At 45.4% G+C, this 57671-nt stretch carries 54 protein-coding genes (2 of these 54 running past the window's edge); 9 read left to right on the forward strand and 45 right to left on the reverse strand.

Translation table 11 applies throughout. From position 1 onward, the window contains the following. Positions 1-3235, reverse strand: the 5' portion of a protein-coding gene (locus tag QOR60_RS05015; protein ID WP_283582269.1) for an MMPL family transporter. The gene continues 263 nt to the left of window position 1, outside the view; only the first 3235 of its 3498 coding nucleotides appear in the window; it begins with the start codon at positions 3233-3235; its stop codon lies off the left edge, out of view. A gap of 212 nt (positions 3236-3447) precedes the next feature. Between QOR60_RS05015 and QOR60_RS05020 the strand changes: the two genes are divergently transcribed. Further along, positions 3448-4074 carry a TetR/AcrR family transcriptional regulator gene (locus QOR60_RS05020; RefSeq protein WP_283582270.1) on the forward strand — a complete coding sequence of 209 codons (627 nt, stop codon included), beginning with the start codon at positions 3448-3450 and terminating at the stop codon, positions 4072-4074. A gap of 56 nt (positions 4075-4130) precedes the next feature. Here QOR60_RS05020 and QOR60_RS05025 read toward each other — a convergent pair whose 3' ends face one another. Next, positions 4131-5339 carry an acetate/propionate family kinase gene (locus tag QOR60_RS05025; protein WP_283582271.1) on the reverse strand — a complete coding sequence of 403 codons (1209 nt, stop codon included), beginning with the start codon at positions 5337-5339 and terminating at the stop codon, positions 4131-4133. 274 nt (positions 5340-5613) lie between these two features. On the opposite strand from QOR60_RS05025, the gene apf (QOR60_RS05030) reads away from it, so the two are divergent. Then, positions 5614-6180 carry an aggregation-promoting factor gene (gene apf / locus QOR60_RS05030; RefSeq protein WP_283582272.1) on the forward strand — a complete coding sequence of 189 codons (567 nt, stop codon included), beginning with the start codon at positions 5614-5616 and terminating at the stop codon, positions 6178-6180. Positions 6181-6245: 65 nt separating this feature from the next. Here the strand turns inward: apf (QOR60_RS05030) and QOR60_RS05035 are convergent, their stop codons facing one another. The 12 genes from QOR60_RS05035 to QOR60_RS05090 form a co-directional block, all read right to left on the reverse strand. Continuing rightward, positions 6246-6488: an ArsR/SmtB family transcription factor gene (locus QOR60_RS05035; RefSeq protein WP_283582273.1), complete on the reverse strand. Its 243-nt coding sequence runs from the start codon at positions 6486-6488 to the stop codon at positions 6246-6248. Positions 6489-6492: 4 nt separating this feature from the next. Further along, positions 6493-6729: a hypothetical protein gene (locus QOR60_RS05040; protein WP_283582274.1), complete on the reverse strand. Its 237-nt coding sequence runs from the start codon at positions 6727-6729 to the stop codon at positions 6493-6495. 218 nt (positions 6730-6947) lie between these two features. Then, complete coding sequence (gene apf / locus QOR60_RS05045; RefSeq protein ID WP_283582275.1) at positions 6948-7754, reverse strand: aggregation-promoting factor; 807 nt, start codon at positions 7752-7754, stop codon at positions 6948-6950. Positions 7755-7936: 182 nt separating this feature from the next. Further along, positions 7937-8602 carry a TVP38/TMEM64 family protein gene (locus QOR60_RS05050; protein WP_283582276.1) on the reverse strand — a complete coding sequence of 222 codons (666 nt, stop codon included), beginning with the start codon at positions 8600-8602 and terminating at the stop codon, positions 7937-7939. Between the two features lie 12 nt (positions 8603-8614). After that, positions 8615-8863, reverse strand: coding sequence for a hypothetical protein (locus QOR60_RS05055; RefSeq protein WP_283582277.1), 249 nt, complete (start codon positions 8861-8863; stop codon positions 8615-8617). A gap of 10 nt (positions 8864-8873) precedes the next feature. Next, on the reverse strand, positions 8874-10133 hold the full coding sequence (locus tag QOR60_RS05060) for a D-alanyl-D-alanine carboxypeptidase family protein (RefSeq protein ID WP_283582278.1): 1260 nt from the start codon (positions 10131-10133) through the stop codon (positions 8874-8876). 21 nt (positions 10134-10154) lie between these two features. Then, positions 10155-11309 (reverse strand): sensor histidine kinase, encoded by a 1155-nt coding sequence (locus QOR60_RS05065; protein WP_283582279.1) that lies wholly within the window; start codon positions 11307-11309, stop codon positions 10155-10157. Positions 11310-11321: 12 nt separating this feature from the next. Beyond that, complete coding sequence (locus QOR60_RS05070) at positions 11322-12008, reverse strand: response regulator transcription factor (protein WP_283582280.1); 687 nt, start codon at positions 12006-12008, stop codon at positions 11322-11324. A 212-nt stretch (positions 12009-12220) separates the two neighbouring features. After that, positions 12221-13711 (reverse strand): IMP dehydrogenase, encoded by a 1491-nt coding sequence (guaB, locus tag QOR60_RS05075; RefSeq protein ID WP_283582281.1) that lies wholly within the window; start codon positions 13709-13711, stop codon positions 12221-12223. A gap of 138 nt (positions 13712-13849) precedes the next feature. Then, positions 13850-14626: a tyrosine-protein phosphatase gene (locus QOR60_RS05080; RefSeq protein ID WP_283582282.1), complete on the reverse strand. Its 777-nt coding sequence runs from the start codon at positions 14624-14626 to the stop codon at positions 13850-13852. A 72-nt stretch (positions 14627-14698) separates the two neighbouring features. Then, positions 14699-16072 carry a hemolysin family protein gene (locus QOR60_RS05085; RefSeq protein WP_283582283.1) on the reverse strand — a complete coding sequence of 458 codons (1374 nt, stop codon included), beginning with the start codon at positions 16070-16072 and terminating at the stop codon, positions 14699-14701. Positions 16073-16131: 59 nt separating this feature from the next. Next, complete coding sequence (locus tag QOR60_RS05090; RefSeq protein ID WP_283582284.1) at positions 16132-16602, reverse strand: hypothetical protein; 471 nt, start codon at positions 16600-16602, stop codon at positions 16132-16134. A 154-nt stretch (positions 16603-16756) separates the two neighbouring features. Here QOR60_RS05090 and QOR60_RS05095 point away from each other — a divergent pair, with 154 nt between their 5' ends. Then, a complete protein-coding gene (locus QOR60_RS05095; RefSeq protein ID WP_283582285.1) occupies positions 16757-17452 on the forward strand; it encodes a L,D-transpeptidase in 696 nt (231 codons plus the stop codon). 52 nt (positions 17453-17504) lie between these two features. Continuing rightward, positions 17505-18113 carry a L,D-transpeptidase gene (locus tag QOR60_RS05100; protein WP_283582286.1) on the forward strand — a complete coding sequence of 203 codons (609 nt, stop codon included), beginning with the start codon at positions 17505-17507 and terminating at the stop codon, positions 18111-18113. Between the two features lie 79 nt (positions 18114-18192). On the opposite strand, the gene QOR60_RS05105 is transcribed toward QOR60_RS05100, so the two are convergent. The 3 genes from QOR60_RS05105 to QOR60_RS05115 form a co-directional block, all read right to left on the reverse strand. Next, positions 18193-19005, reverse strand: a complete 813-nt coding sequence (locus QOR60_RS05105) for a L,D-transpeptidase family protein (RefSeq protein WP_283582287.1) — start codon at positions 19003-19005, stop codon at positions 18193-18195. A gap of 97 nt (positions 19006-19102) precedes the next feature. Next, complete coding sequence (locus QOR60_RS05110) at positions 19103-19243, reverse strand: hypothetical protein (RefSeq protein WP_283582288.1); 141 nt, start codon at positions 19241-19243, stop codon at positions 19103-19105. A gap of 92 nt (positions 19244-19335) precedes the next feature. Beyond that, complete coding sequence (locus tag QOR60_RS05115) at positions 19336-19986, reverse strand: class A sortase (RefSeq protein ID WP_283582289.1); 651 nt, start codon at positions 19984-19986, stop codon at positions 19336-19338. Between the two features lie 221 nt (positions 19987-20207). On the opposite strand from QOR60_RS05115, the gene QOR60_RS05120 reads away from it, so the two are divergent. Then, the gene (locus tag QOR60_RS05120; RefSeq protein WP_283582290.1) at positions 20208-20369 is read left to right on the forward strand and encodes a hypothetical protein; all 162 of its coding nucleotides are present in this window, start codon (positions 20208-20210) and stop codon (positions 20367-20369) included. A gap of 44 nt (positions 20370-20413) precedes the next feature. On the opposite strand, the gene QOR60_RS05125 is transcribed toward QOR60_RS05120, so the two are convergent. From QOR60_RS05125 to QOR60_RS05185, 13 genes are read right to left on the reverse strand one after another with little or no spacing between them, the layout of a single operon-like run. Beyond that, entirely contained in the window at positions 20414-21277 is an 864-nt protein-coding gene (locus QOR60_RS05125; protein WP_283582291.1) for a DegV family protein, read from the reverse strand. A gap of 27 nt (positions 21278-21304) precedes the next feature. Continuing rightward, positions 21305-21652 carry a fluoride efflux transporter FluC gene (locus tag QOR60_RS05130; RefSeq protein ID WP_283582292.1) on the reverse strand — a complete coding sequence of 116 codons (348 nt, stop codon included), beginning with the start codon at positions 21650-21652 and terminating at the stop codon, positions 21305-21307. Beyond that, positions 21649-22023, reverse strand: a complete 375-nt coding sequence (locus QOR60_RS05135) for a fluoride efflux transporter FluC (RefSeq protein WP_283582293.1) — start codon at positions 22021-22023, stop codon at positions 21649-21651. The genes QOR60_RS05130 and QOR60_RS05135 overlap by 4 nt, the downstream gene beginning before the upstream one ends. 28 nt (positions 22024-22051) lie before the next feature. Continuing rightward, entirely contained in the window at positions 22052-22885 is an 834-nt protein-coding gene (locus tag QOR60_RS05140) for a Cof-type HAD-IIB family hydrolase (protein WP_283582294.1), read from the reverse strand. A gap of 29 nt (positions 22886-22914) precedes the next feature. Then, positions 22915-23640, reverse strand: coding sequence for a TerC family protein (locus tag QOR60_RS05145; RefSeq protein WP_283582295.1), 726 nt, complete (start codon positions 23638-23640; stop codon positions 22915-22917). 42 nt (positions 23641-23682) lie between these two features. Continuing rightward, the gene (locus tag QOR60_RS05150) at positions 23683-24519 is read right to left on the reverse strand and encodes a YitT family protein (protein WP_283582296.1); all 837 of its coding nucleotides are present in this window, start codon (positions 24517-24519) and stop codon (positions 23683-23685) included. A gap of 48 nt (positions 24520-24567) precedes the next feature. Further along, positions 24568-24963 (reverse strand): helix-turn-helix domain-containing protein, encoded by a 396-nt coding sequence (locus QOR60_RS05155; protein WP_283582297.1) that lies wholly within the window; start codon positions 24961-24963, stop codon positions 24568-24570. A 13-nt stretch (positions 24964-24976) separates the two neighbouring features. Beyond that, the gene (locus tag QOR60_RS05160; protein WP_283582298.1) at positions 24977-25954 is read right to left on the reverse strand and encodes a glycosyltransferase family 2 protein; all 978 of its coding nucleotides are present in this window, start codon (positions 25952-25954) and stop codon (positions 24977-24979) included. Positions 25955-25956: 2 nt separating this feature from the next. Beyond that, positions 25957-26862 (reverse strand): beta-1,6-N-acetylglucosaminyltransferase, encoded by a 906-nt coding sequence (locus QOR60_RS05165; RefSeq protein WP_283582299.1) that lies wholly within the window; start codon positions 26860-26862, stop codon positions 25957-25959. A gap of 9 nt (positions 26863-26871) precedes the next feature. Beyond that, positions 26872-28080, reverse strand: coding sequence for a hypothetical protein (locus tag QOR60_RS05170; protein ID WP_283582300.1), 1209 nt, complete (start codon positions 28078-28080; stop codon positions 26872-26874). A 60-nt stretch (positions 28081-28140) separates the two neighbouring features. Continuing rightward, on the reverse strand, positions 28141-29262 hold the full coding sequence (gene glf, locus QOR60_RS05175) for a UDP-galactopyranose mutase (protein ID WP_283582301.1): 1122 nt from the start codon (positions 29260-29262) through the stop codon (positions 28141-28143). Positions 29263-29286: 24 nt separating this feature from the next. Then, positions 29287-29940 (reverse strand): sugar transferase, encoded by a 654-nt coding sequence (locus QOR60_RS05180; protein WP_283582302.1) that lies wholly within the window; start codon positions 29938-29940, stop codon positions 29287-29289. A 14-nt stretch (positions 29941-29954) separates the two neighbouring features. Then, positions 29955-30734, reverse strand: a complete 780-nt coding sequence (locus tag QOR60_RS05185; protein ID WP_283582303.1) for a DUF4422 domain-containing protein — start codon at positions 30732-30734, stop codon at positions 29955-29957. A gap of 254 nt (positions 30735-30988) precedes the next feature. On the opposite strand from QOR60_RS05185, the gene QOR60_RS05190 reads away from it, so the two are divergent. Both QOR60_RS05190 and QOR60_RS05195 read left to right on the forward strand, forming a co-directional pair. Then, a complete protein-coding gene (locus QOR60_RS05190) occupies positions 30989-32020 on the forward strand; it encodes a galactofuranosyltransferase (RefSeq protein ID WP_283582304.1) in 1032 nt (343 codons plus the stop codon). Continuing rightward, the gene (locus QOR60_RS05195) at positions 32017-33036 is read left to right on the forward strand and encodes a galactofuranosyltransferase (protein ID WP_283582305.1); all 1020 of its coding nucleotides are present in this window, start codon (positions 32017-32019) and stop codon (positions 33034-33036) included. The genes QOR60_RS05190 and QOR60_RS05195 overlap by 4 nt, the downstream gene beginning before the upstream one ends. 148 nt (positions 33037-33184) lie before the next feature. Here the strand turns inward: QOR60_RS05195 and QOR60_RS05200 are convergent, their stop codons facing one another. The 3 genes from QOR60_RS05200 to QOR60_RS05210 are packed head-to-tail and all read right to left on the reverse strand — an operon-like array spanning position 33185 to position 36816. Then, positions 33185-35131 carry a PTS fructose transporter subunit IIABC gene (locus tag QOR60_RS05200; RefSeq protein WP_283582306.1) on the reverse strand — a complete coding sequence of 649 codons (1947 nt, stop codon included), beginning with the start codon at positions 35129-35131 and terminating at the stop codon, positions 33185-33187. An 18-nt stretch (positions 35132-35149) separates the two neighbouring features. After that, positions 35150-36064, reverse strand: a complete 915-nt coding sequence (gene pfkB, locus QOR60_RS05205; RefSeq protein ID WP_283582307.1) for a 1-phosphofructokinase — start codon at positions 36062-36064, stop codon at positions 35150-35152. Further along, on the reverse strand, positions 36061-36816 hold the full coding sequence (locus tag QOR60_RS05210; protein ID WP_283582308.1) for a DeoR/GlpR family DNA-binding transcription regulator: 756 nt from the start codon (positions 36814-36816) through the stop codon (positions 36061-36063). Before QOR60_RS05210 ends, pfkB begins: the two co-directional genes overlap by 4 nt. Positions 36817-36954: 138 nt before the next feature. Between QOR60_RS05210 and QOR60_RS05215 the strand changes: the two genes are divergently transcribed. After that, on the forward strand, positions 36955-38616 hold the full coding sequence (locus QOR60_RS05215; RefSeq protein WP_283582309.1) for a 6-pyruvoyl-tetrahydropterin synthase-related protein: 1662 nt from the start codon (positions 36955-36957) through the stop codon (positions 38614-38616). Between the two features lie 87 nt (positions 38617-38703). Here the strand turns inward: QOR60_RS05215 and QOR60_RS05220 are convergent, their stop codons facing one another. The 10 genes from QOR60_RS05220 to QOR60_RS05265 all read right to left on the reverse strand — a co-directional run bounded on the left by QOR60_RS05220 (position 38704) and on the right by QOR60_RS05265 (position 54923). Then, positions 38704-39153 carry a GtrA family protein gene (locus QOR60_RS05220; protein WP_283582310.1) on the reverse strand — a complete coding sequence of 150 codons (450 nt, stop codon included), beginning with the start codon at positions 39151-39153 and terminating at the stop codon, positions 38704-38706. A 43-nt stretch (positions 39154-39196) separates the two neighbouring features. Beyond that, complete coding sequence (locus QOR60_RS05225; protein WP_283582311.1) at positions 39197-40018, reverse strand: DUF4422 domain-containing protein; 822 nt, start codon at positions 40016-40018, stop codon at positions 39197-39199. A gap of 6 nt (positions 40019-40024) precedes the next feature. Then, positions 40025-40720 carry a glycosyltransferase gene (locus tag QOR60_RS05230; protein WP_283582312.1) on the reverse strand — a complete coding sequence of 232 codons (696 nt, stop codon included), beginning with the start codon at positions 40718-40720 and terminating at the stop codon, positions 40025-40027. A 392-nt stretch (positions 40721-41112) separates the two neighbouring features. Then, entirely contained in the window at positions 41113-42732 is a 1620-nt protein-coding gene (locus QOR60_RS05235) for a hypothetical protein (RefSeq protein ID WP_283582313.1), read from the reverse strand. Positions 42733-42755: 23 nt separating this feature from the next. Continuing rightward, complete coding sequence (locus tag QOR60_RS05240; protein WP_283582314.1) at positions 42756-44309, reverse strand: glycosyltransferase family protein; 1554 nt, start codon at positions 44307-44309, stop codon at positions 42756-42758. Between the two features lie 257 nt (positions 44310-44566). Beyond that, positions 44567-46345: a glycosyltransferase family protein gene (locus QOR60_RS05245; protein ID WP_283582315.1), complete on the reverse strand. Its 1779-nt coding sequence runs from the start codon at positions 46343-46345 to the stop codon at positions 44567-44569. Between the two features lie 63 nt (positions 46346-46408). Continuing rightward, positions 46409-49012, reverse strand: coding sequence for a YfhO family protein (locus QOR60_RS05250; protein WP_283582316.1), 2604 nt, complete (start codon positions 49010-49012; stop codon positions 46409-46411). Positions 49013-49046: 34 nt separating this feature from the next. Next, positions 49047-50660 carry a glycosyltransferase family protein gene (locus QOR60_RS05255; protein WP_283582317.1) on the reverse strand — a complete coding sequence of 538 codons (1614 nt, stop codon included), beginning with the start codon at positions 50658-50660 and terminating at the stop codon, positions 49047-49049. A 219-nt stretch (positions 50661-50879) separates the two neighbouring features. Next, positions 50880-51887, reverse strand: coding sequence for an Lreu_0056 family protein (locus tag QOR60_RS05260; RefSeq protein WP_283582318.1), 1008 nt, complete (start codon positions 51885-51887; stop codon positions 50880-50882). A gap of 15 nt (positions 51888-51902) precedes the next feature. After that, positions 51903-54923 carry a glycoside hydrolase family 2 TIM barrel-domain containing protein gene (locus QOR60_RS05265; RefSeq protein ID WP_283582319.1) on the reverse strand — a complete coding sequence of 1007 codons (3021 nt, stop codon included), beginning with the start codon at positions 54921-54923 and terminating at the stop codon, positions 51903-51905. Positions 54924-55073: 150 nt separating this feature from the next. Here QOR60_RS05265 and QOR60_RS05270 point away from each other — a divergent pair, with 150 nt between their 5' ends. Beyond that, a complete protein-coding gene (locus QOR60_RS05270) occupies positions 55074-55325 on the forward strand; it encodes a hypothetical protein (protein ID WP_283582320.1) in 252 nt (83 codons plus the stop codon). 34 nt (positions 55326-55359) lie between these two features. Here the strand turns inward: QOR60_RS05270 and QOR60_RS05275 are convergent, their stop codons facing one another. Together QOR60_RS05275 and QOR60_RS05280 are read right to left on the reverse strand one after the other, a co-directional pair. After that, a complete protein-coding gene (locus tag QOR60_RS05275) occupies positions 55360-56007 on the reverse strand; it encodes a uracil-DNA glycosylase (RefSeq protein WP_283582391.1) in 648 nt (215 codons plus the stop codon). A gap of 396 nt (positions 56008-56403) precedes the next feature. Then, a protein-coding gene (locus QOR60_RS05280; protein ID WP_283582321.1) for a GH25 family lysozyme crosses the window boundary here: on the reverse strand, positions 56404-57671 show its 3' portion. 682 nt of this gene lie beyond the right edge of the window; only the last 1268 of its 1950 coding nucleotides appear in the window; the start codon falls outside the window, past its right edge; its stop codon occupies positions 56404-56406.

Here is a 57671-nt window from a genome sequence, read left to right on the forward strand (position 1 = left end):
TTGCCGAACCCATGTCAAATTCACGGTACCGCATCATCAGGAAGATACTGTAGTCAACCCCCAACGCAATGAGGACAACGAAGCCAAAGAACGGTGTGTTCCAGGTCAACATTGAATGCCCCATCGTAACGGTGCTAATCCACCGCGTAATATCCAGCGACATCACGTACGCCAGAAGAAGGGTTCCAACAATGTAGAGCGGTTGGAGAACCGAGCGGGTAATTACCATCAATGCCAGGAGAATCCCCGTCAGCATGATTGCCGCCGTCCGCACAAAGTCGTTTTGGGCCACCTTATGCGTATCGTTTGTCTTTGCGGACTGCCCGCCCAAGGCAACGGTTGCCCCAGCAAGCGGCGTCCCCTTCACTGACTGGTTAACGATTGCCCGGAGTTCATCAACCTTGTGCATTGCCCGTAATGAACTTGGGTTCATGTCCAGAATAATCGTGAACTTAACGGCCTTTTTATCAGCTGACAAGTAGCTGTCTTCCGCCGTCTTGTACGTCTTACTCTTCAAAATATTCTTTGGCACGTAGTACGTGTCTGCCGCGGCAGAATTCTTCAACCCCGTCAGGTAGCTATTTGCCGCACCGACACCGTCGTTAATCTTTTGGGCACCAGCGCTGGCAGTTTGCAACCCGTATTCAAGCTGCTGCATCTGGCCGATAAGCCCCTGCATCTCCGTTGCCATCTGGGTAATACCGTCATTTAGCGTCGATAACCCGGCCGTTAACTCACCCTGCTTAGCAGCTAGAAGCGCTGCACCATTCTCAAGTTGGTTGGCACCGGCGGCCGCACTAGCTACCCCGTTGGTGTACTGCTGGAGGCTATTTTGCATGCCGCTCGCCCCGTTTTGCAGCTGGTTAAGCCCGTTTGCCACCTGAGCCGAACCGTTCTGCAACTGGCCAAGAACGTTGGACAGTTGGCTGGCTGAGGACTGCAACTGGTTAAGCTGCTGTCGCATTGCGCCGACGTTCATTCCGCTCGCCTGCTGTTTCAGGTTATTTAGCTGATCGCTCGCACTCTTCAGGGTGTTTAACTGACTGGAAAGCTGATTCCCAGCCTGCTGAACGTTCCCCATATCGTTTTGCAGGTTCTGGGCCGCCGACTTAGCGTCGTTCACCGCCCCACTGTTCTGCTGCTGCATCTGACCAACGGCCTGTTGCAGGGCGCCCTGCAGTTGCTGTTTCTGTTGCGGGGATAACCCTGAAACCGCGCCGGCGACCTGATTGGCGACCTGGTTGGTGTCAACCCCGTTACCGCCCATCTTACCAAGGGCCTGTTGCAGGGCAGCCGCATCATTTTTCGCCTTATTACTATTTTGTTCAAGGGACTGGGCAGTTTGTTGAACCTTCCCCATATCAGGCATGTTATTCAACGCATTAAGCGCACTGTTCATCGAGTTAAGCGCTGAGTTTAACTGGCTTAACTGTTGCGGGTTCAGCTGTGATTGAACCTGCTGCTGAACCTGGCTCAAGCCGTTTGCCACCTGGTTAGCTCCGTTTTGCAGCTGGCCAATACTATCAACCAGCTGACCCGTGCCGTTCTGGATCGCGCCTTGTTGGGCATTCAACAGGTTAAGTCCGTTGCCAAGCGTTCCCGCACCGTTTGCCAGGGTGTTAGCGCCAGCCTGAAGCTGTTCGCTCCCGCTCAATAGCTGGTTAGAGCCAGTAGCCAGCATGTTAACCCCATCAATTCCACCTTGCAGGTTTGCGCCCTGCATTTGGGCAACCGCACCGTTCAACCCATTACTAATCTGGTTCAACCCTTTCCGGGCATCCTTCATTCCGCTCGTAATCGTTCCCAGTTGATCCTTAACGTACAGCTGTTTGATGCGCCCACCACCAGGTTCCGTCACCGTCGCAACCGTCTTTACTCCTGGAACCCGCTGTAAGCGCTGGGCAAGCGCATCAATCTCCCGCAGGTCCTTTTCGTTATCCAGCCGGTGGTTTGTCCGGATGTATAACGTGGTCGGCTCTGCGGTCCCCGGAGTGAAGTGCTTTTGCACGACGCGGAATCCTTCCTTAGCCGGGAGGGTATCCCGCAACTCGACAAGCGTGTCGTAGTTTAGCGGGTGGCTTCCGGACAAGAGGAACGGTAAGGCACATAAAACAGCAACGCCAAGGCCGAGAAGCGGCATTTTCACCGCATTGGATGAAATCCAGTGCCATAACTTACTCTTGCTGGATCCGTTAAACTGCTTAGTCGGCCAGAAGATCTTCTGCCCTAACAGCGCCATAAAGAACGGGTTAAGTGTGAGCAGTGCCAGCAGCAGAACCGCTACGGCTACGGCCACCCCAAGCGTTGACTTATAAATACTAAACTTAGCTAATCCAAGCGTTGCAAACCCGATCAGAACGGTGGAACCACTCATGAGAATCGTATGACCCGCTACCTTCAACGCGTTGCGGGTCGCCGTTACCCGGTCGAGTCCCTTACTGAGCTCCTCCTTAAACTGGTCAAACAGCAAGATATTGTAGTCCGTCCCAATCCCAAAGAGCACAACCACCATGAAAACCTGGGTAAAGTTCGATAGTGGGAACCCAAAGTGCTTGGCCAAATTCATCACAACGCTCAGTGAAATCAGGAACGAAATTCCCACTGAAAGGAGTGAGAAAACCGGGGTAAGCGGTGAGCGGAAAACGTACGCCAGCACAATGAAGATGAAAATAATGGTGATTAACTCCGTCTTCTTGATTCCCTCTTCGGTTTCAGCATCAAAGTCATCCTGGAGGATATCCGCGCCGGTCACGTAGGTTTTTACCCCTGCGGTTTTTGCTCCCTGTTCGAGCTTTTCACGCATCTGGGCAACCGGCTCCTTCTTATCAACGTTTAACTGCAGCAGTTCCGTTGTTTTATCCTTAGAAATCAGCTGCTTTTTCGTATACTTGTTTTCATTTGGCGCCGTCATCGCCTTAATATGATACCGCTGCTTATGCGCCTTCAGGTACGAAATCGTCGTGTTAATCCGGTGTTTCTGCTGAGCACTCAGCTTATCATTTCCGTTATTAAACACCACGACAACTTCCCGCGTATTGTCCATGTGATGTCCCCAATGATTTTGAATCACCTGGGCCACCTGACTATTCGCTGATGCTGGAAGCTTAATTTGGCCCTTTTCCCGCACCAACGCGCTAATATTTGGCATCATGAAAAGCCCTGCAAGAAGCAGAACAATCCAAACCAGCGCCTGAGCAATGTAGCGCCGTTTATGCCGTTGGTTTTGTTCGTTCATAATATTCTCCTTTCTTCCCTTTTCACTGTTTCTCGCGAAATAAACACAGTGTTGCTTTTCACGTATCATGATACCGCGATTATAACCCCGCGACAACGGACAAAACCAGCGAAAGTGTTGCCCTAATTTCATTGATTATTGGTTTTTTAAGCAACAATATGTTGTTTTAAGAGAAGAACATGGTAGGATAAACGTAGCGAGGGGGAGTACATATGGCAGTGCACGGAAAAGTCGCAACAACGCAACGAAAAATCAAGGCCGCCTTTATTTACCTGGTAAACGAAAAGGGCCTCAGTCGCGTGACCGTCAAGGATATTACGCAAGCGGCGGGCATTAACCGCAGTACGTTTTACAAGCATTTTGTGGATAAACCGGCCCTGGTTAACCATTACGAGCAAACCATCCTCACGGAAATCGCCGCTTCATTAAATGATGGTTTCATTAAGCATTTACCAGAAAACGGCGTGGCCACCGCTGAATCCCAAATGAAGTTGTACGCAACGGTTAGTAAAATCGTGGATTACATTTACGAGGAATTCGACCTCGCCAAGGCGCTCCTCGGTCCGAACGGGGATCCCCACTTCGAGGATAAGATTAAGCGTTGGCTAATCGACATCATTGATAAGGACCTCGACATCATTAAGGGAAACCACCAGATGACGCCCACTCTCCCCAACGACTACGCGCATGAAATCATTATTTCCCAAATCCTTGACATCATTAAGCTGTGGTTGACTAAGGACAACCCCGAACCACCCCAGCAAATTACCGAAATTATCATGCGGACCCGCTACATGAGTCCCCACGATATTCTGGGGGTTACCAATTCTGGAAATTAAAGAAAAACGGATCGTCCAAATAAGGATGATCCGTTTTTCACACGTTATCTTACCAATTAATGACTAGCAGCCTGTTCGCGTTGCTGCTCTGCCTTAATTTGCTGAACCATGAACAGTTCCTCGTTTGTTGGTACAAGAAGTACCCGCACGGCCGAATCCGGCGTTGAAATCAATCCTTCGCCCCCGTGATTCAGTTGCTCGTTCTTGGTGGCATCGAGCTTAATTCCCAGAAGTGCTAGTTGGCGGCACACTTCCTGGCGAACATACGCATCGTTTTCACCGATTCCCCCCGCAAAAGCGATGGCATCCACACCACCCATCTCCACGGCATAACTGCCCACAAACTTAACAATCCGGTTAATGAAAACATCCACGGCTAACTTTGCCCGCTCGTTGGTTTCGTACTGCGCCATAATATCCCGCATGTCCGAAGAAATCCCGGAGATGCCATACATTCCCGATTCCTTATTGAGCAGGTTAAGGACTTCTCGGGCGGATTTTCCCAGTTTATCCATTAAAAACGGGACGATCTCGGGGTCCACGTCCCCACTCCGGGTCCCCATCGTAATCCCGTCAAGGGGCGTAAAGCCCATCGACGTGTCAAAGGCGTGCCCGTCACGATCAGCGGTAATTGACGCCCCGCCACCCAGATGCAGGGTAATGATGCGCAAATCATGAACATCCCGGTCAAGGAGGGTCGCTACCCGGTTCATCAGGTATTCATGGCTGATCCCGTGCTCCCCGTACCGCCGAATGTGGTATTTTTCGGTGTATCTATAGGGAAGACTGTAAATCGCGTTCATTTCAGGCATCCCCAAGAAGAATTTACTGTCAAAAACCGCGTACTGGGGAACGTCAGGGAGAACCCGCTGCATAAGTTTAATGTACTTGGCCTCCATCGGATTATGAAGCGGCGCGTAATCACTCATTGCAATAATCCTTTCTAACCGCTCGGGGGTCACCCGCACTGCATGCTCGAACTCGTGGCCCCCTGCAACTACCCGGTGGCCCACACACGAAATCTTATCCAGCGTCGTAATCCCTAATTCCTGAATCTTATCAATAATTAACTGCGCCGCTGCAGCGTACGTTAAATTATCAACTACCGTTTCGTCCTGCTTGCCGGCATACTTAATGGTTAATTTTGACTGGGGGAGGTTAATCCGCTCCACTTCTCCCCGAGCCAAAAGCTCCTCCGTCTTCATCCGAAACAACTTCCACTTAACCGACGAACTTCCCGCATTCATAAGAAGAATATGTGCCAATTAGACCATCCCCCAATCATTTTGTTCCTATTATACCGTACGCCTCCTTCACCAAAACCCCCTATTTATTAAATAGATCCTAACAAAGCCGGTTTCCGTTACAAAATATTACAAATATAGGGGAATATTACAGGAACAGCCGATTTCGTAATTTAGCTGCTACACGGGTGTCACCTTCCCCCCGTATACTATGAATTGTTGGTTCGGGGAAACGATATCCCGAATGAGTAAGAAGTATAGCAAGTATCATACATTACAGGAGTGAAGATATTTTATGAATTTAAAGAAGACACTTGCATCTGCAGCAGCATTAGGTGGAGTTTTTGCCGTTAGCGCCGTTGCTAAGGCTGACACGGTAACCGTTAAGGCGGGTGACACGCTTTCAGCATTAGCCCAGAAGTACAACACAACGGTTGACGCAATCGTTAAGCAAAACCACATCTCAAACGCTAACCTGATTTACGTTGGGCAGCAGCTTCAGATTGGGAACGACAACCAGGCTCAGTCAAGCAACCAGAACAACGGCCAGGCTAACAACAACGCCGCTGCTAACGTCCAGAACCAGAACAACCAGGCTACCACCACGCAGAGTGACAACGGCGGCCAGCAGTTATCAGGTTCTGAAGCAGCCGCACGGGCATGGATCGTTGCTCGTGAATCAGGTGGCAACTACAACGCACGGAACGGCCAGTACATCGGTAAGTACCAGCTGAGCGCTAGCTACCTTGGCGGTGACTACTCACCAGCTCACCAGGACGCGGTTGCTAATCAGTACGTTGCTAGCCGGTACGGTTCTTGGGTAAACGCTCAACGCTTCTGGGAATCACACGGTTGGTACTAAGATTTAGCATCAGCTAATAAATAGATATTGAAAAACAGGTCCTTAACGGGGCCTGTTTTTTGTGCTTAATCATCGTTTTCATCCAAGTAATCAAAGAACCGGGGAATCAACGCTGTGAGCTTGTCCGTTACCTGATAAAAAACGAACTTGCCCTGCCGGTGTGGCACAACCATACCGCTCTCCCTTAACAGCTGCAGGTCGCGGGAAACGGTCGACTCGGCACATCCTAATGAACTGGCAAGCGTTTGGGTAGTCTGCGGTTGCTCATTTAGAACCCTTAGAATGCGTAACCGCAACGGATCACCCAACGCCTTAAAAAAACCGCTCTAAGGATGGGAATGCCGTTTGACTAATAACCTTATCAAACCCGTAATTAATAATGGCGTTATTTTGGCTCTGCGAAACAAACAGGTGCGGCCACGTAAACAGACTAGGAATTAAAAGCAGGACCCCGGAGTTACCAATATCAATCTCCTGATTAAAGGGTTTGGTAACTACGATTTTATTATTATTCCAGAAGATCCGGTCCCGTTGCAGCGCAGTTATCAAGTGGGAAAAGCCCTGCTGTAAAAGTGCGGTTTCCTCCTGGATTTTCCAAATTAACAGGAATTAGGATCGGCTACCCGTCACGCTTATCCTCATCGTTTTAGTCCTCATTATAAGCCGGCAAACGCCCCGTCAGCGCGCATAGCTGCAATCATCAAGCCCATGCAAAAACGGGAAGGCCATTTGACCTTCCCGTTTTCAGTGTTATTTTTTTATTAGTTTTAGTACCAACCACACTGCTTCCAGTGGTTCTCGGCGTTAACCCATGAACCATACCGGCTTGAAACGTACTGGTTAGCAACCCGGTCCTGGTTAGCCGGTGAGTAGTCACCGTGTAAGTATGACCGTGATAACTGGTACTTCCCGTAGTAGTTTCCGTTCGTGGCGTTGTAGTTACCACCTGACTCGCGGGCAACAATCCACGCCCGGGCAGCAGCATTAGCAGCATCCAGCCCACCGTTGTTTGAAACAGGGGCCTGGGTAGAACGAACGACATGCTGCACTGTCCGGTTAGCGTTGTTGTAGTTAACCTGGTTTTGCCGTTGAGCGTACTGTTTCTCATCAGCTTGCTTCTGCTGCGCCTGTTGAGCAGCCTTAGCAGCAGCCTCTTCTTGAGCCTTTTGCTGGGCTTCCTGCTGAGCCTGAGCGGCAGCAGCTTGGGCCTGAGCATTTGCCTGCGCCTGTTGCTGTTCCTTAGCAGCCTGGGCAGCGGCATCCTGGGCTTGCTGAGCAGCAGCGGCCTGAGCTTCAGCGTTTGCCTGCGCCTGAGCGGCAGCAACTTGGGCCTGAGCATTGCTCTGCTGAACCGTCTGGCCAATCTGGAGCTGCTGGCCAACGTAAATTAAGTTCGGGTTCTGCAGGTTATTCTGCTGAGCAATCTGGGCAACCGTTGAATTGGTCTCCTGAGCAAAGCCCCAAACCGTATCCCCCTGCTGAACCGTAACAACATCGGCATTAGCGGCAACTGATCCTGCAGCTACGACTCCCGCCATTGTTGCAACTGACATTAAAACCTTGTTCAACTTCATAAACTAAACTCACTCCTGTAAACTAATCTTTTATTTACAACTAATCAATCCCTAATCTCCTAGGGTAACTATCTCTAAGTATAAGGAACATATGTAACAGCCTTTTGCCAGCAAAATTACTAAATGGCGTTATTCTGTAACATAAGCGTTATTTTGTAACATTCTGTAATATAACGAAAATGCTACCCTTCCTGCCGGTACCGCCGCACAACGTGGTGAAGCCGGCGGAAAAGTAACACTCCTGCAATCAGAAGTAGCAGCCCGCCCCCGACAATTAATAAGCGCCGGTAGCTTCCCCGTAAGAGGGCGTCACCCCCAAAGGCATACAAAAAAGCAGTCGGCAAACTGCCGCCAATAACTGCCGCAGTAATCTTCGGGCCCCGAAGCCGCGCTTTAACTACCGCGTAACTCACCAGGGCAGAGGGAATCACCGGAATCATGTAACCCAACATTGCGGTTATTCCCGGATAGCCCGTTGCGCGCAAGTTAATTCGGGGATGTTTTTTATTCTGGGCTGGAAGCTCAGCGAGGGTCATAATCACACCGCTATTTCCAAGCGCCATTCCAATGACGTTCATCAAAAACCCCACAATCGGACCGTACGCAACCCCATTAAAAACGCATACAATGGAACTTGATACACCAGGAACCGCCGTCATTGCAGCGGTTAATAAAATTAAAATCACCGCACTTACCGGACCGTGGTGGCGTAATAGTTGCCGTAAACCCGTTCGCCCAAGGGGTAACCCTAACCGAAAATCAGGATAGTACTGATGAACAACCAATATTCCTAAAATGATAATCAGGACAATGCCGCCACCAACTAACCATTTCCGTTTATCCTTCACGTCAACCTCCAATTAGCCTAACCACCAACTAATCGCTATGATTAGCACCAGGACAACAATCAATCCCCATTCCTGGGCAGTTAACCGCCGCCGAACAATCCCGGCTGCCCCCGTTGTACAGAGGGCTAGCCAACCGAGCGGGGAAAGCCACCGCAGCACCGTTGCGCGGCCAAGAAAGAAGCCGAGCGCCACTACCACAAACAGGGCAATTACCAATAGCACCGTTGCCCCATAAAATATCCGGGTAAATCTTTCCCGCATCCTTCTCCTCCTATACTAATCGCATCAACCGGGCCCACCAGCTCAGCCGGGCAGTCGACTGCGTGGCTTCGACCGGAAGCTTTATCGTTGTTGTTCCATCCATGCATCGCAACCCCCGGGCCGTTAAGTTAAGGGTCCCCACCCGCTGATCACGCGCGACCGGCGCTACGAATTGATTATTTTTAGCGTGATTCGGGAGGGCCGTCACCCTTTTTTGGAGCCGGGCTCCTTTCCGAACCCAAACGGCCGTTTCCTTTCGGGGAGCAACCGTAACGCGGTGTTTATGCCCGTTCATTACACGAATTGTCCGTGCTCCCCGAACCGGCCGATGGGCTGCAATGCGCTGTACGTTGTAATTATTAGTTACCTGGTCCAGTAACTGTTTAGTTGCCGTAAACCGCGCATTCTGGTTGTTATTAGGTACCCCTAAGACAACCGTAATCAACCGGCGACCCTGCACATCAACAACGCCCACGAAGCACTGGCCTGCTGCCTTTGTTAACCCCGTTTTCAGTCCTAAAACGTGGTACGCCGGATCAGCTGCCGCTCCACCCGGCAACATTTGGTCAGAACCCTGGTATTGGTGACCGGCAAACGTAATTTGCCGCTGTTGACTCATCTTTAGTATTCCAGGATCCGCCCGTAACAGGTGCTGCGTTACAACCACGAGGTCCCGTGCAGATAGCTGGTCCTTCGCTGTTTTAGAAACACCTGCAACCCGGTCGGCCCCATCATCACCGTTATCCAAGCCGTTAGCGGTGTACATCTTAGCATCCTGAATTCCCCACCGCTGAAGCTGGGTCCGCATCATAGCCGCAAACTTTGCGGGATGATTATGGGAAACAGCATCGGCCAGGGCCTGCGCCGCGTCATTGGCAGAACAAACCAACGCCGCTTGAAAGAGATCCCGCACCCGGTACTTCTTTCCAGCGGTTAACGGAACGTTCATTAACACCTTATCCTTAGTCAACCCAGCCGCCGCCTTTGAAACGGTAATTCGTTGGTTCCACTGCAGTTTTCCTGACTTAATCTGTTGCACCACAATGTATAACGTCACTAACTTGGTTAGCGATGCAACCGGAACGGCTTGGCGGCTGTTTTTCGCCGCAAGAATCTGGCCGGTCTGGTTGTCAACAACCATCTCAGCCCGGACATTCGCCTGGTTCGCGCGCAATACCCCCGTTTGCGCAGCATAAACTGGAAGGACGCCCCCCACTACGGTTAGGGCAAGAACCACCACTTCCACTACCATAATTCCAAAACGTTTCATTCCTTTTCAATCCCCTAAACATTAATTCCGTGGCGGCTGCAGTTTATCCGCATGGTTAACTGGAAGGTGAACCTTGAACTTTGTCCACTGGTCGTCAGACGTTACCTGAATGTACCCGTGGTGCCGCGCAACGATTCCCTGCGTAATGGCCAATCCCAGCCCAGTTCCACCCGTCTTCCGGGAGCGGGAACCTTCCACCCGGTAAAACCGGTCAAAGAGCTTAGGAAGAGCATCAGCCGGAATTGGTTCCCCGTCATTTGCCACGGTAACCACTACTTCTTGGGAAGAAGGTTTACGGCACGTTACAACGATGTGCTTGCCGTCCTTCCCATACTTGATTGCGTTTGTAATGAGGTTACTAAAAACCCGGGCAAGTTTTTCCGGATCAACTTCCACCTGAAGGTCATCCGGAACATTCGAGGCTAACTCCATCCCTTTTTCTTCAGCTTCTAACTCAAAACTGGCCGTTAACTGCTCGAGCATGGATCCCAGGTTAATCGTTGTTAATTTCAACGGATTATCCGTCTGCTGAATCTTAGTGTACTCAAAGAGGTCATCCACAAGCGATTTCATCTGCTTCGCCTTTAAATACGCCGTATGGGTATACTTCAGGAGATCATCCTCATCCTTATACTGCCCATCCTCGATTAACCCCAAGTATCCGATGATGGAGGTCAACGGGGTCCGGATATCGTGACTAACATTGACAATTAGTTCATCCTTCGACCGTTCAATCCGCCGCTCCTCCGCCATTGCATTAGTCGTACTATCAACTAACGTATTGATACTGGTAACAATCCGCTGCATCTGTCCCTTCAAAACAAACGGAATCCGGTGTTCAAAGTGCCCCGCTCCAATGTAATGGAGTTCCATGATGATGTGCCGGAGTTCAATCTGGTGCATTCGCCGCACTAGCCGCCAGTGCACAATGATAAAATCAATCACCATCATTACCAAAACAAAGATGGTTCCCCAACTAAGCATTGTTGCCCGGTTAGCCCCGAAGACAAATGATGTTTTTAATGCAAAAAGGCCTAACCGGAGCTGCGGGTCAGATGAAATCTCCGTATTAAGGATTACAAAGGCGGACATTTCGAGCAGTAACAGTAAGATTAACGTTACGACACCCTCACCAACTAACTCACTCTTTTCCCGCGATGTTAGCTTTAACTTCATTTTTTCTTTGTACTACGCCTCAATCTTGTAACCAACGCCCCAAACGGTCTGAATTACCTTTTCACCACCGGTGGCTTCCTCAATCTTGTCCCGTAAGTGACTAACGTGGACCATCACGGTTTTCGCGGAAACAACCGATTCCTGACGCCAAACCCGTTCGAAAATTTCGTCCGCGGAAAATACCCGGTTCGGGTAACTTGCTAATAAGTATAAGATCCCAAATTCGAGGGCCGTCAGCTGAATGTTATTCCCGTTCACCGTCTTAACTTCGTGGGAATCCTTCTTGATAATTAGCGGCCCCACTTCAATCTTATCCGGTTCGTCATTCTTAACTTCGTGCTGCGCCCGCCGAAGAAGCGACTTTACCCGGGCCATAACTTCCAGCGGGTTAAACGGCTTCGTTACGTAATCATCGGCCCCCTGAACAAGTCCCTGAATCTTATCCAGATCATCCGTCTTAGCGGAAAGCATCAAAATCGGAATCTGCGAATCACGCCGCACTTCCCGGACGACTGCCAGTCCGTCCATTTCTGGCATCATCACGTCAAGAATCATAAGCGCAGTATCCGGATTAGTGTTTAACTTTGTGAGGGCTTCCCGGCCATTGTAGGCCTTCTCTACTTCGTAACCTTCATTTTCGATGTAAATGCCGAGTAATTCAACAATTTCCTTATCGTCATCAACAACTAAAATTTTCATTCGTCACGTCTCCTTACCTGTCCACAAATCACGTGGGCGATTAGCTTCATTATAGCAAACTTCGCCCACTCCCTGAAAAATGATGCGGGGTAACCTTACCCAATACAAACAAACCGGCTGCCCGTCATTCCCCGTCCTGTCGCAGGTTCTGCCGTTCAACCGGTTTGTTTTTGCTATTATTTAAAATTAAGTTAATTTAGTTTTTGTTCCGATTACTTCCGGGAGTAGTTCGGGGCTTCCTTGGTAATCTGAACATCGTGTGGGTGTGATTCCCGGAGTCCCGCCCCGGTAATCTGAACAAACTGGGCGTTATCGATGAGGGCTTGAAGGTTCGGCGCCCCACAGTAACCCATTCCGGCGCGGAGACCACCACACAGCTGGTAGACCATGTCGGCCACCTTCCCCTTGTAGGCAACCCGGCCTTCGATCCCTTCCGGCACGAGCTTGTTGGCTTCGTTCACGCCACTCTGGAAGTACCGGTCCGAAGAGCCGTGCGTTGAGTCCATGGCTCCCAGGCTACCCATTCCACGGTAGGTCTTGAATCGCCGGCCCTGGTAAATTTCTGTTTCGCCAGGGGCTTCATCCGTCCCGGCCAGCATTGACCCAAGCATAACAGCGTTTCCGCCGGCCGCAATGGCCTTCACGATGTCACCGGAGTACTTGATTCCCCCGTCAGCAATGATTGGCTTCCCGTATTCCCGGGCAACGCTTGCTGCGTCGTAAACCGCCGTTAACTGGGGAACCCCCACCCCAGCCACAATTCGGGTTGTACAGATTGAACCAGGGCCAATCCCAACCTTAACCACGTCAACGCCGGCTTCAAACAGCGCCCGGGTTGCTTCACCCGTAGCAACGTTCCCGGCAATCAGCGTTGCGTCCGGGAAGTGCTCCCGGATTTCCTTAATCTTCCGTAAAACACCCGCAGAATGACCGTGGGCCGTATCAATCACCAGCGCATCGGCTCCGGCGTCAAGAAGGGCTGCGGCCCGTTCGAACGTATCGCTCGTAACCCCGACAGCAGCAGCTACCAACAGCCGGCCGTACTTATCCTTAGCCGCGTGCGGGAACTCCACGACCTTCTCAATGTCCTTAAGGGTAATTAACCCCGTCAGCCGTCCCTCGTCATCAACCATTGGCAGCTTTTCAATCTTGTTTTCTTCAAGGATCTGCTGGGCTTCCTGAACGGTCGTTCCTTCCGGCGCCGTTACCAGGTCTTCTTCCGGACTCATGACCGTTTCAATCGCAACGGAGTAGTCGCTAACAAACCGAATATCCCGGTTGGTAATAATCCCCACTAACTTCTTATCCGTTGCGTTATTAACCACCGGCACCCCGCTAATATGGTACTTGCTCATCAGTGCTTCTGCTTCGCTAACGGCCCGGTCAGGAGTCAGGAAGAACGGGTTAATGATAACGCCGTTTTCGGACCGCTTAACCTTCCGCACCTCATCAACCTGGCGGTCAATTGTCATGTTCTTGTGAATGACTCCTAGACCTCCCTGCCGCGCCATGGCAATGGCCATCGCCGATTCGGTAACGGTATCCATCCCAGCACTAATAATTGGAATATTCAGCTTGATGTTTTCGGCCAACTGGACGCCCAGGTCCACCTCGTTTGGCAAAACATGGCTCTCCGCTGGAATCAACAGAACGTCGTCAAAAGTAAATCCTTTTTTATCAAACTTGGTATCCCAATTTGTCATTGCGCTGTCTCCTTTATTAATTATTTAACGTCTAATCTACAAGAAAGATGAACGTTTGGCAAGCATTTTTGGCTAACTAAGGTAATTCTAATGTAAATGTCATCGTTACCCGCAAAATAGTTCGCAAATTAAGCCCCGTTACTCTAAGTATAATTCGCGTAACCGCTCTACTTGGCGGGGCGTGATGCCCACAATGTTCGTAAGGTACGTCATAAAGTCCCCCGCCATTAACCGAACCGTTAGCTCCATCACCTTAAAATCCTGCTCACTAACCATCGGCTGCTTATTCAACTCGTTTGCCAGCGCGGCATCCTGTCCCGGAACTAATAACCCGTTCAGTTCCGAAGGCGAAAGCGAGCTAAACGTTAGGTTTGTCAGCATGTAATCCTGTAAGACGGCTGTCCGCTTCACGCCCAGTGCATTTAAAATCAAAAATGCGGCCACCCCCGTCCGGTCCTTTCCGGCCGTACAGTGAAACAAAACCGCCTGGTACGCCCGCCGGTTTTTTAACAGAACCGCGAAAAATTGCTGCCACACACCAATAGCGTGTGGATCCGTCAGCATCTGGGCGTAGGCTTGGCCGGCGAGGCTCAGTCCTGCCCGGTTTAACCGTGCCATCCGTGCCAACCCAACATTCTGGGGGAGTTGATTGGTGAACGGGTAAACGGACATGTGGTGGGCGTGCACCCCGCGCATCGGGCGGTCGGGAACCACAATGGTCTCAGCTTCTTCACGCAAATCAATAACCTGGCGGAGCCCAGCAGCCCTGAGTGTCTCCTCATCCGCTTCGCTTAATTCACCAAGGTGCCCACTCCGCATTAATTTATGCCACCGGACGTGCCGCCCGTCCTCCGTCTCGTATCCGCCAAGCTCGCGGAGGTTAATCCCCCGTTCTAGTGGTAAGATTCGTTCCATATATACGCACCCTTCCTTTTTGTAACCTTCGATAAATAAAGCGGCTGCACCACTGCAACCGCTAATTATGCATTATTCATCCGTTGGCGGAACCGTCGCAACCCCGTCATCCTCCTGAACCTCGTCTTCTGGCAAACGGCGCACGGTCACCCACTCAATGAAGTTTCGCTTAAACTTCGTTACCTCAAGCTCAAACGGGCCAATCCGGACCTTCGTCCCCTGTTTGATCTGTTGGTAATTCTCAAGGAGGTAACCAGCTACCGTCACACTTTCAGATTCCAAGAAGTCCTTGCTCCGGAACTTAAAGAACCGTTCAAAATCGTACAACGTCGTTTTCCCAGATACGCGGTAGGTTCCATCATCGTTTTTTATGATATCTTCGGCAGAAACGTCATCGATTTCATCCTTAACGGTTCCGAAGAGCTCCTCGTAGATATCCTTATCAGTTACGATCCCGCTCGTCCCGCCGTACTCGTCGAGGACAACAACAATCGGCGTTTGCCGCTTGATCATCTGCTGAAGCAGCTCCTGAATCGGGGTAACCTCCGACACACTGATAATCGTCCGCAAAAGCCGACTAACAGGGAGTTGCGCATCAACCTGCGCCTGCCTGATCATGTCGTAAATGTAGACGTACCCCAGGATCTTATCCTTATCGTTTTGCGCAACAACCGGGAACCGGGTGAAGCCGTCCTGCAGGTACCGGTTAATGACTTCCTGAACGGTACTGTTAATATCAACAACTTCAAGGCTTGTCCGGTCCACCATGACATCCTTGGCAACCTTATCGTTCAAATCAAACGCCCGTTGCATGTACACGTAGTCGTTTTTCTCAAGGGTTCCCCCTGAAACGGCGTTCCGGGACAGGTTGAGGATTTCGTTCTGCGATAACGCGTCCTCCTCTTCTCCCGCTGGCGGCAATCCCAGCCACTTAACAATCGTCGATGCCGATACGTTCAGTAACCACACAAACGGGTAAAACAGGACGTGGAAGTAGTGGAGGGGCGTTACGACAAACATCATCATCTTCATCGGCTTGTCGATACTGATATTTTTCGGAACAATCTCCGTCAGCACCACTTCGAGATACGTTAGCAACAGCACGCCAAGCACGGAACTAACCGCAACAACCGTCGCGTGGTTAATGTGCGTTAACCCTAAAAGATGACTGAAAAGCGTCGCTAACCCGTCGGCCCCAATCCACCCTAGAAGGATTCCTGCTAGTGAGACCCCCACCTGTGTGGTTGAAAGGTACTCGTTCAGGTTAGACACCATCTGGAGGGCCATTTTAAGCTTCCGGGCGCTCCCCTGCCCGTTTTCAAGGCGACTCTCCAGGGCTGTTTTCCGCACTGATACCAGCGCAAACTCTGCCGCCACAAAAAAGGCCGCAAAGTAAAATACAATAAGTACAGTAATTAGGTCAATTATCGCCGGACCACCTGGCACAGGTCATTCCCCATTTCTTTCCGGGCTTTTGCCCGTAAATCTATTCTAGCCCCATTCTATCACTTTTCAGCCGTTGCGTTCTTTTCGATCACCGCTTGTTTTTCAGCAAGCATAATAGTCAATTTAGCAATTACGTCGTCAGGGGCACTCTGGATTGCCGCAACGGAAGCAACCTTATCTATCCGGAGCCCCGAACGGTTAATTGCTGGCGATTTAACGACTAAGTACGCATTAACCGGAACGGTTTCATCGGAATCGTTGAAAAAATTAGCAACCTTTGTAATATTTTCGGCTGGCAAGTTAATGATCCCCGTTTCCAGCCGCAGCGTCACTTGTTCATCGGCAAACTGGGTGGTCACGCTACTTTGAGCCAGTTCGCCCTTTGCGGCGTGCTTGGTTAACCCGTCAACTAAGACGGCGGCTACTTTTGCGCTGCCCAACCGTGCATATTCCTCAGCACTAGCGGTTACCGTTTCCTGCGGCATTCCCGCCGTTACCTGATCGATAAACGTTGCCACCTTAATTTCCATGCTCCATCCTCCTGGGCTAGTTTAAATCATGCGGTATTCTACCCGATAATTTAGCGAAATGCAATCGTTGCCGGCAAAAATTGACTTTTCTGGTCGTTCCGGCTAATTTATCTATAGTACTAACTTATAGTAAAAATGAACGGAGATTAATAATATGAAGACCAATTTACGCAAACCATTTCTCCTGATTGGGGCACTGGGGTTAATTATTCTGGGTGGCGGCCTCCTCGGCTACGGTTTCACCCACCATCCGGCACAATCATCCCGCCCACACGTAATTGTTCATTCAGCCAAACAGGCAACAAAACGCTCCACTCCGACGGCCTCATCCACTAAAAAGCAACGGGTAGCGTTCCCTGCGCCTAAGGATATGCGGCAACCAATCGACTGGCAACAATCTTCAGAAACAAAGGGGTACCCGGATTTAAACCACGTTCAGAACCTTTCATTACTGGTAAATATTAGGAAAAAACGGGTCTACGTGATGAGTGGCAACCATCCGGTTTACACGATGTACGCGTCCGCCGGAATACTCTCCAGCAACCCCAATAATGAAGAGCCCACTAGCAAAACGCCAACCGGCAATTTCACCACGGGTGATAAGCAAGAACCCCTCATTAATAATCAACAGGGCTACCACTTCAACATTGCGTTTACTAACCATAACGGGACAACCCTGTACTTCCGGACCGGCCCAACAAACTTGAGCGGGGACTACAACGCTAAGAAAAACAAAGATATCGGGAAAAAGAACGTTACGGACGGAAGTATCTGGTTAACCAAGGCGGATGCCCAGTGGCTGTACCAGAACCTTCCGGACCACACTAAAGTGACAATCGTTCTGGGATAGGTTTCAAAACTCATACATTAATTAGGCCGAATTCTATTGGGGAGGAATAGAAATGAAAAAGACTTTACCACTAATTGTAGCTGGTTGTATTGGTTTAACCATCGGGGGAAGTGTTGCCACACCCGCTGCTCCAACCACACTGCTTGCCCATGCGACAACGGTTAGCCACCACCACCACATGCGGACACCAATCAACTGGCACAAATCGTCCGAAACGGTCGCATACCCGAACCTGGCAACCACCAAGAACCTCTGGATCAAGGTTGCATTAAAGAAATGCCGGGTTTACATCATGTCCGGTAAAAAGGTGATTTACACAATGTATTGTTCAGGCGGGGTATACCAGCGTAACCCGAAAACCCATAAGATGGTTAGCACCACCCCAACCGGCACGTTCCACATCCAAAACGTCCGGGGCGATTCCTTCTTCAACAACAAACTCGGCGAGGGTGCCAATTACTATGTTTCATGGAAGGATAACGGCGTGTACCTCTTCCACTCCGTCCCAACCAAGGCAAACGGCCAATATAACGTTAAGGAAGCAAAGAAACTGGGGAAGCACCCGGGATCACACGGTTGTATCAGATTATCGGTGGCTGACGCGAAGTGGTTCCACACCGCCGTTCCGACGGGGACCAAGGTCGTAATTACAAACGAATAACCGCTAAAAGTAAGAATTAGCAAAAGAGGTTGGAACCCATTATTTACGTCCCAACCTCTTTTTGCATCACTATTTTACTTTAAAACTGGTTCCAGTACTGCGCAATGCTGTCGGACTGGTAGCCGGTGACAATGATCTGCGTTCCGGGCTTAATGTTCTGACTAAGCCACTGAGCGTCAGGAACGGAAACGTAGATTGCACCGTTGTTCTGGTGATTATGTTTCTTTGACAACTTAGTCGAGCCAAAATGCCATAAGTCCTTTTTCAAGGGTTGGCCCTTTTGCGATAGTGGAACGGACTTAATTTGTCCCCGGTTTTGTTTCGTTGAATACGTGAGCCACCCACTGGTTCCCTGATTTAACTGCGGGTCAAAGAACTGACCCCCACTTCGAGTAACGTGGGCAAAACCAACCGGCGTCTGGTTTATCCTGGCTACATGGTGGTAGTTTTTCCCAATCGAAGCATACATTGTATATACGGGGTACGGTCCCTGCATTACGAAAATTCGCTGGTGCTTAGTCGATACTAACAGCCAAACAGTGTGCCGACTATCCCGGTTGAGTTTTTTACTCAAATAGGATTGCCGGGCTGCACCCTTCTTCTTTTGTGCCTGGGCCAATACCTTTGCCTGCCGCGTCATCTCCCGGGAAACATTTGGGTACGGAATTGTCATTGACGGTTGATTCCACTGAATATCCCGGCGCATTTTTCTTTTTTGAAATCGTTTTTGACGAGCAACCCGGCGGTCAATCCGTCGCTGGACCCGCGCCTGACGCGCCATTTGGATGTTGTTTTCCCGGCTGGCGCGGTGAACCACCACGACACTGATTCCCGTGATGAGAATCAAAACTACGGTTATCGTCCACGCTAACACGTGCCTCTCTTTTTTCATTACTTTTCCCCACCGTCCAAGTTAAAATTCCTAACTAAATCGGGGCCATGACCACCGTCACGACCCCGCCTTAGTAATTACGTCATTAATGTAACTGTTACTTAGCAGCCTTATCCGCCTCTTCGCGTTCCTTCAAGAAGTCTAAAACTGCCAGGTGCTCCTTCCGCCGCTTCTTAACGTTCTTTGAGTTAACCGGACGCCGGTCGTTAGCAGCACCGATGTGATTATTGTGTGCCATGAGCTTAACCTCCCCTCACACTATTCATGCTTGGTTAATTTTACCTGGTTTGGGGGGATTTTTCAAGGCTGTATGTTAGCCAATTATAGTAATTAATATCCCATATGCATTTTTAAAAATACTTTTGGCAAGTTAGATTTATGATCAAAAACCGCTAAAGAGTTATCATTTGCTTTCTTAATTTTCTCCAACTTTCCTTGAACAATAATCCGCTGGGTAACCCCTGGGTGCCATGTACGACATGTAATTAATGTACATATTTTCTTCCCTGGAATAACGTTTAGAACACTAGTATTGTCCTCATTAACAATTTTTTTCGAGTACGTTTTATAAATATATACTCGCTTTCCATCAGTTAAATAAATCTTGCTTTTTAATTTTGTTTTACCTAATGCAGAAAATAGTAATTTATTATTCGGCATATGGTGACTCGCAAGTGCATAGTTTCCCTCGCCCATTTTCTGTGTTGGACTTAACGTTCCAGCTCCCTTAAGCAAAATATAGTTTGAAACACCATAATAAATTGGGAGGTAAATATCATCCGACGGAATCGCAATCTTCCCAATCACGCTTGGATTGGACCGCATTGCCTTTAGCATATTACTAATATTTGCCGCCTCAACCCCGCTATAATTAAACGTTGCGTGTTTCTTATCTGCCGGCGTTACCCGTTCAATTTTTTGATCAGCGGCATGATTACTCATAATGCCAATCCCTAACTCCTTTAGTTGTTCGTTAAACACAAGAGCTAACCCTACTACAATCAGTACAACTACAAGAATCCACCGTAACCACTTCTTTAAGCTTCGCACATCAATTCATCTCCCTTTAGCTCAAATTAATTACTTGTCGCCAGTATAACGCGCCGAATAATAAACCGCAATTTTCACATTTGAAATCGGTTGCAAAGACCTTCCTTTTTTGATAAATTAAAGTTGATTATGAACCAATGGAGGTGGCAACTATGATTAATAACGATGACTTCTCACTATTAATGTCCCAGTATTTCCCGGGAAATTATGACAAACAAACCGACGAACTTTCACTTGAAGGGATAAACCCCGAAGTCCTTGATACTCTTCAAGCGATGATGGAGTTCGCTGCCGTCTCCCCAACGTTACGATAATAAACTAATCACCCCGAATGAACAGCCGTTCACTCGGGGATAATTTATGCTTGGCGATAATCCGGGCCACACCCAACCACAATACTATCTGTTCCAAGATATACCGCTAACGCTGGTCCCATCGGTGCACTGGACAGCTGGCATAGCGGAAATTCTTCCTTGAAAAATCCTAACCGGGCGAAGCGGCTCGTTTCATCGCCACACGTCATCACAGTAATCCGCAGCCGTGCGCCAAACCGGTCATACCACGGAATTATCCGATCACAGACTGCCTGGTTCGCCCGTTTAATCCGCGATTTAGTTTCAACCGCAGTGATCTTCCCCGCCTGGTTAAACATCAGGACCGTTTTTAGCCGGCGAAGCTTATTCCCCATCACCGTTGCGCCGTTTGAAATGTATCCCATCTGAGCTAACTGACTCATCCGGTCAACAATCATTAGGGTTTGACTCTGATCACGCATCGTTGTCAACCGCGCCACTATTTGAGCTAATGGTTGCCCCTGTTCAAGCAACCGTAACGCATACCGGACATACTGTTGCTCAGGAAGCCCCGCCGTATTCGTATCAAAAATATGAAACGTTAACCCCGGTAACTGGGAAACGCACGCCTTAACATTCGCCCCTAAACTGTTAATTCCCCCAGCAAGGTGAATAACTAGAACATCAGTAACCCCTTCGTCATGAAGGGCTTGAAAAACACTCATTAGCCGTTCACGCGGAACCGGCGTCGGTATTGGTACGTTCCCCGCATCTACAGACGCGATCATCTGCTGGTAATCCAGATCGATCCCCTCCCAGCAAACCTGCTGGCCAACCTGGAAAGGAAGGGGAAGCACCGTTATATCAAGTTGTTTTGCTTCCTGAGCCGTAAATCCCGCCGCACTATCAGTTACAAGCGCACATTTCACTTTTCGTCACCCATCCATTCGTTAAAGCTATCCGTTACCAATTATCATCCCAAGCAATCCACAAATAAAACCGCAGGCACTCATTAAGAAGTATCCTACTCCCGCTACATAGCGACCACTATGTAACAAGCCAAAAAGTTCCGTTTGGAAGGTTGAAAAGGTGGTATATCCTCCCAGTACTCCCGCTCCAAGGAAAGCATACCAGCCCGCCTTCAATCCCCTACCAACAAGGATTCCTAATAAAAACGCTCCCGATAAGTTTAATAGCAGGGTTGCCCACGGAAAATGATCCCATCCATGAAGCTGGAAAAAGTTTGTTACCGCAAACCGCAAAAGAGCACCAAGCGCCGCGCCAAAACCAACCACGATGATCACCGGTGCTCACCTCCAAGCGCCCGGGCTAGCAGGTATCCCGCCGTTACACACAAAAAACCGCCTAGCAGGCTAATCACGACGTAAATTCCCGCAGTTATTTCTAAGTGCGTTCCCATCAATTTAAGCGCATCAATGGTGTACGAAGAAAACGTTGTAAAGGCCCCGATAAACCCCGTTCCTAGTCCCACCGATAACCATTCGGGGAGTGGGATTCGCGTTAAAATAGCATAGGTTAAAAATGATAATGCAAAGCACCCTACCAAATTCGCCGTTACATCACCCCACAGTCCCCATAAAAGACCACAAAGGTACCGGGCAGCCCCTCCCAGAAAGGCGCCCCCCGCAACCGCTAAGCAGTTTTTCCAGTTCACGTCTTACTCTTCCTCTCTCTTTGATAACTTAATTAGGGTAATCACCATTCAAAACGAACCGTTCAATGACCTCACCGACCGCACCAGCATCGTTATCTGCGGTAGTCACATAGTCGGCAAGCCGCTTAACGTCTTCCCGCCCGTTCGCAACGCAGACCCCCAGGCCGGCATCCTTAAGCATTGCCACGTCGTTTAAGTTATCACCAATGGCAATAATCTCTGCTGGCTTAATTCCTAAACGCCGCCCCAAAGCAACGGCCGCCTGACCCTTGTCTGCTTCCGAAGCATTCACTTCCACGTACATATCCGATGAAAAGGTAATATTAAGCGGCGCGGGAACTGTTGTGGTAATTACTTTCTGAAAGGCAAGGCGCTCCTGTTCATCAGCAAGGTAAAAAATAATTTTCATAATGGGGGTTGCCTTTAAAAAGGATAACGCGCCCCTAACTTCTTTATAGATTACCTTTCGCCGACCAAGGTAGTCCCGGTCAGCCGCCGTCATGTTCCACACGTATAACTGATCCGCAGTGTAAACGTGGGTATCCAATCCGCGGCTCTGTGCAAGATCAAAAAGCCGCGCAACGGTTGCGTACGGTAACCCATTCGTAATAATAGGGTGTAACGGGTCGGCATTTGAAAATACCGCTGCGCCGTTATACGAAATAACGTACTCATCCTTCTGATCAGCCAATCCCAGGGTATCTAGCACATAACCTAACGAACGCGCCGCCCGCCCCGTGTTGGGAACGAACTTAGCGCCCCGCTCGTGCGCATCCTTAATTGCTGCAACGTTCCGCGTGGGAATCTGTGCGTTACTTCCAAGCAGTGTTTCGTCCATATCACATACAACTAACCGGTACACTAAAAACTCCCCCTAAATCTATTTATCCACTACCTATTCCGAATTCGGTGAACAACCAGCGTAATCACAACTGCCACCACAACGATGCACCCAAAGAGTGGTGCCGGGATCTCAATTCCAATCTGCGGAATTGTTAAAAACAACTTGATTCCAATAACGATAATCAGCGCATACGCCATTACTTCCAGCTCAGGAACCAATTCCATCAACCGCATAATTACTTCAGCAATTCCCCGCATCGCAAGGATACCAATCATCCCACCAATCAAAACAATTACGGGGTTAGGCGAAATTGCCAGTGACGCTAAGATTGAATCGACGGAAAATACCAAGTCCATTAATTCAATTGAAACAATCACCGACCAAAAGAGCGGTAATATCCGGTGCCGCGAATGAACCCGTTTTTTATGACTAGGGCGCACCATATGGTAAAAATGGCTCCCCGCGAGATAAAGGAGATACCCCGCACCAAGCACCTTAATCTCCCAAAAATTAATTAGGTACGCACCGATCCCAATCAAAATAAACCGAAACAGGTACGCTCCGCCTAAGCCGTAAAACAGGGATTTCTCCTGTTCCTTCTTCGTCGGTAATTTCCTTGTCTGGGCCGCCAACACAATGGCGTTATCCACCGATAGGAGGCATTCAATAACAACCAGCGATAGAATCGTTAACCAATCTTGCGCTGAACTAATTACCGTAGCCCAATTATGAAGATCAAAAAAGGGGCCGTAAAGGTGCTCTAAAAGTGACAATCACATCTTCCTTTCACGTTAATTTACTATCATTTTAGCATATCACCGGAACAGTTGAAGAACGTCGCCGGTAAACGTACTCCGGACAACCTGTAAGGTTACAAAGGCGTGTGGATCAATGGTGGTAATTAACGTCATGATTTGGGTTAAATCCTGCCGCTCGCACACACAATAAATCACCTGCTTGCGTTGGCCGCTCTTGTAACCATGACCATCTAAAAGTGTGACTCCCCGGTGGGTCAGTTGATTCAATGCTCCCGCCAATTCGTCCGCATGGTCCGAAACAATCATAATACACCGCTTTTCAACAAGCCGAGCCAATACCCGGTTAAGGACAACCGCCGAAACATATAGCTCTATGATGGTGAGCAGCATGTTTTCCCAACCAATCACCATTGCCGATGGAAGGGCAACTGCCAAATCAAAGAACAGCATCGCATTTCCCGTTGCAACGCCCAAATACCGGTTACAAATCCGTGCTAGAATTGTACTTCCTGCAATTGTTCCGTCCCCCTGCATAATTACTCCGATGGCAATTCCCATCAAAACACCGCCAATTAAAGCTGCAACGAGCGGTTCATGTAACGGTAACCGAACTTCGTGAAAAACGCGTAAGGCAACCGTCATCACCGCAATCGCATAACACGTCCACCCGACCGTTTGCCGGTCAAGGTAGCGCCACCCCACAATCAAGAGCACACCGTTCAGTACAAAATTCGTTAAGCTGGGAGCAATGTGGAATAAATAGTACCCCAACGTCATTAACCCGGAAACGCCCCCTTCGCCAATATGATTAGCAAGAAGGAGACAGTCCATGGCGACGGCATACAGGATTCCGCCAACCGTAATTAAACAAATGTTCTTTATCCAGTGCTTCATCGTATCCCCCATAATAAAAATACCGACACTCCCCGCGCCGGTAAGATTCTATTCAAGTGGTAACGTCACTTCGGCCGGCGATTGCACCCTATCCCGGTCATCCCGGCCGTGAAGATAACCCTTAATAAGGGCGTATAGCTCCGCTCGTTCCTTTGCCGTTAACGTCTTTCCGTTAAAACGTAACTGGGTTTCACCAGCAAATAAATCCTCTAATTCAACGGCCGCTGGTTGAAAACCACTCAAATAATCAACGGAAACGCCAAAGAAGGTTGCTAACTTTCGTACTTCAAGGTATGACGGCGTGTTCGTTCCCCGTTCCCAGCTTCCGATTTGCGGGCCGGTGTTGGGATGACCGTCATCGATCTCCCGGTTTAACTGTGCTGCTAACGCTGGTAGGGATAACCCCCGTCCCTTCCGTAGCGCCCGTAATCGTTCTGGAAACATCTAATCACCCCGTTTAATCATTCCTTCGTTTCATCCTGTATAACTTATGGTACACTCCCGGAAACGTTTTAATCAAGATGAAGGAGGCTGCATATTTCCGGGGTAACCGTTTAAGTACCCCCGGATTTAACGATAATTTCCGCAGCTTCTTACGGGTATCACGGCTCGTCCATTGACCACCCAACCTCAACTGATGATGAATAAAATGAAGTGCTGTTCGGAAATAAAACGCAGTCCAAACATCGGTAGGAAGAACTATTCCCACCTGTTTCATTAGTTCCTGAACCGCTGTAACGTACCACTTAAATTTTTCACCGAGGTGCTTGTCGTACGTATACGTTGTTGAACCCTCGTGCTTATAAAGATCATACAGCGGCTGCTCAACCCATTTAATCTGTTGCGGCGTACAATGCGTTAGGTATTGGAGAACAAAAAATGAATCTTCGTAGAAATTATTTCCCCGGAAATGAATTCCATTTTGCGTAATAACATCCGTACGAAAAAGTTTATTCCATAAACCCATATCCACCTCTTGATTCTGACACAAAAAATGAATAATTAAGTTTTTAATAGTATCCGCCTGCTGTAACATACTCCTCGCTTCGATTTCCACGTGGTTAGGAAAAATTTTTTTGATCCCACAAACAGCTAACAGTTGATCACCAATTACTCCGGCCAGCCGATCCAACATGCCCCGCTCGATTTGATCATCGCTATCAATGAAAATAACGTAACGCGCTCCATCCCCAATGGCCTCATCAAGTCCTTTCTGGCGAGCAGCCGCCTGCCCTTGGGATTCCTGCTGAAACAGATGAACATTTCCCGACTGACCGTACAGCTTTTTAATTACCTCAACTGATTGGTCCGTTGATCCATCATCAACCAGGTAAATATCCCCCTGTTGCATACACTTCTCGGCTAATATTCCATCCACACACCGCTGAATGGTCGCAGCCGCGTTATACACCGGAATGATTACAGCAATGTTCACTATTAGCCCTCCTTTATTAATGACAGTAAATATTGAACCGGTTCCGCATTAACACGAACATCAAACTTTCGTGCAAACAACGCATCCGGTTGCCGCTCGTATTCTTTTAAATCCGTAGCTGTCACCAACGTCGGATTATGATCTTGCCACTTGTACCGCCGAAGAATAGAATCACGGTAATTACTATGCCGGTACACCCGTTTATAAAACGGCGAATTATACAGCCACGTAGCAACGAACACTTCGTCAACGCAATAACCGTACCTGCAAAAACGAAGAATTGCTTGCCGTTGCTTATTTAAATACGTCGCAAAATCCGCTGGGATACTAAACCAATTTGCCCCACTTTTAATCGTCAAATTGCTGTTCCTTGTCCGCGATACTCCTAGATAATGCTGTAATAACGCCAATCCAAAATCGACATACTTCAATCCACGGCGCCCTTTAATAAAGGACCGTCCTTTCCCCACATATTTTTGAAAAAGATGGAAAACATCGTACCGTAATTTAAACCGGAGTGGATCTTCATCACGCTTTTCATCATTACAATCAACAAAAATTTGGCCCTTATGTTTTTCGAAGAAGGCCATGATTTCACTCATCGGTTTAATCGGTAGATCCTGGCCGGATAACAAGTGGAAATAATCATATTCTCCTTGCTGTAACGCTTCCTGTAACAGGTTCATCTCAGCCAGAACCTGGGTATAATCGCCCCACGTCACCTTGATTCGCGGAACAAACGTCACCCGTGACCGACGACACACCCCAGTAAAGGCGCTCTCGTCAAAGGTGGTATCCGCCTTATCAACGTGGACGTAAATATCACAATCCTGATGATCCAACAACTGAAGGAGCACGCGAAGTTGATCATGATGCTGGTATGCGGTAATTAAAAAAGCATGTTTCATATTAATTCCCTATTCTTTATTAGTTACTAAATTCTGTTTGTTTACCGTGAAGTATGTGATATTTGCCATTGTTACTAAGAAAATGAAATCGAATGACAACTCCGGTAAATGCTGATCGATAATCGAACTGATAACCGTTAAGAACATTACGATCACTAACGGGTAAGCACGTGCCTTAACTAACCGCTTCGTCACAAAAGCGATTAATATCAGTAACAACATAAACGTAACTGCCCCGTTTTTCAGAAGGGCAATTAAGTAACTCGAATCAATAAAGAAGTAATGAACAATATGAGGATGAAAACCACCGTTTCCCTGCTCAGCAATATACTGGCCAAAGAGGTTAACGGAATAATTTTTAAATGCAATGTGCCCTTCAACAAGGCGGCCAGATAGCAAATGGTTAACGGCCGCTAATACCCGGTTATTCGGGTTAAACACCAACGACATCAAAAAAATACTCAATATTCCAAGCCCTTGAATTATAAGTAGTCCCCGGCTTCCTAACCAGTTAATTAACTGAACGGTCTGTTTGTAGAAGACAACTGTCCCTAATAGCAGTAACATCAACAGAATGTCCAGTCGTGCTCCCGTAACGATGCCCGTCCATAAGATAACCACAAACAGTGAAATCTTTTCGGGTAAGGTTACCTGAAAACGGCGTAAAGCAACGTAGGCCATGCATAAGTAGAAAACCCGCGCAGCAAAATCCGTTGTGTAAACCATTCCCATTGCAAACCGGAGATTTGTTCCCAACCCCCGGGTGACGGTCACGTTAGGAAAAATCCCCAGAACAGCACCAACAACAGACACCAATAACAGGACTCCAACCGTTCCTAAAAAGACTTGAACAATTCTCTTAAAATCAATTTTCCGGGCAGCGTAAATGAAGATTAAGTACGCAATAAAAGTGTTGGTGCGCGCAAACCGACTACCCACCCACACAATAAGCGCTGTTGTTATGAATAATGCAGGTTCTTTCCAGTCATCAAAGCGGTCAAAAAACACTATCTTCAGTAGCGCACAAACCATCAAAAACTTCTCAATATCATACAAAACCACCCACATTACCTGCTGGTGAAAATGAACAAACCATAACGTCCCCGAAAGAAATTGGGTTATCAGAAACAACCCTAAAATTACTAGATACACCATTTCACCCAGTTGGCAGTGACGGTTAGCAAATCGATTTCTGTAAGTTAATAACTGTGCGATCACCGTTTATTCCTCCTAATATATAAAGCGGCCATAAGCTCCCGCCTACAACCGCCAACCAGCTTATTCACCAAACTCCTGGGCAACCGTTTCTAACGCCGCCGCCAAAACTTGATCCATATTGTAGTACCGGTACTGCCCAAGCCGGCCGCCAAAGATTACGTTACCGGCTTCCTTAGCCGCTAGTTCCTGGTACTGCTTGTATAATGCGTTATTTTTATCGTCATTAACCGGGTAGTACGGTTCGTCCCCCCGTTGCCAATCGTGCGGGTACTCACGGGTAATCACGGTCTTCCCTTCGTCGCCCGCACCGAACTCAAAGTGCTTATGTTCAATAATCCGCGTATACGGTGTTTCAGCGTCCGTGTAGTTAACCACCGCATTCCCTTGATGGTTATCCTCATCCAGGACTTCCGTTTCAAACCGGAGACTCCGGTACTCCAACTCACCTAACCGGTAGTCAAAGAACTGGTCAATCATTCCGGTAAAGACAATCCGGTCATAATCGCGGAGATACTCATCCCGCTTATCAAAGAAATCAACGCCCGTTTCAACGCTAATCTTATCATCAGCCAGCATCTTCTCAACAATCTGGGTGTACCCGCCAATCGGAATCCCCTGGTAGGTATCATTAAAGTAGTTATTATCGTACGTAAACCGCACCGGCAACCGCTTAATGATGAACGGCGGCAACTCGGTCGCCTTCCGTCCCCACTGTTTCTCGGTGTAGCCCTTCACCAGCTTCTGGTAGATATCAGTTCCCACTAGAGAAATCGCCTGCTCCTCAAGGTTCTCAGGCGTCTTCCCCTTCAGGACGGCCCGCTGCTCCTCAATTTTAGCTTGCGCTTCCTTCGGGGTTACAACTCCCCACAACTTGTTAAAGGTGTTCATGTTAAACGGCATGTTGTAAATTTCACCGTTGTAATTGGCAATCGGCGCATTGGTGTAGCGGTTAAATTCCGCAAACTGGTTAACGTACTCCCAAATCCGCTTGTTTGATGTATGGAAAATGTGTGCCCCGTACTGGTGAACGTTAATGCCAGCAATCTTCTTCGTATAGATATTTCCAGCAATGTGGTCCCGTTTCTCGATTACGTGCACCTCGTGGCCCCGTTTAGCTGCTTCGTGGGCAAACGTTGCGCCAAAGAGACCGGCGCCAACAACTAGATACTTTGACTTTGTCATCAAATAATCCTCCTAATCTCACACCTAATAAGCATCATTAGGGACAAAAATGACTTTAATCGTCTTAATGATAATCTTTAAGTCCAAAAAAACACTTCGACGTTGAATATAGTGGAGATCAATATTCACCATTTCATCAAATCCCACACTATTCCGAACGGTCACTTGCCACAACCCCGTACATCCCGGAGAAACATATAATCGTTGCTTATCGTAATTCGTGTATTCCACTACTTCACGAGGGAGAGGTGGGCGTGGACCGACAATACTCATCTGTCCCAATAAAACATTTACAAGCTGTGGAAATTCATCAATACTTGTTTTCCGGATAAACTTTCCAATCCTTGTGATGCGCGGGTCATTCTTAATCTTAAACATTGCCCCATCAACCTCATTCTGACGGGCAATCTCCTCTAGCTCTTTGTCAGCATTAACGCGCATTGAACGAAATTTATACATCTTAAATGGTTTTCCATTTTTCCCGATTCGCTCCTGACTATAGAAAACCGGGCCGCCATCGTCCAATTTAATACAAATAGCTAACACCAAAAATACTGGGCTAAGAATTACTAACCCCAATAGACTCGCAATAACATCAAATACCCTTTTGGTTATCCGATAACCGTACTGACGATTCAACCTATCACGATCTAGGCTTATCTTTCTATCTTTGTCCAAGACAGCTCACGTCCTTAATCTGCTTTTCTGCCCAATACTTTACGTTTAAGAAAAGCATATATCTTTTTTACCCAATGCTGATTACCCATAAACATTACCGGTAATTCACAATACCGTATATTATTCTGTGTAACCCACACATCAACTAACAATTCGCTAATATAACCAAAAATCCGCTGCTCGCTTTGGCTATATGATGAAATATCAATCCGCTGCTCAACTTCCCTAAGGACATCAATTACCCAATTAGTATATTCATCAAAAATTGCCGCCTTCGCAATCATAATATTGAACATATGACCCTTACGCTCTTTCACATGTTCATCAAAAGCCCTCAAGTATTCGGGATATTTTTCCTGCAGCACTTTCCGCGTAACTTCCAATCCTTCAATATGGTGTGAATGTTCATAGTGTGACCACAGTGTTTCAATATAATAATTTCGTTTCCGTGGAAGAATCATATCGTACTTTTCAAGTAACGCCTCTACTGTGGGTTCTGTCAACACAGACTTCCATTTTGCACTAACACTCTTAAAGAACGCAGAACCGCCATCTGTAAATAACCGCCGGTAATGAACCAATCCTTTAATATCAGCATGCCGGTTTCTTGCCCCCCAGTATTGTGCCGTCAACTCACAATATGAGAAGTTCTTATCAGCAATGTTATCACCAGTATTATCACGCACAAACCCCGCAAAATTATTCGGACTAGTCCCAACTTGGACTGGAACATACATTTTGCCTTCTGGCATTCGCGTATTTTTATGGCTTACCACATATATCTCCGTCTTCAATAGAATCTCTCCAAAATGAAATCTAGTTGTACTTAGACATTGTCAGTTAATAATAAAACAGGCAGTCATCTCGCTCTATTCTAGCAAACATACCGCAGTACTAGCAACATTCTATACCACTATGTAACACCGCTAACCTGATAATCAGCACCATAAATTCGTCAAATAGCATTAGTTTCCCACACAGCGTTGTACATGATTTTTATTTCAGCTATAATCATTGCGGTCAATTCATTTATTGGGGGGTTAAATCCATGCGTAAGGACATAAAAATCATCCACTTTTCACATCCTGCCGAAGCGAATGGTGGATCAAAAGCGCGTAATGATATTCTTTCAATCCTTAAAAAAGAGGGTATAAATGAACTTAACATCAACGTGTCTGTTACCGATAATAAAATTAAAAAATTATTATACGCTAAACTAGTTCTCCCACAGCTAATTAAACGGGATAATTCAAACGTATATATTATCCAATTTCCGCTATATTCTTTGTTCATAACGAAAGAACTCTTTCACGTAATTAATCATTATAGTAACGCTAAGATTATCATTATTATTCATGACCTTGAATTAATTAGACGCGCTACTGACAACAGTTCCACAGCTGGCGAAGAAGAACTACAACTTCTTAAAATGGCAGACGGGATTATTTCCCAAAATCCAACAATGACTAAATTTATAAATCAAATGGGAATCAATAATAAGATTATATCCTTAGGAATTTTTGATTATTTGAATTCGCAAGACATTAACACAAACAAGCACTTTACAAAATCAATTGTATTTGCAGGCAGTCTTCATAAATCTACTTTCTTACAAAAATTAGCGTCTTCCACCCAAATATCGTTATGGGGCCCCCATCCCGCACAGGGTTATCCTGCTAATATTCATTATCACGGTGTTAAAAATGCTGATATTCTTCCAAAATACATTGATGGAAGCTTCGGGCTTGTATGGGATGGGCCGTCCTTAGACACATGCAGTGGAAATTTTGGGGACTATTTGAGATATAATACCCCACACAAAACATCACTGTATCTTAGTTCAGGAATCCCAGTAATTATCTGGGAAAAGGCAGCAATGGCTAACTTTATCGAAAAGGAAGGCGTCGGCATCACTATAGACAGCCTCGCAAATTTAGATAATGTTTTAGATGGAATTTCAGACGAAGACTACGCCATAATTAAGGCTAACACTATCGCACTTGCCCAGAAACTTCGCTCAGGATTCTATATTAAATCGGCTCTTAATAATATTTTAAATGAAGAAGATGATCTTAAATGAAATTACTTGTCACCATCCAAGAACAGGCCAACCAAAAGAACACCGCCGGCCCAAAGGCAAAAGATGACATTATTACGATTGCCCAAAGGATGGGCTACGAATCGCTGCTTATTGCTAATCCTCAGGGTAAGCGAGCGCGTCTGAGTTACCTTTATAAAGCCATCACGGGGCAGCTAAAAAACGTTTACCAACGCCATCCAGATCAAATTGTTTTTCAATATTCAGGATATAACCGGTTTACTAGCTACATCGCCCTCCATGAACTCAGAAAATACAATAAGCACGTTCCGTTTTATCTCTTTGTTCACGACGTTAAAACGCTCCGAACAAATACTCCGAATAACTTAGATGCCGGTAAGTTCAACCGCAATGAAATTAAGTTATTCAATCGCTACGACGGTTTAATTGTCCATAACGACCAGATGAAAGCATGGCTGCACGACCACGGAGTGACCATTCCGATGATTTCACTAGGGATTTTTGATTACCTCAATCCCCAGCCAATCAACCGCATGACTAACTTCGATAAGAATATCAATTTCGCGGGAAACCTCTACAAACCTGTTTTTTTGACGAAGCTTTCTACTAAAACAAAGTTTGTTGTTTACGGAATTAACCCCCTTAAATACGGCCCGTCAATTGATTATCGCGGGAGTAAGACACCCACCGAAATTCCCCGTTTTTTGACGGAAAACTTTGGGCTTGTATGGGATGGTGATTCACTTGACGAGTGTTCGGGCATTGACGGCAATTACATGCGTTACAACAACCCGCATAAGACGTCACTGTACCTTAGCTCCGGAATTCCGGTAATTACGTGGCGAAAAGCAGCGATTGCTAACTTTATTACAACGAACCACGTAGGAATCGTTGTTGATAGCCTAAAAAACATCGATGACGTTCTCGCCGGTGTAACAAAAGAGCAATACACTCACATGAAACAAAATGCAGAACGATTAGCAGAACAACTGCGAAGTGGTTACTACACTCAGAAAGCTTTATCCCAACTTAAATAATTACAAAACGTTAAAACAATAAGCGCACTAAGGAGGAGATTCTTTATCTCCCACTTAGCGCGCTTGTTTTATACCAGTTTTACCGTAGAAGTAGCAAGAGGCTGCGACTCACCGTCGCAGCCTCTTTACTTATCGTTGATTACAACACTTATTTTTCCGTTACCGTCTTCTTAATCAGTCCCATTATTACCCCAGCAATAATTGAACCGATGATGGTAGCAACAATGTACATCAGCCAGTGTGTTGCCAATGGCGTTACCCACAGACCACCATGTGGCGCTGGCACGCTAACGTGGAAGAGCCCAACCAGCGCACCACCAACAGCTGACCCGACAATGCATGACGGGATTACCCGGAGCGGATCCGCCGTTGCAAACGGAATAGCCCCTTCAGTAATGAATGAGAATCCAAGAACCCAGTTCGTTACCCCGGCTTCCCGCTCACTCTTCGTAAACTTGTGCTTGAACAGAACTGTCCCAATAGCGGTGGCAAACGGTGGAACCATTCCGCCGACCATTACAGCAGCCATTAAGATTGCGGCCGTTACAGAATGCGGGTTGTTAGCAAAGGCCCCTGAAGCAAAGACGTAGGCCGCCTTGTTGAACGGGCCACCCATATCGATGGACATCATCCCGGCAAGAATGGCTGTCAAAATTACCAGGTTTCCCGTCCCCATATGGTTTAAGAACCGTGTAATGTACAGGTTAATCGTTGAGAAGATTGGGTTGATAATGAAGAACATAATCAGCGCAATGATCAGTAACCCTAAGATCGGGTAGATTAACATCGGCTTCATCCCGTCAAGGGAATGCGGTAACTTAGCGAAGAGCTTCTTCAGCCCCAGCATTACGTATCCGGCAATAAACCCGGCTGCAATCCCACCTAGGAATCCTGCGGCTGAACCAGCAGAGTGCTGAACGTTGGCGATGTACGCCCCACCGAAGGAACCCTTGTAAACCATCGCCATGAAACCACCGACAAACCCAGGCATTAACGCCGGCTGGTCCCCAATCGCCTCAGCAATGTATGCCGCTAAAACAGGAACCATAAATGCGAAGGCCATGTTTCCGGCGTTATTCAGGAAAATAAATGCCAGTGAGTGCGGGCCTCCAAAGTAGTTTTCAACCACAAAGGAAAGCGCCATTAAGATCCCACCGCCAATAACGAACGGCAACATGTGGGAAATCCCGTTCATCAACTGCTTGTAGATGTTGCTCCAAACGGAACCTGAAGCTGCTTCCGGTTCTTCCCCTTCGTCAGCCCCATCAGCATGGTAAACCGCGGCCTTCCCATCAAGGACTTCCTGGAGCAGTTTTTCTGGCTCCTTAATTCCAGCGGTAACTGGCTGGTTAACCAGGTGTTTACCGTCAAAACGCGCCATCTTAACCTTCTTATCAGCAGCAATTACCACCCCGGCTGCCTTCTTGATCTCATCAGCGGTTAACAGATGCTTAACCCCTTCTGAACCGTTTGTCTCCACCTTAATGTCGACACCCAGCTTTTCAGCCGCCTTCTCGAGGTTTTCTTCTGCCATGTAGGTGTGTGCAATTCCGTTTGGGCATGCGGTTACCGCAACGATGTACGGCTTGTCACCACTTGGGGATGCCTGGGCGTCCTTCTTTGCTTCCTCGGCCTGCTTTTCAGCAACCGCCTTCGCAAAGATTGCCTGAACATCATCTGGCGTGTTTGCTTCCTTAAGGGCGGTAACAACATCCGGGTTCATCAGTACCTTGGATAGCGCCGCTAACGCAGCCAGGTGCGTGTTGTCCGCCCCTTCAGGAGCTGCAATCATGAAGAATAGGTGGGCCGGCTGCCCATCCATCGAATCATAATCAACGCCCGCTTTACTCCGCGCAAACATTACCGCCGCCTTTTTAACGGCCTTATCGTGGGCGTGCGGAATTGCAATTCCGTCGCCCATCCCCGTGGAACTCTCAGCTTCACGCTTAAGAATATCCTGCTTGTACAGTTCTTCATCGTCAATGATGCCCTTTTCGTAGTAGTGGTGCACCATTTCATCGATAACCCCGGCCTTGGTTGTGGCCTTAAGGTCCATAATCATGATGTCCTTCATCAGGAGTTCACGAATATCCATGTCAACACTTCCTATCTATTATTTGTACTCACTAATTTCAATCTGTGGGAGGATTTCATCAATCTTCGCACGGGTTGCCAAATCTTCAGAGAACGCTGTCGCTGAACCACAGGCCAAACCGTAACGGAAAGCCTCAAGCGGATCATTCGTTGCGGCAAACGTTCCCACAAAACCACCAATCATCGAGTCCCCGGCACCAACGGAATTAATCACCGTTCCTTTCGGCGCTAAACTCCGGTAAACCTTATCCGGGGTAATCATTAGTCCGCCATCGCCAGCCATTGAAACCAAAACGTGTTGGGCGCCCATCGTCAACAGCTTGCGCCCAGCCGCAACGATATCGTCTAACCCGTTGAAGGTGGTATGGAACAGGTCAGCTAACTCGTAGTTATTCGGCTTAACGAGTAATGGGTGCTCTGGCAAGGTCTTCAGCAGACTTTCACCCGTTGTATCGATTACAAACTGCGCTTCTTGCTGGCGGATCATCTTAATCAGGTCAAAGTAGAACCCAGAATCAAGGTTGGGTGCTAAGCTCCCCGCAAAAATCACGGTGTCATCCGCTGTAAGGTGACTGAGTTGTTCCTTAAAGCTAGCAACTTCAGCATCACTAACGTGCGGCCCCCGCCCATTAATTTCAGTTTCCTGCTGGGCGTGAATCTTGACGTTAATCCGCGTATCCTGAGCAATCGGCGTAAAGTCCGTTTTTAACCCATCGTGTTCGAGGGCTTCGCGAACAATCTCACCGGTCTTTCCACCAAGAAAACCGAGTGCCACACTGTCATGGCCCAACTCCCGCAGAATCCGGGAAACGTTAATTCCCTTTCCCCCGGGGAGTTTGTTATCGTAATCCATCCGGTTAACTTCGCCCAGCGTTAATTCCTTCAGCTGCACAATATAGTCAATCGACGGATTTACGGTTACTGTGTATATCATTCTCTAACCTCCCGCACCGTTGCCAACTGGTGGTAACGGTCACTAATTGCCGGTGGTAAAGTGCTCGTAATGAGCGTCCCCAAGTCACAGTCACCAAAGCGCACAAACGCAGTTTGATCAAACTTTGATGCGTCGGCTAAAACAAAAACCTGCTCTGCTTGCTCCGCAGCGGCCCGTTTTAATACCGCCTCTTCCGGACTCGGTGTGGTTAACCCCGCTGTTGGGTGAACCCCGTTCGTTCCGAGAAACACCCGGTTGAACTGGTACTGTTTAAGGGCTCGAACCGCCGTCGTTCCAACAATCGCCTTCGTCGTATTCCGTAACACCCCACCGAGGAGCAACGTCCGAATCCCCTGATCTGCAAGAAACGAGGCGTGAAGCACACCGTTAGTCACCACGGTTAGGTTTGCCGTTGGATCAAGCAACTCAATCATTGCCAGCGTCGTGGTTCCAGCATCCAGATAGATGGTATCCCCCGAGTGAACGTTTTTGACCGCTTCCTTAGCAATCGCCATTTTCGCCGGACCGTTCAACCGTAATTTCCCTGGCATATCCGGTTCCCGCTGCAGTTCCTGACTGAGTTTAGCCCCGCCATGAACTCGCACGAGCTTGCCGGCATCTTCCAGTTGCTGTAAATCACGCCGTGCTGACGATTCGGAACAATTCGTTGTTTGGCAAATATCCTGCAACGAAACGACGTTCTGCGTCTGCAAAAGGGCGAGAATCTGTTGTTGACGTTCTTCTGCAAGCACTTTCATTACCTCCGATTAGTATATTACTGCCAAAAACGATAAAAAGCAATCAAATTCGGTCAATTAATAAATAAACACAATCTCTCCTATTATATTCGTGTACAATGTTACTGATATATCTGACAAGGAGTTTTTACAATGACTATTAAAAACAGTAAGTTTATTCGCTTTATTTTACTCTCTCTTCTGTTTGGCGCATTAAGTTGTTTATTTGTAATCCCATTTTTTAAACTACACTATGTTCCAATGGGTGATGACTTCAAATTTCATTTTGACCGTTTACTAGACCTCAGTCATAATTTTCGCCATTTAAATTTTTACCCCGAATTAGCAACGTATGGGTTCCAAAAGTCCGCTTATCCGTTAAACGCTTTCTATCCGTGGGTTACGCTTATTCCCTTTGGCTTAATCCTTGCACTTATCCATAATAAAATTTATGCGGTTGCTCTTGGCATCATTTTCTACCTATTCGTAGGGCTATGGATCACCTACATTACTACAGATCGTCTCTTCAAGAATAAATTACAAGCAATTATCACTGCCATTGTTTACATTTTCTCTGAATACACAACATCCAACATTATTGCGCGCTTTGACCTCGGCGAATTCTTTGCAATGCTTTTTATGCCGCTAGTTCTCTACGGTTTGTATGCTGTAACTTTTGGAAACTCCCGTGACTGGCCGTTTCTAGCATGGGGCGGAGCTTTAATATGCCTTTCACACGTCTTATCAACGTTTATCTTAGTGGCATTTGTCGTACTCATTTTATTAATCGTCTTTCAAAAGCTCCCACATAAAGTTAAAACTTTAAAGTCACTTATGAAAGCGGGAATTCTCGCCTTTGGAATATCTGCCATTTGGATACTGCCCTTCTTACGTATACAATTTTCTGCTCAATATAGCGGTATGAAAGGGATCATCTTAGGTTATCCACTAAGTCAAGTCATCAATACCTCAATTAGTTCAGCAGTACTTGCTCCCAATTTATGGAACAAACTATACGGCATCGGTATTCTCGACGTTATCATTCTCATAATGGGGTTAGTACAATATAAAAAACTTAGTAATGTTTCTAAAACCAGTTTCATTATAGCGATTATTACTCTTATTATGTCATCGACGACTTTCCCATGGCGCTTTTTTAACAACACATTTATTAGCTGTATCCAGTACTCGTTCAGAATGTTATCACTATGCACGCCTTTTACTGCAATCGTTGGCGGTGAGCTGTCTACTCGCTTTGTTACCCAAAGACACGATATTAACTACCAGAGAATAATAGGAATCTTAACCGGAATCTTTATTCTCTGGGTGGGAGGATACTACCAGTTCTTCCAACCGAATGGATTCCTAGGAAAAATGCGTAATACCCAAAGTGCGTTCCCGATCACTCAGACTTCGTTCTCGTTAAATGAATACACTCCTTTATCCGAACAAAAAGCTGTACCAAATGTTATCCAACATACAGCAGCAATTAATGGACGAAAGGTTAACCTTTCGTCATACGAGATTAAAAACACACATAATGGTGAGCTTTTTGATAATAAGTTAATCAACGCCTCAAAAGACGTTTCGCTTCCTGTTATTTTTTACAAACATATTTTCAAAGTATATCGTAATAATCACCAAATACCGGTAACAAATAAGAATGGCCAAGTTCATATTTCGCACGGATCTGGACCTATTAGATTGGCATACAATTTCGGCCTCTTTGATATGATCGGTATTATATTAACATTAATTTCATCATTAATATTAAGTCCAATCATTCTATATCGAATGAACAAATTAAATGGTTAATCATTGCCAGTATCTCCCATAACAATATCCCCCCAAGTTATGTACACAACTTGGGGGGATATTTACACGTTACTAACTTCTTCTAAATTAGTCCTCTCGAAATACATAGAATCGTTGGCCAAAATAATTAATAACAGTAAAGAGAACTGATCCAAAGAGGAGAGAAACAACTTCTTTAATTAAACCTGAGGCTCCCGCAACCAGTGGCATTACAATTGGCCGCGCGATTCCATAAGCAACCAAGTAACATACGGCAACGTTAACAATAAACCGCCACACGTCTTTGCTTGCATCCGTATTGCTTTCAAACGTGAAGTGCTTATTGAGAACATAACTAACAATACTGCCAACAACAATATTAATTGCCGACGAGGCCCAATAGTTTACTGTTTTAGAGAACCAACCTCCATACCTTAAAATTGCTAAACATGCAAACATAGCAACCCACCCAACAAGGGTGTTGACCACTCCTACAAGTGCAAACTTAAAAATTGATGATTTAAAAAAACGAATAACTGAATCAATTATTTTCTTCATTACGTAATTCCTCAATTCAAAATAAACTTAATTATCATAGTTACTATTTCCGAATAAACCGATGCTTAATCCTTACTCGAACATCAAGGTCATTTGGACTTTCGACTTTTAAAACCCGCAATTCCTTTATCCGAAGATTATTATGCAACAACCAAACGTCCATTAATCTCTCGCTCAAAAAGCCAAAAATCCGTCGTTGATACGAATCATATTGATCAACATTAATGCGCTGTTCTACTTTGAATAAAATTGAAAATAACCATTCACAATACCGATTAAAGTTACTTCGAGTCGTATACATCATATTGTAGTGATGATACCTCTTACCATGAATTACCTGTTGAAAAGTTTTTTCATATTCAGGGAACTGTGAAATAATGACATCCCGTGTAATCTCTAAGTCGTTAAGATAATGCGCGCTAGCATATTCCTGCCAAACCATTTGTGGATCACCGTATGGCACGGTTGTTTGATTATTAGTTACTATAACGTCGTAATTATTCAACAGACTATCCAACATTTCAGTTGATATGATTTGTAATTGTCTTCCCATCAGCCCCGCCGAATATTCACGTACTTTTCCGAGAAAGGTTGCTGGATATGTTCCAAAATACCGACGATAATGAACAATCCCAACGTTATCATCATTATGAATATTCTTCCAAATCCAATATAATCCCGTTAACTCACAGAAGCGATCATTCCGATCAGAAATATTGTCACCTGTATCGTCAAACAAAAAGGAATCCTGTTCATCAAGCGGGACATTCTTTCGGTTATTCTTCGCCCCCACTAGAAGTTTTTGATAACCCTTGGAGGGATAGAGCCCATTAAATTGCTTATGCGTAATTACATAAACCGTCATTAATTATCAACTCCTACTAATCTGTTTAACTGCGTATTCCAACCGCTTTTTGTAAGCACTCAATGAGTATTGTTTCGTGCTCTGTGATACTAATGTTGATGACCAACACGTTTGCTTTACCCGTTCCAACTGCTTAATTAACATTACTAGGTTCCCCCGGGAGTAACTTAACCCGTTAATGCCATTTTCGATTACATCCTGATATCCAACAAAATCAGCCACAACTGCTGGAATCCCCCGACTAATCCCTTCAAGAAGTGTCATTGGCAGTCCTTCATACCGTGAAGTTAATACCAGAGCATTGGGATGAATTTTCTCTAAAACTTCATCCCACGGGTTGGTAACCCAACCATGCCATCTTACACAGGAACTAATTCCGACTTTTTCACTATACTGTTGACATGCACTTAAATCAGCTGCATCGCCGTAAAAATCGATCGTAAACTTTCCAGAATACTGCGCAAGTCCATCCATTAATTCACGTAAATTCTTTTGATCATCCAGTTCGATTCTTCCGATGTATACTAAACGTAACACGTCATCGTTTTGTATTTGGTTCAACTTACCATCATATTCATCGACCGCATTATAAACCAAGGTAATTTGTTTTTCACTGACTCCCCGGTTAATTAGCTGCTCCTTTATACTACTGCTAATTGCCCAGTGGTTATCAGCGAACAAAACATTATCTGCATTAAACATTTGCTGGTCGTTTAACGAATAGTGAATCCACGATGTTATTGTATATCGCTTATGACAATAACGCCTTATAATACTTGCATATTTAATGAGATTAGCAGCCAAAATTATAAAATGATCGTTCGACCACGCACTTATAAAAAGTTTCCCAAAATAGATCGCCTTCGTAAGTGAATTAGTAAAATTATTTGTTATTACACGTACCCGGGGGTTTATCTGCCCTAACCACTTCGGATTACTGGGAGTACTTGATAAAATGACGGTGATATCATGCTGATCAACTAAAGCATTAACTGCCTTCACTAACGCCACTTCAGTGCCACCATTTCCACTTAATTGGGGACATATAAACGTTAGATTCATAATCATCGCCTTCCTAGTTCGTCTTGTTTATACTAATCCGATACTTTGTAATATACTACATATTTCTGACCCATCAACGTCCACTCTTTATGTGGTAAAACATGTAATTTACGATATTGATTAGTGTTCTGTTTTGGCACAATGTACGCCGCTGACCCTTGCTGAACAGTCTGCGGTGGATTACCACACTGGTATTTATTTTGAACCTGGCTAATCGTATGAGGATTGGCTTCTTTAATACATTCAACGATCATTCGGTTGTCAAATGGCATACCATAATACGTTTGTACTGGTAAGCTATCTAATTTTTCCATAAACTGCTTTGCTTGTGAAAAAGAAACATACCACCCACTTATAGGTTGCCACTGAACATACTCAGTAAAGTAATATTTTGTAAACTTACCAGCAGTTACAATAACAACTAGCACAAGTATGACCTTTATTAAATTAAACAACCAACTTAAGTTACCATGGAGCCCTAAAATCCAACCTGAGCCTACTCCGGCCCAGGCTGTAATAATAAATAGAACCACCGACCAATGCGTGAAGCACGTTCGATCCGTAACAAACGCCACAATTGGTAATACACAAATTGTCATTAATAACATCAACTGGATAAACTCAGAGTTACGCCAGCGTTTAACCGCCATAACAATTCCCATCACAGCTAAAATGAAGGTTACAGTATAAATTAATCCAAACCCCGGAATACTAGTTGGAGTAAAACCATCATACCCAAGCAGAACTTGACGAAAACCACCAACAACATTATTAACTATGTTTAATAAAACATTTCCCTTAAACGAAATAATTGAATATCCTTGTCGCGTAACTGGTAATCGGGCAACAGAAAACCATGCAAGTTTAAATGGTGGAACATGAAAGAACTGGACTAAAACATAACATCCTATGGGTAATAACAGTACAGCGCTAATTACAATATTTATCAGACCATCTCGCCAACTAATCTTTTGTTTCCGCCAATACATTACGAACAGCGCAATGTATATCAACGGCAAACTAATCCACACACCAACATAACAGTACGCCAGAAGTGAAAGCAGTACGAAGGCAACATAGATATTATACTTTTTCCCCACTAACCCCCGGAATGCAAACGTAACCATTAAGATAAAAAACGGAACAACAATATTGCAATCATCCGCCCAATGACCACATATTAACAGCCACTCCGCCGTACACAGCATTAGGGCACAACCAGTAATTACATTAGGGTGTACTTGACTAACGTAGAGAGTGTATATAAGAAATACTATAGCAATAACCATTAGCAACGCCATTGGAAAACGGTATGCTGCTAAATTTGCGCCAAAAACCTTTAATAAAGGAGCAGCAATGTATTTATAAAGAACTGATTGCCCACCAGACGAGAGTGAATACACAGCATTATGCATAAGATGTGAATCAATCCCATAACGGCCAATTGAAAAGCTATCATAAAAAGCGTAACCCTCATCACCATATACATATGGTAAGCGTCCTAAGGAATGAAATTCAAATAATACAAGAAACGTCAAGCTCCCGCCAACTATCAGGCTGCGCCACCATCCTAGTCTTCGATACATATACGTAACCAGCCAAATAATTATACCTATTAGGAGAATAAGGAACATTATGCTGATCAGTTTCATATATAATCCTCCTCCAGTATCGCTTACATTGTCATCCTTATCAGCCTTATTACAATGAATTTCATAAACAACACCAACCAAGTAAACAATGCTACAACCATCAGGAAACGGTAAAATAGTGTTGGTTTATAAGTTACTAACACTCGTTGGTAGCCCGTATTCATTGCATTTATCTGAACGGTTCCACGCGCACTTCTATATGCTGTGATTGACTTACCATTTAATTTAACAAATGTCCTCTTATATTCCACAGCAGGTAAATTCATCCTGTCACCTTTACGAGCATAGATCTTATATACAAGAGTATTAGGCCCTGCTACTACTCTTTCCTTATTAATACGACTACCGTTAATATACACATCACCTGATTGAACACTATTAATCCGCTTTTGCGACCCAACTGTTACTTTAGGCATATAATCGATTGACCCATTTGGTGCAATTCCTTCATTTATCCAATTATATTGTTTATTACGAACAAAAATAGTTGGAGCCAGATTGCGTGGTTTAGTAGCTAACAACTGAATCCCCTTGCTATTGATTGCACTGAAAAGAGGATGGATTAACGTTACATAATTTCCTGCAACAAATACTAATAACAATAATATAACTAACGGCTTAATCTCTTTTATACACAATTGTACTAATCTAGTACATATTAACGATCCTGTTACACTTAACATTAATACTGCTAACGGTAAAAAGCGAAACGAAAACTGTAGCGGCATAAACAAATGAATTAATTTAGTTTTGGAAATCATATTCCAAGGAAATAACGACGTTGTTATGAAGCAAAGAAACATTCCCAAAACATAAATCCATTTTTCTTTCTTAGATGCAACAAACGCCCAACCAATAACTAAAATAATTATTACCGTTAATCCTACAGAAGAATCCGAATATAATTGGTTACACCAGGACGTATTCCATAAAGCATTAACGTCAACAGGCCAAAAAGAGAAAACTGGCGTTGCAACACTCTTATTAAAAGAATTTGTTATCAACGGAATAAACTCCCATAGCGATAACAATAAAAAAATACTCAAGCTTTTAATTGCATAAAGGATTTTGTTTCTCGTAATTCTTTTCTTAAAGATTAGAATTACAAAAAGGAACAGCATTAATCCTCCCGTCATATACAACGTGATGAAATGACTATAAGCGATTAACGTTATCCCTAAAGTTAACGGTAATATACCTTTCCTATCACCTATTACAAAGGCTTTATAAAACCCTAAGAATGCAAGGGGTAAAAACATGTATGCGAATAGTTCACCTAACTGAAACTTGGCAAACTCCGTAATAAATTTTCCTGATAAACCATATATAGTCGCAAAAAAGATGCTTCGCAACCAATTACCATTTGAAAAGCTCCACATGCAATGAAAGGCAATTTCAAACGTTACGAAAAGAACTATTCCCCATCCAACGTAAAATGCTATTACCGGCTTAAATATAAACTGCAGTGCTGCCCATGGGTATAGGAAGACACTAGGATAAAATTCAAAGGATGCTATCCCTGCATGGCTGAATGTGTGCGTGGCAATGTACGATAACCTACCACTTTTTAAATCCATAAAGATCTCATTAATACGTTGTAAATGAAACGCACCGTCGTTTGTAATCTGTAATGTTCCTGAATGAATAAAAGGAATAATCATTAGTAACACTATTAATGCAGAGAAAAGCGCTACCCCCCCCTCTCTCTTTATTTTTTTATTTATAATTACATTAGAAGACAATGGAAACACCCCGTTCAATACCAGTTAATCAAACATCTATATCATTAGACATTTGATTAATAATTCGACATACCACTGCTAATTCAATATAGTTATTTCTTCCTATGAAGAATGCCCGTAAACAAAAGAATTAATATTACCCAAGTTAGTAACGCAACCCCAAACAATACGTAGTACACTCTATTAGGCTTATACCCTACTGTTAAATAATGTTTACCATGACCTACTTGAACTAAAACAGTTCCGCGCGAACTAATCTTAGCGGCTACACGTCGTCCGTTATCATAAACGACAGTATTACGATAGGCGACTACTGGCAAGTCAATCTTTGCTCGTTTTTTACTAATAAACACTTCATAAGAAATTTTATTCGGCGCAACGTGTGGTCTACCATACTCAGCGTGTCCATTAACATACATAACATGTTGCTGGATCGAAAACGCCTTTGGAGCAAAGGATCCCCATTTAGGATGGACAGAAAATGCCGCTTCTCGATAATAATCGGTTTGTCCAAACAGTACCTCATAATCAAAAATATCGTTATAATTATCATTGTTAACGATTTTTCCGGGAGCCTCTTTCACTAAGGCTTGGTAGGACTTCGGTGTCCCACCATTAGGATATTTCAAATACTGACGAGTAGGGCTTGTCAGTTGGCTTACAAGAGATGTTTGTTCAGAATAATAGCACGTCATTACTATTCCTAAACAAAAAACTACTAATCCTACCCGGCTAAAATTACGATAGCCCTTTCGAACGAAACTAACCATGATGAATGATGCCGTTATTGCCATAAACAATGTTGCCATACTTAGTAGCCTATACGGGAATTGGATAACCCCCAAAATATTAGCAAGCCACTTAATATTTTGAATTTGAACGTACGGGATAAAACTTGTTGTCATCAACAACAAACATACCCCAATAATATATGTAGTTAATTCTCGAATGTTTTTTCTAACAAAAAACCATCCTACAAAAGCGGTTATCATCAATAACATTCCTATACTATGCGATGACAATGCACTTGCTGGACTAAATGAATTAGCAATCATTTGTTGCGGTGAGCTCAAAAGCATAAAACCCGCTCCAGGACTAACAATTCCCTGACCAATATAATCAGTTATAAGCGGAATAAAAAACCATGCACTAAGTAAGAAGTACAGACCAATGGCCTTTAATAGTGCTAATAACCGTTGGCGGTTAATCCATAACCGCGAAAATAGTGTACATAGACATAGCGCCGCACAAAAGAGACACATAATGTACACACTTAAAACATGGCTATACGTTAGTAATGCCATTCCTACCGCTAATAACGGCCACTTCTTTTCATTCGCAAATACAATATGATAAATTCCAAGGACAACTATCGGAAGAAAGGTGTATGCAATAAACTCACCTAGGACAAAATTACACTGTCCCAAGTAAATATGATATGTTCCCAAACCATAAATAATAGCAAAGAACACACTTCGTAACCGGTCTTTAGAATAATCTTTCATACAAAAATAGCCAATCACGAACGTAGCGAATACGAATAAACTATCCCAGACATAGTAAGCTGTAACTGGACAAAAAACAAACCGTAGTAGCGCCCACGGATATAGAAATACATCTGGATAGAACAGGAAATTCCCAACTCCTGTTTGCTGGAAAGTATGCGTTGCAATGAAAGTGAACGGGGCCCCGCTCCGTAAATTGCGGTAGATTTCTTCCGCTCTAGAAAAATGGAAAAATCCGTCTGATTGGATACTTAACCGCAGTAAGGAAAGGAACGTAAACATTGATAGTATGGTTACAATTCCCAGAAAGACTACAACTAATATATCCTTAAAAGCATTATTTTTATTGTCTTCATTTACGTTCAACCAAAGCTCCTCCTTGCTCTGCCATTATCTCTTACTGATAATACCCAATAATAGCCTTTAAAACTAGCCCTTTCTTTTCTTAAGAAAACCACATTCAATTCCAAGAATAATAATCCCGCTAATTAATCCTAAAACCCCGCTGTAAGCCTTCGGCACCCGATAGATAAGTTGAACATTATGTCTTCCAGATGAAACCGGAATTCCCATAAACGTTCCGAGCAATTTTTGCGGTTTAACGGCATGACCATCAACCTTTATATGCCAGCCACTGTCAAACGGGATTGTTAGCATTACCATACTGTTCTTCCATTTACCGGCAGTTTTAAAACTGATTCGTGATCCGTCTACCCGGATACTATCAATTTGTCCTGTACATTGTTTACGCAATTGCTGAAATACTGTTTCATTTTCAATAGCAACATCAGGAATCATCCGGCAGTATTCTGTCCAAGTACTCTTTTGAGGATGTTTAATACTGAGTTTAACGTCAACAGTATCTCCTAATTTAAAATAGCCAAGACTAATAATGCCGTTCTCAGCATCTTGTGCCGAATATAAGTTAGATTTAAGGGTCCGTCCATTACAACTAACCCGAACAACTCCAGGATTATTTTGGACAGGAATGTAAAGGTATGCCTGACCAGCGCGGTTAACGACCACGTGGTAAGTAATGGTATGGTTATCAGTATTAATTTCTCGGTCTACCCGTTGTCCGCTGTACATTCCCACCTCACGTCCTGCAATCTCATTCCAAATATTATTTTGGACGAAGAACGGATTATTATCGATATTATACGGTCCTGGAACATTCCCAGCCTTATCCGACACCTTAAAGGCAAGGGGAAAAGCAGTATTACTGCGATAGACCCAATTACCATTGTTGTGATGAACTTCGTCTCGATAATATGCCGGTTGACGTTTAGCACCAGTTAACCGTAAGTTTTTCACGTCATAATGAACGTAATACTTTACCCCAAGCAGGTCGTTCATTGCCCTGGTTGCGCCGTTATTAAAGTTGCTCCACCGTGTCCATGAATATTTCTGATAATAACCAACTGACGAGAGAAAGTCTGTTTCAAACGTTGGTTGCTGGGAAGTATAATCAGATAACCCATAATAATTAAACTGTAACGGATCATTGTTATTAATCCGTGCGTTAGTTCCAATCCGGTAAAAACTTCCTTTTGATGGCCGAATGGCATTAATAACCCGCCCCATTTTCTGTTCTTGCATACTATAAGATGGCCAGTTCAATCCCCCAGCAACGGTCTGCGATGCAACGACATGGTTCGCGCTTAGAAGATCCACACAGGCAAGAACAACCAATGCAGCGCTACTCCAACGGAAAGAATATTTGAGAAAAACCGCCCAAATTACCATCAAGATGATGTTTACGCATATTATATGTAACTGTATAAACGCACCGTGTGTCGCCAATCGAAGAATTCCCATTACGCCAATTAAAAGAGCGACACTCCAGTAAACTACTTGCGTCGGCTTAGCTAAGTAGTACTGGGCAGCATAGTACGCTAAAGCAGTAAGCACAAATACCAAGACAAAGGATTCCCGGTGATTATAACCATTTGGCATCGTAAATGCATGCCACATCATATAAGTTGTCTGAAAATGAACACTAAGCGCAAGGATAAGTAATCCAATTCCACAAATTACCTTCTCACGCCAATTAATCCGGCGCATTAAGAAAAACATAACAACAAGAATGACCGTAAGGGTGGTTGTAAAAAGCATTGGTATTTTATTGTAAATTCCGGTTTGAGCAGCACCAATCGCACCGTTAAATAGTCCCAATGGGAGCTGTACTAACGGTGACAACGTTTCATTAGTAACAGTAAACGGGGCAGCACTAACTAATTTTTGCGCATGCATGCTAGGAAGGAGTGTGAAACACCCAATCAGTAGTCCAGCACCACCAGTAATTAGTAAGATTACTAACCGCTTAATAATGTATTTAATGACCGCTCGCTTAATCCACAGCTGATATGCTAGCCAACTTATCACCACGAAAACGAGAAAAACCGAAATGATGTAACCCGTATAGTAATTGGCAAGTAAGCACACCCCATAGAGAATGCCAAACCATCCTGGCTTCCCGTCTTCTAATAATCGCTCCAACGCTAACATTAGCAATGGTAAAAGCATGATTACATCAAACCACATAATGCAAGCAGCATAGGTAACAAAATAAGTTGATACTGCAAAACCTGTACTTAAAATTAAACGGACTGTAACTAACTTAGAAGACGCGTTGCCCCTGTTTAACAACTTAGAACGTTTCAAATATACGTTAGTAAATAATCCCGTTAACCCCGCGACCAAAAGAATATTTAATTCATAAAATATTGGGATTAGCCGAACAGGGAATAACAACGCTAATAAATTAAGCGGCGATGCTAAATAATATGCCCAAACAGTGAAAAAGTTGCCGCCGAGGCCCAAACTATGGGAGTAAAGCAAGGCATGCCAATTACCCCAGTTCTGCCGGAAATAAGCCATAATTGCAATGTACTGGTTAACCATATCACCGTTATCGTATAACCGGCGGCCAAACGGGTATGCATGACAAACCGCAAAAAGAGTCAGCATTATTAACACTGGTAAAATAAATGCAACTATTTGGCTAGTGTGCTTTTTAACCCATTGGTTCATGAATAACTATATCCTCTCTATACCAACCATGACTCTAATATAATATTCTTCGCCTGTTCTTAACCCAAAATCCCCAACAACTAATTAGCGTTATCAGGGATATCAATTGTGCAATCCGCGCTGCTAAAGTATAACGGCTCGTTACCACAATGTGCTCTCCTCGCTTAACCTGTTTGATCAAAAGAGTACCACGGGAAGACACCCCACTCGACAAAACCTTTCCGGACGATTCCTTCGCGAATACACCTTTATACGCCTCGAAGGGTGTATCTAACTCAGACGTAGTACGTTTAGAAATAACCGTAACTTGACTAGGGGCAATCTCTACTTCTGGTTGAATATTACTTTTCCCGTCCATAAAACGATGTTGAACAATCCCTGTTTCGTTCAATACCGCCTTTTGCAACTGGTAATCAACAGGTAAGAATAATCGGGGGGGATTACATAGATTTCGACTACTTGTTACTATTATTGATGAATTTGCACAAGCATTGAGTCGCTGCGTTCGAATTACAAACGAACACAGGCTTGCAATAATTAAAATTCCCGCAATCACATACGGATGCTTTCTTCTTAGAAGCCAGCTTACACCGAACAGTAGTAGGAAAATAACTGCCACTTCACCAAACCGCCATGGAAATTGGATAAAATCAAGTAAATGACCAAATAATTTCCAGGGAAATAACTTAGTCATCATTAATGCCAGCACTATTCCTACAATTAAGAATCGCCATTCTATCCGCGATTTTTTTCGCAAAAATATTCCCGTTACACAAATTAACGTGCATAAAACACCTAGACTAACAATAATATCCTTGTTATTCCCTAGCGAATTACTAAGGCCGTTAATGATCATCTGCTTAACTGGCAACGTCATGTTTGGCAGCCAAGCCTTAAACGGCATTGCCACTCCCAGTTGTCTTTGCTGAATACACGGAATAAGAAAGCCAAGCCCCAAAAGGAACCATAAAACAACTGCTTTGATGAGCTGCTTTATCCCCCCCCATTTATTTTGAGAAAGCGAATACAAAGCAATAACTTCCAATGCTCCAGCAACCCCACAAAGCACTAAGGATAAAAGGTGGGAGTATAAAATTAAGGCCATTGCAATAGCGAGCATCACCCACCGCTGTTTATCACATACTATAATTTGATACAACGCGCTGACCGTCAAAGGAATAAACGTCATTGCAATAAATTCACCAATATCAAAACGCCGGTATAAATCAAGCGAACGGTATGTCGTGAAAATATATAGTACCGAAAATGTTAATGCCACTAATTTATTATGGAATATCGACTTACTGGAGTAATACGCAATTAATCCAGTTAGAATGTTTATCCAGATAATAAATATCCCCATTCCGACCACCAAAGAGTGCGTTAACCGAACTAGTACATAAGCTGGATATAGCGTTAACCACGGATAAAAATAATTTATCCCGTCCCCTATTTGAGCAAAGGTCTTAAAATTAATAGGATGAAACCACACGCCACCAAGTCCCAAGACTCGATCTAAATGGATAATAAGATCAGAATTTTGATAACTAACTAGGTAGTGTCCGCCTAGCACAACGTAAAAGATAGCTAATAGCGTAATTATTATGCTTACAATCCAATATTCATATTTATGCGTATCAAAATTCACAAAACTTCCTCCTGAAATTTACAGACTTACGTTGCATAGAAAATGAAATTATCTAGCACTTGTTTTATCGAAACTCTTATTTATCCATCGTAACTTACTATAACTCTACACTAAATCCTGTTGATATGGTTAGATATTGAACTATTTTGAAAATTACTCATCAGTGTTTGTTGACAGAGAACCTGAAAAACAAAGCAAAGAATAAAACCATATTTTTTATTAATTACCCTGCGTTTGACTCAAAAAATCTGCTTCCGGTTTTAATTCATTAGCATAGCCATCGACCTCTTGCTTTTTCTGAGGAGTATTGTAATAATCGTTAATTAGTCGTTTTAATGGGATTGTTTCTGTCCGAATAGGCGCATTCGCAACCCCTTGACTATTGGTCGGATCAACATACTTTATCACAACGTTTCCTCCGTCTTGCTTGTAGTAGAGATAACTCGTTGGATCACCATTCGCAGTAATGTAGTCAAACCCTTGGAATGCAGAGCCAATATCAGGAGTATTCTGCGAATTACCATACCACATAGTTCCTCCTTTAAGACCACCCTTAAACCAATCAGGAGCCTTATATAACCCAACCAGGGTTCCTAATTGCTGGGATGTCAAAGAGAGAGGCGTATCCTTATTAGTACGATGCACCACGGAATGTTCCTTCTTGTTGCCCATAATTTTGGTAAACTCATTTTGTAACGCCTTATTCTTCGTTTCGTGGAAATATAACATATTTCCATTTGTTGTCATTGTTACAAGCACAACCGGCTTTCCGTGATGAATTGTAAAGAAGTATAAATGGGCTTCCATTGGTTTTGCTGTAGCACTGTCACAATAAATTGCCACCACATTATAATCAGCATTCCCACGACCATTATTAGACCATGCCACCTTAACATTAGTATTGCCGTTAACCGCAATACTATGTTGTCCTAATTCCTTTGGAAATGCCAAACCATAATAATCAGTATTATTTCCTGGGAAATAACTCTGATATTGTTGCCCCATTGTATTTCCCCATGATTTCATAAACGAATCAAGCGCCGCCGCTTTATCTTTATTCCATAGAAAATTACTATGTTTTTGTTTAGAACTGGTTTTCACCGTCGCTGTTTTAGGGGTACCCGTTTCGTTACCCTGATGATGTGTCTCTTGCTTACTACAGCCAGATAGTATTGCCTCAACTATCCCAAACGCTATAACAATTTTAATAATCCTTTTCTTTAACATTTAAACACATTCCCCCTAATGATTAACACCCTTCAAACTAAACTTCACCACATACTCCTTATCCGCCGGCAACAAGAACTCATCATGCACCGGTGCACCCCACGAGTCGTCACCGCCGACACCCATCTGCGCTGCAAGTAACCGAATCCACGTGAAGTGCGGGGTTCCCAGTTCTTCCTGATGAAGAGCATTTTCTAATTCGTATTCACTGTACGGAAGAACGGCGCTTTCTAGGGCAGTGCCTTCATTTGTAATCCGAAGGCCAATCCCCTGATCGTCCGTCACCTCTAGCCACCGGGTGCCCCGGTGATTCCCAGTTTCTTGCGGAACAAGGTACGGTGCAAGGTTTTGCTGAGCTGTTCCGGAGTAAATTCCTAGTTTAACCCCGTTATCCCGGTCAACGTAGTTTTCATCCGGCCCTAAACCGTAGAACCGGTAGTTGTGGTAGCAGGCATGCATCTTGAGGTCCATCCCATATGCCGGAATACTCGGCAGTCCCGGAGCGCCGTGGTACGTTGCCGTTACGTGTACTGCCCCGTCCGCCGTTACCCGGTACTGAACCGTGTTGAGAGTTTCGTCCGCCAGTGGTAACTGGAACGTGAACGTTACGGTCACGGCATGGTCTGCATCGGCAACTTGAGTATCAATCAGTTTCTGAAATTTCCCAGCTTGGAGCCATAGTCCCCGCCCAAAGCCCTGGCCAGCGCCCCGGTCATTATCCGTCATTGCCCGCCAGAACGTCGTTTGCGGGGTGCGCGCAATCATTTCCCGGCCGTTGTACCGGTACGAACTAATTCCGCCTTCCGCCTTCGATAATAGGACACTAAAGTTCTCTCCCCGAACGCCAACGTTTACGTCACCGTTAATCACTTCAAGGTCACCGAAAATAACCTTCGCCGGTTGCTCCTTTTGAACCGTCATCTGTGCAAAGGCTAACTCATGACCGATTTCCGCCCACTGCGCGTAGTAATTCAGGTGCGCAGACACTTCAAAGACGTACTCCCCGCCTTCGTACAGCTCCGGCCAATCAACGGCGCATTCTCCCGTTGTTCCGGGCTGAACGTTGAGAAGGTACTGGTTAACCCACATTTCTTCCCCTTCATGAAGGACGCGGACGTCAAATACCAACCCCTGCGTGTCCTTGAAGAGGTTCTTATTGGTTACCGTGAAACCTTGTTCGTTCACGGTTAACTTAATGTTGGAATAAAGCTGCTTAACCTCCGCCGCTTTCGGTGACGGTGTCCGGTCAGCAAACACAATTCCGTCTCCAGAAAACTCGTAATCCGTCGGGCGGTCGTCAAAATCCCCGCCGTATGCAAGAACTTCTTCTCCCTGACCATTCCGCCGGAGAATTGCCTGGTCAACAAAGTCCCAGATAAACCCACCTTGGTACTGGGCATACTGGTCTTCCAGGTCGGTATAGAGCTTCATTCCACCAGTTGAATTCCCCATCGAGTGCATGTACTCGCATGAGATGTACGGCTTTTGCGGATGGCCATCCAGGTACTCCTTGATTTCCGCCGGCTTAGCATACATCCGGCTTTCCATATCAGAAATCTGCTCGTACTTTCGGTTCCAGAAGACCCCCTCGTAGTGAACGAGCCGCGAGTCGTCATAGTGGTGGAAGTACTGCGTCATCCCGAGAATATCCGTTCCGGCGTACGATTCGTTTCCACACGACCAAATTAAAATCGACGGGTGGTTCTTATCACGCTGCATCATCGAATTAGCGCGGTCAATTACGTTTTCCGCCCACTCTTCCTTATCGCCCGGAACGTTCCACTCCGGGTCGCACTTCCCAAGCTTTTGCCAGGAACCGTGGCTTTCCAGGTTTGTTTCATCAATCACGTATAACCCGTACTCATCACACAGCTGGTACCAGTACGAGTTGTTCGGGTAGTGGGACGTCCGGACCGCATTAATGTTATGCTGCTTCATAAACTTAACGTCGGCTTCCATCTGTTCCTTGGTAACGGCGTGTCCCCGCCGGTAGTCGAACTCGTGACGGTTAATTCCCTTAAAGACAATCCGCTTGTTGTTTAGACACATGATGTGGTTCTTCATTTCAAACTTCCGGAAACCAACGCGGGTAGTAACCACCTCAAGCTGTTCCTCTCCGCGGGCAACCTCAATTACCAGCCGGTATAACCGGGGATCCTCGGCACTCCACAGGTTGACCTGCTTGAGTTTAACCATCATCTGAATCCGTTCCTTGGCCGGTAACTCATACTGCCAAACCGGCTGCCGGTCGTCGCTTACCAGTAAAAAGCGCAGGGTGACATCGTCCGTTGCGCCACCCAGCTTCAAGTCAAGATTTAGCCGTCCCTTCGTGTACGTTGCATCGAGGTCTGGCTTAGCGAAAAGATCCATGACATGGGTATCCGGTACCGCGTACAAAAAGACGTCCCGGAAAATTCCGGATAATCGCCACATATCCTGGTCCTCAATCCAACTAGCACTGGAGTACTTGTACACTTCAACGGCGAGCTTATTGTCACCTTCCTTGAGATACTGGGTCACTTCAAATTCACTCGGGGTAAACGAATCTTCACTGTAACCCACAAAGTGGCCGTTTAACCATACGTACATGGCCGTCTGAACTCCCTGGAAAGAGATAAACGTCCGCTTCCCCTTTAAGCCGTTCGCCACCCGGAAGGTTTTGACGTAGCTTGCAACCGGGTTATCCGTCATTGAAACGTACGGCGGCCGCAGGTTTTCCTTCCCGTCCCACGGATACTGGGTATTTACGTACTGAGGTTTACCGAAGCCTTCCATTTCAAGGTTGCCTGGAACGCGAACGGTATCAAACCCACTGCAATCAAAATCCGGTTGGTAAAATTCCTTTGGGCGGAGAGCCGGACCATTTACCCGGGAAACCCGCCATACACCGTTAAGGCTCTGCTTTAAACTCGATTTATCGTGAACGGCCTCCTCCTGATTCTGATAAAAGTCAAAGTCTGCGTGGGCTGCTACCCGATTGACCGCAAACACCGTTGGATCTGTCAGCCAATCTAATGTTGGTTCCGTTGCGTTCATGTAAACCCCTCCTGATGCATTTTATTCTCTTCTATAACTCGTTATTGCCAGGGAAATCCCTTCCTTGTTATTATACCAAACCAGCCCCCATTCCCCATGATTACAATTTAATGTACAATAAGACCAGATTATTTCCGGGGGAATATTTCCATGAAACACTTAAAACGCAACCTGATTCTTATCACGGGCTTCACCATGATCCTGGCAGTTCTTTCCGTCATGGCAACCATTGTTGTAACGGTTTTGGCTCCCAAAAAGGGGCTAATTCTCGGCGCCATGTTTATCACCTTTTTAGCACTTACCGCTTTTTTCACGACCGTAACGGTGGACGTTCAGGTCATTCGCTGGCTGCGGCGAGCACAAAAAGAGGCTGATCAGGGCAATAAGACTAATGATAAATGATTAATCCCCGCGGATAGAATCCGCGGGGATTAATTTATTTACCAGTTGCAATGTACCTTGCGACCCGCTGCCAGTCCGCCTCAATCTGAGACTGAAGCTTGCGGTTATAAAACACCGCTGCGGGATGAAACAGGGGGATTACCGGCGTTGGCTGTATCGCATGCTCATACTTTCCAGTGAGCTGATCCGTTGACCGCTGTAACGGCTGCATAAAGAGCTGACCGTGCACGGCTCCCACAGTATATTGAGAACCTAGCAATCGCTGTAGGGCAGTATTTCCGACCGTCACAATTAGCTGCGGAGCAACCTGATCCACTTCCCAATCAAAGACCGGCGCAAACGCCCGGACTTCTCGCTTAGTCGGGGGCCGGTTAGGCCGTTTTTCAACAATCTGTCCGCTTCGCTTATCCTGAACGTGCTTAATCGCATACGGCCGGCTCCGCACCACACTCGTAATGTACACGTCATCCCGACGAAGGCCAATCGTCGCTAATGACTTTGTTAGTTCCTTCCCTGCCGCCCCACAAAATGGTACGTGCGTTTCAATCTCAGTTCGTCCTGGGGCCTCCCCCACAACCATCAATTGCGGGTGTTGCGGCCCCCGCCCGGTCACCAGCCCTTCAAGCCGATGCCCTGTTAATTCCGCATTAACCCGCCGAATCAACTCATCAGGATACTTCATTTTCATCCCAATTCCTCCGTTCATCCAGACTCCCTCTCACCATACCATGCTTTCCCTAAGAACGGTTCTTAAAATCATCATGCTTTCTAAGAATTTTGCCCATTCTTTTCTTAGAAAGATCAGGAAAAACTTACTCGATTATTACCGCCCTTTCAAGACAAACCCGTTATTCCCCTGATAGAATGCAGGTGAAATCAAGAAAGGAGATGTTTCCAATGGCATTAATCACAGAGATAATGGATACGTTTGTTCAGTGTGCGGGCGCCCTGCCACAGGAACCAATTAACCAGGCAGCGACGATCGCCAAGGAAAAGGAGTACCGGAAGTAATGGTCGACGATAATAGTAAATGCCCGTAGCGGATAAGAATTACCGCTACGGGCATTTTTATTTTTTCCTACTGAACAAGGTTTCCTAAACCATCGTAGTAAACGGTCTTATTTTTGTCCGTCAAATAAACATACTTATTCTTAGCTTGCGCGCCGGTCTGAGGGTTAAAGTACTGCCAATGACCGTTAATGCATTGTTCACCGTATACCATATTACCTAAGCCATCGTAGTAAACTTCCTCATTCTTATTACCCAACCATACGTACTGGTTCTTAGCTTGTGCGCCAGTTTGTGGGTCAAAGTACTGCCAATGACCATTAATATAATGTTCGCCATGAACCATGTTTCCTAAACCATCGTAATAGACTTCCTCGTTCTTATCACCTAGCCATACATACTGGTTCTTGGCCTGCGCACCGGTCCGTGGATCAAAGTATTGCCGGTGACCATCAATGGTTTGTTCACCGTATACCATATTACCTAAACCATCGTAGTAAACTTCCTCGTTCTTATTACTCAACCATACGTAACGGTTTTTGGCCTGCGCACCAGTCCGCGGATCAAAGTATTGTCGGTGACCGTTAATGGTCTGCTCGCCGTAAACCATATTACCTAAGCCATCATAGTAAACTTCCTTATTACTCAACCACACGTACTTATTCTTAGCTTGTGCGCCAGTTTGTGGGTCAAAGTACTGCCAATGACCATTAATATAATGTTCACCGTGAACCATGTTGCCTAAGCCATCGTAGTAAACTTCCTCATTCTTATCGCCTAGCCATACGTACTGGTTCTTGGCCTGCGCACCAGTCTGAGGATCGAAGTATTGCCAGTGACCATTGATACACTGTTCGCCATGAACCATGTTCCCCTGAGCATCATAATAAACTTCAATATTTTGCCCAGAAATCCACTCATAACCCTGAGAATGTTGCGTGGTATTTTGCGTCTGCATTGGCACCACGTTTACGCTGGAATCAACGTTCATTCCCTTCCAGTTATCAGTGTACTGCCACATAATGACTCCATTAGTACTTGGGAAGTAATTAAAGTTAGGGCCATCAACTGCCGACATTGTCGGGTATGACGCAATCCACAAACAATTTCCAAACCGATTAACAATTGCGTTTAGGTTAAGGTAGGTTTTCATGTAATATGCCCCAGAATACAGAAGCGGAATGTACCCAGCATCCTTAATCCGTTGCATAAATTCAATAACGGCGTTCGTGTTGGCGTTAACGTCCCCGCTTGCGTACTGTTCGTAATCACATGCTAGGTACGTCCCTTTTGGTAACCCTACCTGCTGAGCGGCCGCAATTGCGTGGGCGGCCTCGG

It is taken from the genome of Ligilactobacillus hohenheimensis (assembly GCF_947381805.1).
Taxonomy (GTDB): Bacteria; Bacillota; Bacilli; order Lactobacillales; family Lactobacillaceae; genus Ligilactobacillus; species Ligilactobacillus hohenheimensis.

Coding starts and splice junctions, on each gene's coding strand:
- QOR60_RS05080 (WP_283582282.1), bottom strand. CDS start 14,626: ATGGAACGAATCTTACCACTAGAACGGGGGATTAACCTCCGCGAGCTT.
- QOR60_RS05260 (WP_283582318.1), bottom strand. CDS start 51,887: ATGTTAAAGAAAAGGATTATTAAAATTGTTATAGCGTTTGGGATAGTT.
- QOR60_RS05165 (WP_283582299.1), bottom strand. CDS start 26,862: ATGAAACATGCTTTTTTAATTACCGCATACCAGCATCATGATCAACTT.
- QOR60_RS05270 (WP_283582320.1), top strand. CDS start 55,074: ATGAAACACTTAAAACGCAACCTGATTCTTATCACGGGCTTCACCATG.
- QOR60_RS05055 (WP_283582277.1), bottom strand. CDS start 8,863: ATGCGGGAAAGATTTACCCGGATATTTTATGGGGCAACGGTGCTATTG.
- QOR60_RS05220 (WP_283582310.1), bottom strand. CDS start 39,153: ATGAAGAAAATAATTGATTCAGTTATTCGTTTTTTTAAATCATCAATT.
- glf (WP_283582301.1), bottom strand. CDS start 29,262: ATGACAAAGTCAAAGTATCTAGTTGTTGGCGCCGGTCTCTTTGGCGCA.
- QOR60_RS05235 (WP_283582313.1), bottom strand. CDS start 42,732: ATGAAACTGATCAGCATAATGTTCCTTATTCTCCTAATAGGTATAATT.
- QOR60_RS05020 (WP_283582270.1), top strand. CDS start 3,448: ATGGCAGTGCACGGAAAAGTCGCAACAACGCAACGAAAAATCAAGGCC.
- QOR60_RS05190 (WP_283582304.1), top strand. CDS start 30,989: ATGCGTAAGGACATAAAAATCATCCACTTTTCACATCCTGCCGAAGCG.
- QOR60_RS05060 (WP_283582278.1), bottom strand. CDS start 10,133: ATGAAACGTTTTGGAATTATGGTAGTGGAAGTGGTGGTTCTTGCCCTA.
- QOR60_RS05275 (WP_283582391.1), bottom strand. CDS start 56,007: ATGAAGTATCCTGATGAGTTGATTCGGCGGGTTAATGCGGAATTAACA.
- QOR60_RS05195 (WP_283582305.1), top strand. CDS start 32,017: ATGAAATTACTTGTCACCATCCAAGAACAGGCCAACCAAAAGAACACC.
- guaB (WP_283582281.1), bottom strand. CDS start 13,711: ATGACAAATTGGGATACCAAGTTTGATAAAAAAGGATTTACTTTTGAC.
- QOR60_RS05200 (WP_283582306.1), bottom strand. CDS start 35,131: ATGGATATTCGTGAACTCCTGATGAAGGACATCATGATTATGGACCTT.
- pfkB (WP_283582307.1), bottom strand. CDS start 36,064: ATGATATACACAGTAACCGTAAATCCGTCGATTGACTATATTGTGCAG.
- QOR60_RS05090 (WP_283582284.1), bottom strand. CDS start 16,602: ATGGAAATTAAGGTGGCAACGTTTATCGATCAGGTAACGGCGGGAATG.
- QOR60_RS05215 (WP_283582309.1), top strand. CDS start 36,955: ATGACTATTAAAAACAGTAAGTTTATTCGCTTTATTTTACTCTCTCTT.
- QOR60_RS05065 (WP_283582279.1), bottom strand. CDS start 11,309: ATGAAGTTAAAGCTAACATCGCGGGAAAAGAGTGAGTTAGTTGGTGAG.
- QOR60_RS05100 (WP_283582286.1), top strand. CDS start 17,505: ATGAAAAAGACTTTACCACTAATTGTAGCTGGTTGTATTGGTTTAACC.
- QOR60_RS05250 (WP_283582316.1), bottom strand. CDS start 49,012: ATGAACCAATGGGTTAAAAAGCACACTAGCCAAATAGTTGCATTTATT.
- QOR60_RS05240 (WP_283582314.1), bottom strand. CDS start 44,309: ATGGATTTAAAAAGTGGTAGGTTATCGTACATTGCCACGCACACATTC.
- QOR60_RS05095 (WP_283582285.1), top strand. CDS start 16,757: ATGAAGACCAATTTACGCAAACCATTTCTCCTGATTGGGGCACTGGGG.
- QOR60_RS05230 (WP_283582312.1), bottom strand. CDS start 40,720: ATGTTTAATGCAGATAATGTTTTGTTCGCTGATAACCACTGGGCAATT.
- QOR60_RS05225 (WP_283582311.1), bottom strand. CDS start 40,018: ATGACGGTTTATGTAATTACGCATAAGCAATTTAATGGGCTCTATCCC.
- QOR60_RS05150 (WP_283582296.1), bottom strand. CDS start 24,519: ATGAAGCACTGGATAAAGAACATTTGTTTAATTACGGTTGGCGGAATC.
- apf (WP_283582272.1), top strand. CDS start 5,614: ATGAATTTAAAGAAGACACTTGCATCTGCAGCAGCATTAGGTGGAGTT.
- QOR60_RS05105 (WP_283582287.1), bottom strand. CDS start 19,005: ATGAAAAAAGAGAGGCACGTGTTAGCGTGGACGATAACCGTAGTTTTG.
- QOR60_RS05155 (WP_283582297.1), bottom strand. CDS start 24,963: ATGTTTCCAGAACGATTACGGGCGCTACGGAAGGGACGGGGGTTATCC.
- QOR60_RS05110 (WP_283582288.1), bottom strand. CDS start 19,243: ATGGCACACAATAATCACATCGGTGCTGCTAACGACCGGCGTCCGGTT.
- apf (WP_283582275.1), bottom strand. CDS start 7,754: ATGAAGTTGAACAAGGTTTTAATGTCAGTTGCAACAATGGCGGGAGTC.
- QOR60_RS05070 (WP_283582280.1), bottom strand. CDS start 12,008: ATGAAAATTTTAGTTGTTGATGACGATAAGGAAATTGTTGAATTACTC.
- QOR60_RS05120 (WP_283582290.1), top strand. CDS start 20,208: ATGATTAATAACGATGACTTCTCACTATTAATGTCCCAGTATTTCCCG.
- QOR60_RS05265 (WP_283582319.1), bottom strand. CDS start 54,923: ATGAACGCAACGGAACCAACATTAGATTGGCTGACAGATCCAACGGTG.